51 protein-coding genes and 2 tRNA genes (2 of these 53 cut by a window edge) are annotated in these 57,671 nt (G+C 54.6%); 38 read left to right on the forward strand and 15 right to left on the reverse strand.

The genetic code is table 11. The features are described from left to right. On the reverse strand, positions 1-830 hold the beginning of the coding sequence (locus IEX96_RS11070) for a bifunctional salicylyl-CoA 5-hydroxylase/oxidoreductase (RefSeq protein ID WP_188873933.1). The gene continues 1,480 nt to the left of window position 1, outside the view; only the first 830 of its 2,310 coding nucleotides appear in the window; it begins with the start codon at positions 828-830; its stop codon lies off the left edge, out of view. A 389-nt stretch (positions 831-1,219) separates the two neighbouring features. On the opposite strand from IEX96_RS11070, the gene IEX96_RS11075 reads away from it, so the two are divergent. From IEX96_RS11075 to IEX96_RS11160, 18 genes are all read left to right on the forward strand, one after another. After that, complete coding sequence (locus tag IEX96_RS11075) at positions 1,220-3,682, forward strand: TonB-dependent receptor (RefSeq protein WP_229773692.1); 2,463 nt, start codon at positions 1,220-1,222, stop codon at positions 3,680-3,682. 18 nt (positions 3,683-3,700) lie between these two features. Further along, complete coding sequence (locus IEX96_RS11080; RefSeq protein WP_150005591.1) at positions 3,701-4,816, forward strand: LLM class flavin-dependent oxidoreductase; 1,116 nt, start codon at positions 3,701-3,703, stop codon at positions 4,814-4,816. Positions 4,817-4,950: 134 nt separating this feature from the next. Continuing rightward, entirely contained in the window at positions 4,951-5,736 is a 786-nt protein-coding gene (locus tag IEX96_RS11085; protein WP_229773693.1) for a cyclase family protein, read from the forward strand. 25 nt (positions 5,737-5,761) lie between these two features. Continuing rightward, on the forward strand, positions 5,762-7,912 hold the full coding sequence (locus IEX96_RS11090; protein WP_188873934.1) for a ferredoxin family protein: 2,151 nt from the start codon (positions 5,762-5,764) through the stop codon (positions 7,910-7,912). Next, entirely contained in the window at positions 7,902-9,494 is a 1,593-nt protein-coding gene (locus IEX96_RS11095) for an indolepyruvate oxidoreductase subunit beta family protein (protein WP_229773694.1), read from the forward strand. The genes IEX96_RS11090 and IEX96_RS11095 overlap by 11 nt, the downstream gene beginning before the upstream one ends. Next, positions 9,491-10,048, forward strand: coding sequence for a gluconate 2-dehydrogenase subunit 3 family protein (locus IEX96_RS11100; RefSeq protein ID WP_150005592.1), 558 nt, complete (start codon positions 9,491-9,493; stop codon positions 10,046-10,048). Before IEX96_RS11095 ends, IEX96_RS11100 begins: the two co-directional genes overlap by 4 nt. Further along, positions 10,045-11,622, forward strand: a complete 1,578-nt coding sequence (locus IEX96_RS11105) for a GMC oxidoreductase (RefSeq protein WP_150005593.1) — start codon at positions 10,045-10,047, stop codon at positions 11,620-11,622. Before IEX96_RS11100 ends, IEX96_RS11105 begins: the two co-directional genes overlap by 4 nt. Before the next feature lie 104 nt (positions 11,623-11,726). Further along, positions 11,727-12,764: a cytochrome-c peroxidase gene (locus tag IEX96_RS11110; protein WP_188873935.1), complete on the forward strand. Its 1,038-nt coding sequence runs from the start codon at positions 11,727-11,729 to the stop codon at positions 12,762-12,764. A 53-nt stretch (positions 12,765-12,817) separates the two neighbouring features. Then, positions 12,818-13,570 carry a cytochrome b/b6 domain-containing protein gene (locus IEX96_RS11115; protein WP_150005594.1) on the forward strand — a complete coding sequence of 251 codons (753 nt, stop codon included), beginning with the start codon at positions 12,818-12,820 and terminating at the stop codon, positions 13,568-13,570. Beyond that, positions 13,557-13,940: a DUF488 domain-containing protein gene (locus IEX96_RS11120; protein ID WP_150005595.1), complete on the forward strand. Its 384-nt coding sequence runs from the start codon at positions 13,557-13,559 to the stop codon at positions 13,938-13,940. The genes IEX96_RS11115 and IEX96_RS11120 overlap by 14 nt, the downstream gene beginning before the upstream one ends. Before the next feature lie 206 nt (positions 13,941-14,146). Continuing rightward, entirely contained in the window at positions 14,147-14,548 is a 402-nt protein-coding gene (locus IEX96_RS11125; protein WP_150005596.1) for a hypothetical protein, read from the forward strand. A gap of 88 nt (positions 14,549-14,636) precedes the next feature. Continuing rightward, complete coding sequence (locus IEX96_RS11130) at positions 14,637-16,376, forward strand: copper resistance system multicopper oxidase (protein WP_150005597.1); 1,740 nt, start codon at positions 14,637-14,639, stop codon at positions 16,374-16,376. Continuing rightward, the gene (locus IEX96_RS11135; protein WP_150005598.1) at positions 16,373-17,116 is read left to right on the forward strand and encodes a copper resistance protein B; all 744 of its coding nucleotides are present in this window, start codon (positions 16,373-16,375) and stop codon (positions 17,114-17,116) included. Before IEX96_RS11130 ends, IEX96_RS11135 begins: the two co-directional genes overlap by 4 nt. 331 nt (positions 17,117-17,447) lie before the next feature. Further along, entirely contained in the window at positions 17,448-17,654 is a 207-nt protein-coding gene (locus tag IEX96_RS11140; protein WP_042086396.1) for a cold-shock protein, read from the forward strand. Between the two features lie 111 nt (positions 17,655-17,765). Further along, positions 17,766-18,440, forward strand: a complete 675-nt coding sequence (locus IEX96_RS11145; RefSeq protein WP_150005599.1) for a CatB-related O-acetyltransferase — start codon at positions 17,766-17,768, stop codon at positions 18,438-18,440. Positions 18,441-18,526: 86 nt separating this feature from the next. Beyond that, positions 18,527-18,787: a hypothetical protein gene (locus tag IEX96_RS11150; RefSeq protein ID WP_150005600.1), complete on the forward strand. Its 261-nt coding sequence runs from the start codon at positions 18,527-18,529 to the stop codon at positions 18,785-18,787. 5 nt (positions 18,788-18,792) lie between these two features. Further along, on the forward strand, positions 18,793-20,565 hold the full coding sequence (locus IEX96_RS11155; protein ID WP_150005601.1) for a tetratricopeptide repeat-containing diguanylate cyclase: 1,773 nt from the start codon (positions 18,793-18,795) through the stop codon (positions 20,563-20,565). A gap of 11 nt (positions 20,566-20,576) precedes the next feature. Beyond that, positions 20,577-21,395 carry an SAM-dependent methyltransferase gene (locus IEX96_RS11160; RefSeq protein WP_150005602.1) on the forward strand — a complete coding sequence of 273 codons (819 nt, stop codon included), beginning with the start codon at positions 20,577-20,579 and terminating at the stop codon, positions 21,393-21,395. Between the two features lie 10 nt (positions 21,396-21,405). On the opposite strand, the gene IEX96_RS11165 is transcribed toward IEX96_RS11160, so the two are convergent. Further along, the gene (locus IEX96_RS11165) at positions 21,406-21,903 is read right to left on the reverse strand and encodes a DUF2721 domain-containing protein (protein ID WP_150005603.1); all 498 of its coding nucleotides are present in this window, start codon (positions 21,901-21,903) and stop codon (positions 21,406-21,408) included. A 54-nt stretch (positions 21,904-21,957) separates the two neighbouring features. Then, the gene (locus IEX96_RS11170) at positions 21,958-22,506 is read right to left on the reverse strand and encodes a PAS domain-containing protein (protein WP_150005604.1); all 549 of its coding nucleotides are present in this window, start codon (positions 22,504-22,506) and stop codon (positions 21,958-21,960) included. 200 nt (positions 22,507-22,706) lie between these two features. On the opposite strand from IEX96_RS11170, the gene IEX96_RS11175 reads away from it, so the two are divergent. The 3 genes from IEX96_RS11175 (at position 22,707) to IEX96_RS11185 (ending at position 25,240) form a co-directional block, all read left to right on the forward strand. Then, entirely contained in the window at positions 22,707-24,227 is a 1,521-nt protein-coding gene (locus IEX96_RS11175) for a S10 family peptidase (protein WP_150005605.1), read from the forward strand. Between the two features lie 95 nt (positions 24,228-24,322). Continuing rightward, the gene (locus tag IEX96_RS11180; protein WP_150005606.1) at positions 24,323-24,697 is read left to right on the forward strand and encodes a VanZ family protein; all 375 of its coding nucleotides are present in this window, start codon (positions 24,323-24,325) and stop codon (positions 24,695-24,697) included. Positions 24,698-24,793: 96 nt separating this feature from the next. Then, positions 24,794-25,240 carry an EF-hand domain-containing protein gene (locus IEX96_RS11185; protein ID WP_150005607.1) on the forward strand — a complete coding sequence of 149 codons (447 nt, stop codon included), beginning with the start codon at positions 24,794-24,796 and terminating at the stop codon, positions 25,238-25,240. Positions 25,241-25,347: 107 nt separating this feature from the next. Here IEX96_RS11185 and IEX96_RS11190 read toward each other — a convergent pair whose 3' ends face one another. After that, complete coding sequence (locus IEX96_RS11190) at positions 25,348-27,591, reverse strand: lytic transglycosylase domain-containing protein (protein WP_188873936.1); 2,244 nt, start codon at positions 27,589-27,591, stop codon at positions 25,348-25,350. 181 nt (positions 27,592-27,772) lie between these two features. Between IEX96_RS11190 and dapA the strand changes: the two genes are divergently transcribed. Together dapA and smpB are read left to right on the forward strand one after the other, a co-directional pair. Beyond that, on the forward strand, positions 27,773-28,699 hold the full coding sequence (gene dapA, locus IEX96_RS11195) for a 4-hydroxy-tetrahydrodipicolinate synthase (protein ID WP_229773695.1): 927 nt from the start codon (positions 27,773-27,775) through the stop codon (positions 28,697-28,699). Between the two features lie 9 nt (positions 28,700-28,708). Continuing rightward, the gene (gene smpB / locus IEX96_RS11200; protein ID WP_150005609.1) at positions 28,709-29,179 is read left to right on the forward strand and encodes an SsrA-binding protein SmpB; all 471 of its coding nucleotides are present in this window, start codon (positions 28,709-28,711) and stop codon (positions 29,177-29,179) included. Positions 29,180-29,212: 33 nt separating this feature from the next. On the opposite strand, the gene IEX96_RS11205 is transcribed toward smpB, so the two are convergent. Further along, positions 29,213-29,605 (reverse strand): flagellar basal body rod protein FlgC, encoded by a 393-nt coding sequence (locus IEX96_RS11205; RefSeq protein ID WP_188873937.1) that lies wholly within the window; start codon positions 29,603-29,605, stop codon positions 29,213-29,215. Between the two features lie 141 nt (positions 29,606-29,746). Between IEX96_RS11205 and IEX96_RS11210 the strand changes: the two genes are divergently transcribed. The 3 genes from IEX96_RS11210 (at position 29,747) to IEX96_RS11220 (ending at position 33,120) form a co-directional block, all read left to right on the forward strand. Further along, a complete protein-coding gene (locus IEX96_RS11210) occupies positions 29,747-31,603 on the forward strand; it encodes a putative bifunctional diguanylate cyclase/phosphodiesterase (RefSeq protein ID WP_188873938.1) in 1,857 nt (618 codons plus the stop codon). 15 nt (positions 31,604-31,618) lie between these two features. Then, a complete protein-coding gene (locus IEX96_RS11215) occupies positions 31,619-32,260 on the forward strand; it encodes a DsbA family oxidoreductase (RefSeq protein WP_150005613.1) in 642 nt (213 codons plus the stop codon). 176 nt (positions 32,261-32,436) lie between these two features. Further along, positions 32,437-33,120 carry a queuosine precursor transporter gene (locus IEX96_RS11220; RefSeq protein WP_150005614.1) on the forward strand — a complete coding sequence of 228 codons (684 nt, stop codon included), beginning with the start codon at positions 32,437-32,439 and terminating at the stop codon, positions 33,118-33,120. 76 nt (positions 33,121-33,196) lie between these two features. Here the strand turns inward: IEX96_RS11220 and xth are convergent, their stop codons facing one another. Both xth and IEX96_RS11230 read right to left on the reverse strand, forming a co-directional pair. After that, positions 33,197-33,967, reverse strand: a complete 771-nt coding sequence (gene xth / locus IEX96_RS11225; RefSeq protein WP_150005615.1) for an exodeoxyribonuclease III — start codon at positions 33,965-33,967, stop codon at positions 33,197-33,199. A gap of 12 nt (positions 33,968-33,979) precedes the next feature. Continuing rightward, positions 33,980-35,221 carry a dicarboxylate/amino acid:cation symporter gene (locus IEX96_RS11230; protein ID WP_188873939.1) on the reverse strand — a complete coding sequence of 414 codons (1,242 nt, stop codon included), beginning with the start codon at positions 35,219-35,221 and terminating at the stop codon, positions 33,980-33,982. A gap of 193 nt (positions 35,222-35,414) precedes the next feature. On the opposite strand from IEX96_RS11230, the gene IEX96_RS11235 reads away from it, so the two are divergent. From IEX96_RS11235 to IEX96_RS11260, 6 genes are all read left to right on the forward strand, one after another. Beyond that, positions 35,415-35,960: a tetratricopeptide repeat protein gene (locus tag IEX96_RS11235; RefSeq protein ID WP_188873940.1), complete on the forward strand. Its 546-nt coding sequence runs from the start codon at positions 35,415-35,417 to the stop codon at positions 35,958-35,960. 163 nt (positions 35,961-36,123) lie between these two features. Next, positions 36,124-36,507, forward strand: coding sequence for a helix-turn-helix domain-containing protein (locus IEX96_RS11240; RefSeq protein ID WP_268238507.1), 384 nt, complete (start codon positions 36,124-36,126; stop codon positions 36,505-36,507). Between the two features lie 173 nt (positions 36,508-36,680). Continuing rightward, the gene (locus tag IEX96_RS11245) at positions 36,681-36,884 is read left to right on the forward strand and encodes a hypothetical protein (RefSeq protein WP_150005617.1); all 204 of its coding nucleotides are present in this window, start codon (positions 36,681-36,683) and stop codon (positions 36,882-36,884) included. 415 nt (positions 36,885-37,299) lie between these two features. Beyond that, positions 37,300-38,457 carry a S8 family serine peptidase gene (locus IEX96_RS11250; RefSeq protein ID WP_150005618.1) on the forward strand — a complete coding sequence of 386 codons (1,158 nt, stop codon included), beginning with the start codon at positions 37,300-37,302 and terminating at the stop codon, positions 38,455-38,457. Between the two features lie 246 nt (positions 38,458-38,703). Continuing rightward, positions 38,704-39,555, forward strand: coding sequence for a formyltetrahydrofolate deformylase (purU, locus tag IEX96_RS11255; RefSeq protein WP_150005619.1), 852 nt, complete (start codon positions 38,704-38,706; stop codon positions 39,553-39,555). 122 nt (positions 39,556-39,677) lie between these two features. Then, positions 39,678-40,484: a hypothetical protein gene (locus IEX96_RS11260; RefSeq protein ID WP_188873941.1), complete on the forward strand. Its 807-nt coding sequence runs from the start codon at positions 39,678-39,680 to the stop codon at positions 40,482-40,484. Here the strand turns inward: IEX96_RS11260 and IEX96_RS11265 are convergent. The 4 genes from IEX96_RS11265 to IEX96_RS11280 all read right to left on the reverse strand — a co-directional run bounded on the left by IEX96_RS11265 (position 40,446) and on the right by IEX96_RS11280 (position 43,653). Then, positions 40,446-42,587, reverse strand: coding sequence for a tetratricopeptide repeat protein (locus tag IEX96_RS11265; RefSeq protein WP_150005621.1), 2,142 nt, complete (start codon positions 42,585-42,587; stop codon positions 40,446-40,448). The genes IEX96_RS11260 and IEX96_RS11265 overlap by 39 nt on opposite strands. Before the next feature lie 99 nt (positions 42,588-42,686). Next, the gene (locus IEX96_RS11270; RefSeq protein WP_188873942.1) at positions 42,687-42,842 is read right to left on the reverse strand and encodes a hypothetical protein; all 156 of its coding nucleotides are present in this window, start codon (positions 42,840-42,842) and stop codon (positions 42,687-42,689) included. A gap of 65 nt (positions 42,843-42,907) precedes the next feature. Next, entirely contained in the window at positions 42,908-43,249 is a 342-nt protein-coding gene (locus IEX96_RS11275; RefSeq protein WP_150005622.1) for a hypothetical protein, read from the reverse strand. A gap of 26 nt (positions 43,250-43,275) precedes the next feature. Continuing rightward, positions 43,276-43,653 (reverse strand): hypothetical protein, encoded by a 378-nt coding sequence (locus IEX96_RS11280; protein WP_150005623.1) that lies wholly within the window; start codon positions 43,651-43,653, stop codon positions 43,276-43,278. A gap of 229 nt (positions 43,654-43,882) precedes the next feature. On the opposite strand from IEX96_RS11280, the gene IEX96_RS11285 reads away from it, so the two are divergent. Beyond that, positions 43,883-46,612: a protein kinase domain-containing protein gene (locus tag IEX96_RS11285; RefSeq protein ID WP_188873943.1), complete on the forward strand. Its 2,730-nt coding sequence runs from the start codon at positions 43,883-43,885 to the stop codon at positions 46,610-46,612. Positions 46,613-46,756: 144 nt separating this feature from the next. On the opposite strand, the gene IEX96_RS11290 is transcribed toward IEX96_RS11285, so the two are convergent. After that, a tRNA-Asn gene (locus IEX96_RS11290) sits at positions 46,757-46,832 on the reverse strand. Positions 46,833-47,003: 171 nt separating this feature from the next. Further along, positions 47,004-47,077 (reverse strand) — tRNA-Cys (locus IEX96_RS11295). A gap of 202 nt (positions 47,078-47,279) precedes the next feature. Between IEX96_RS11295 and IEX96_RS11300 the strand changes: the two genes are divergently transcribed. The 5 genes from IEX96_RS11300 (at position 47,280) to IEX96_RS11320 (ending at position 53,934) form a co-directional block, all read left to right on the forward strand. Then, complete coding sequence (locus IEX96_RS11300) at positions 47,280-47,984, forward strand: protein-L-isoaspartate O-methyltransferase family protein (RefSeq protein WP_229773696.1); 705 nt, start codon at positions 47,280-47,282, stop codon at positions 47,982-47,984. 180 nt (positions 47,985-48,164) lie between these two features. After that, positions 48,165-49,598, forward strand: a complete 1,434-nt coding sequence (locus IEX96_RS11305) for a TolC family outer membrane protein (protein WP_188873944.1) — start codon at positions 48,165-48,167, stop codon at positions 49,596-49,598. A gap of 151 nt (positions 49,599-49,749) precedes the next feature. After that, positions 49,750-50,295, forward strand: coding sequence for a DUF2497 domain-containing protein (locus IEX96_RS11310; protein WP_229773697.1), 546 nt, complete (start codon positions 49,750-49,752; stop codon positions 50,293-50,295). A 126-nt stretch (positions 50,296-50,421) separates the two neighbouring features. Next, positions 50,422-53,049, forward strand: coding sequence for a valine--tRNA ligase (locus IEX96_RS11315; protein WP_188873945.1), 2,628 nt, complete (start codon positions 50,422-50,424; stop codon positions 53,047-53,049). Positions 53,050-53,076: 27 nt separating this feature from the next. Then, positions 53,077-53,934 (forward strand): peptidylprolyl isomerase, encoded by an 858-nt coding sequence (locus tag IEX96_RS11320; RefSeq protein WP_188873946.1) that lies wholly within the window; start codon positions 53,077-53,079, stop codon positions 53,932-53,934. A 15-nt stretch (positions 53,935-53,949) separates the two neighbouring features. On the opposite strand, the gene mfd is transcribed toward IEX96_RS11320, so the two are convergent. Further along, positions 53,950-57,462 carry a transcription-repair coupling factor gene (gene mfd, locus IEX96_RS11325; RefSeq protein WP_188873947.1) on the reverse strand — a complete coding sequence of 1,171 codons (3,513 nt, stop codon included), beginning with the start codon at positions 57,460-57,462 and terminating at the stop codon, positions 53,950-53,952. A gap of 3 nt (positions 57,463-57,465) precedes the next feature. Next, positions 57,466-57,671: the 3' portion of an FAD assembly factor SdhE gene (locus IEX96_RS11330; RefSeq protein ID WP_150005630.1), read on the reverse strand. The gene runs 88 nt beyond the window's last position; only the last 206 of its 294 coding nucleotides appear in the window; its start codon lies beyond the right edge, outside the window — the gene reads right to left on this strand; it ends in the stop codon at positions 57,466-57,468.

Raw genomic sequence — 57,671 nt, forward strand, 5'->3', positions numbered from 1 at the left:
GCCGTATGGGCGGCATCGCCCAGCAGAACCACTTTGTCATGGTACCATTTTTTGCACAGAATACGGGGGAAGTTGATCCATGCCGAGCCGCGAATATGTCGGGCATTGCTCATCAGTGCATGGCCATCCAGATGGTCGGCAAACAGCGCTTCCAGGGCCCGGCAGTTTTCATCCTGGCTCATCCGGTCAAAACCGAAGGCTTCATAGGTTTCATTGGAACATTCAACAATGAAGGTGGAGGTGTCTTTATCGAAGCGATAAGCATGGACCCAGATCCAGCCATGCTCGGTTTTCTTGAAGATAAAGGTAAAGGAATCAAACAGCTTATGGGTGCCCAGCCAAACAAATTTATTGGCCCGTATATCCACATCGGGTTTGAAATATTGCGCATAAGCGGTGCGGACTTTTGAATTCAATCCGTCAGAGGCAATGATAAGATCCGCGTCCTTGAACTGCTCCAGATCCGGCGACATATCCCGCTCGAACACCAGTTCCACACCTACTTCGCGGCAACGGTCTTGCAAAATATTGAGCAGACGCTTGCGGCCAATACCGCAAAAGCCATGCCCGCCCGATGTGATGCACTGGTCTTTGAAATGAACGTCGATATCGTCCCAATGGGCCAATTCATCAAGGATGGTCTGTGCGGACTGGGGATCATTGTCGCGCAGATTTTGCATGGTCTGGTCTGAAAACACCACGCCCCAGCCAAAGGTATCGCCGGGCTTGTTGCGCTCATAAACCGTGATCTGGTGATCCGGGTTGTGGATTTTCATGGACAAGGCAAAGTAAAGGCCAGCAGGGCCGCCCCCCAAGCAGATGATATTCATCCCATCCCTCCGATTTGCATTAGGTCCTGATGGTATGGGGGCGGGGGCATCGGGTCAAATAAAAAACTTTATGTTTAAAATAAAATCGACAAAGAGAGTGCTCCCGCAAAGAGCGCAAGATAATTGCGCAAAACGGGGTATTTGCTGCGCTGCACCTATATATTTTACATATAAACTTTGACAGATAAATAATTTTGAACTTAAAATAAATTTCGATGGCGCCCATAAGCACAGAAAATGTGCGGCACCAAAAGATGAGGCCGATGACGCGGCCCGGATCAACGACTCTTTGGGTGAGGAAGGGGAAAATGCAGATGATAAATAAAGAGCAGACGTGCCAGAATCCTAGGGGCAGGGGGAAGGGCCGCTTTTTATGCAAGGCTTCGGCTGTGGCCGTTTTGGCGGCGACGATCGCACCCTTGAATATGGGCTGGGCCCAAGCCATTTCATCCGATGACCAGCAATCCATAGCGCCTGAAGAACAACAAAAACGCGGCGGATTGTTGGAAGAAATTGTCATCACCGCCCAGAAACGCGAACAAAGCCTGCAATCGGTGGGCATTGCCGTTACAGCCATTTCGGGCGAGCAAATGCGCGAATATGGCGTTGAAAAAAGCTATGATATCGCCGCCATGACGCCGGGGGTTCATATTTCGGGGAATCTGGCGGGGCAGAATACCCAATTTACCATCCGCGGTGTGACCCAGAATGATTTCAACGATATCGTTGAAGCCCCCAATGCCGCCTATTTGGATGAGGGTTATATTGCTATTTCCCAAGCCCAGACCTTCGCGGTATTCGATATTGATCGGGTGGAAATCCTGAAAGGCCCGCAAGGCACATTGTTTGGCCGCAATGCCACCGGTGGTCTTGTGCACTATCTCAGCAACCAGCCGACCTTCGATTCCGTTGAAGGCTATGTGGATGCGGAATACGGCTTTTTCGATTCGCCCGCCCATGCCAATGGCGGACGCATCGAAGCCGCCCTTGGCGGTCCTTTGGGCGAGCATTTGGCCGCACGCGGTGCTGTGATGTTTTCAAAGCATGGGGGATATTTGAAAAACAATTATCCCGATGGAGCCGTTGGCGGCTCACCGGGGCCGGGGGCAGGCGTCAATCTGGGGGATGATGATACGCTGGCCGGGCGATTCACGGTCGTATATCAGCCCACAGACAGTTTTTATTGGCGGGTTTCAGCCAATGTGGAGCGCAGCCGACTGAGCACCGGGCCGTTCCAATCCAAGCCCACCATTGCGGTGTTTGAAGATGTGAATGGCACCAATGAATTGGTCAATGTGATTGATGTGCCCCCTGGGGAAAGCCGTGCCTCCATCGGGCCGGGTGGGGTGGATCTTGGCACCGATCTGGATAATAACGGGCTGTTCGGTGGCGATGATGCGCCGGGCGCGGAATTTTTCGGACGGTTTGCGCCCGGTGGCGATTTCTTTGGCTATCTTGATCCCGATGGCAAAGGCTTCAGCTTTTCGGGCGATTTCGCTTTCGATGATGCCAATTCCACGGATACATGGGGTGTGAATAACAATATCCAGTGGGATATCAGCGACAGCATCACCCTTACATCCATCAGCGATTATAAAGACTATGAAAAGCTGTTGTTCATTGATGTGGATTCAGCGCCAGTCAATCAATCTGCGAATTTCGCGGGTGTTGATGCCACCAGTTTCACGCAGGAACTGCGCCTGAACGGCACCACCGAAAAGGCCAATTGGGTGCTTGGGGCATTTTATCTCAATATCGACAATCGCTCCGATAACGGGTTGAAATTCCCCGTCAATAGTGTGGTTCCCGGTGCACCTTTCGATCTGAGCTCCCTTGCTGATCTGGACACCGACAGCTATTCCGCCTTTGCCCATCTGGACTATCAGATTTCCGAGAAATTTGCGTTTATTCTGGGCGGGAGGATCATTCAGGAAGAAAAGGATTACCGCTTTCAGCAGGCCATTTTCCCGACGCAGGATTCACGCAAGATCAATCAAGGCACCCCGATCCCCATTGGCCCGGTATTCGGGCCAAACGGGCCGGAAGCCTTCACGGATGATAGCAGCGATACCTTATGGGCGGGGACCGTTCGCGGCGAATATACCCCGAATGAGGATCTGTTGATTTATGCTGCGGTGAAACGCGGGGTGAAAGCAGGCAGCTTCAATGCCCAATTGGCCGGCGGTATTCCCGTTCCCACCAGCGCCATTCCCTATGATGAAGAGGTGTTGTGGAGCTATGAAGCCGGTTTCAAAGCCCAGCTTCTGGATAACAGCGCCCGGCTGAACGCCAATCTGTTCTATTATGATTATAACGACTATCAGGCGTTCTTGTTTACCGGCGTGTCCGGTGTGGTGATCAATGCCGATGCCGAATATTATGGGGCCGATGTGGAGTTCGTGGCCTCGCCCTTTGAAGGCTTTGATTTCCGTCTCGCAGGCTCGTGGCTCGATGCCACGGTGAAAGATGTGCCTTTGCGGGTGGATGGTCCGATCTCTATTAATGCCAAGCCCAATTATGCACCGGAATTCCAGTTTTCCAGTATGGCCCGTTATGAATGGGCGGCCTTTGGCGGCATGTTGTCGGTGATGGGCGATCTTAGCTGGTCGGACAGCTATTTCTATAATTTGCGCAATTTTGATGCCGATAAGTTCGACAGCTTTTTCTTCGCCAATGCCCGGCTTGCCTGGGCCAGTGATGATGGCCATTGGGAGGCGGCTTTGAAAGTGGAAAATCTCACCAATGCCAAGGCGGGAATTCAGGGCTTCGATCTGGCCACATTGTGCGGTTGTAATGAAATTTCCTTCCGGCCCCCGCGTTGGATCGGATTGAGCGTGCGCTATGCGCTGTGACCGGTAAGGGGGCATAACATGGCACGGGCAATCAACCGTTTGCTCTTGAACGACCATTTCAAGCTGGGCACGTTTTCGGCCAATTGTTCTTCGGGTATGGCGGTAACGAAAGTGCCCGAACGCTGGGATAATTCATGGGAGAATAACCGAAAACTGGTCGAGATGTGCGATGCGGCGGGTCTTGATTTCATGCTGCCCATCGCGCGCTGGATCGGTTATGGCGGCGAAACGAACTTTCATTTCAATGTGTTGGAAACCATGACATGGGCGGCAGGGCTTTTGGCCTTGTCCAAGCGAATTTCCGTGATTGCCACCTTGCACACGGCTTTCAATCATCCGGTGGTGGCGGCAAAGCAAATCGCCACCATCGACCATATCGGCAAGGGACGCGCGGGGTTGAATATCGTCGCCGGGTGGAACGAGCCGGAATATAAAGCCATGGGGTTAAGCCTGCCTGATGACCATGAAACCCGTTATGGCTATGGGCAGGAATGGTATGACATCGTGCATAAATTGTGGAGCGAAGCCGGGGCTTTTGACTGGGACGGGCGCTATTTCCACTTGAAGGGCGTTCATTCTGACCCCAAACCCTGGGCCGGTATTCCTCCCATTATCAATGCCGCAGGGTCCGAACAAGGCCGGGCTTTTGCCATCCGCAATGCCAATTTCCTTTTCACCCCGGCCATTGATCTTGATCGGTCGAAAAAGGAAATCGCCGAATTAAAGGACATGGCGCAGCAAAAAGGCAGGGATGTGGATGTGCTGACCTTTTCCTATGTGGTGTGCCGCCCAACGGAAAAGGACGCGCAGGATTATCATGAGTATTATGCCAAAACCCATGCAGACTGGGCGGCGGTAGACAATCTGATCCGCTTGCAATTCGCCCATGCGCAAAGCTTCCCCCATGATTTGTTGAAGCTGATCCGTGACCGGATGGCGGCAGGGCATGGGGGCTATCCACTTGTGGGGACGCCCGAACAGGTGGCGGACAAGATATGTATGCTTCATGAAACGGGCTTTGGCGGCACCACATTGGCCTTTGTGAATTATACGGAAGAGTTTCCGTATTTCCGCGATACTGTGTTGCCCATCCTGGAAGAGCGCGGTTTGCGCCTTCCAAATGTTTCGCCATAAGGCCATATCAGAAAAATAGTTTAACTTTAAAATTGCAGCATTGGCGGTGATGCCGTTAATCTGTTTATGTGGATGGGGTGGGTGATGTGCGCCAATCCTTTCGTCCATAAAGGACCATAAAAGGGAGATGCCTTGTGTCGCAACAAACGCTTATGGATCTGGCAAAAGGACTTTCAGAGTGCCGTATCACCGTGGTCGATTTGACGCAGCCTTTGGAGCCGCAAACGCCGACCCTGCAATTGCCCTCCCAATTTGCCGCATCGCCCGGCTTCAGCATTGATGTGATCAGCGAATATGATGATCGTGGACCGGCGTGGTATTGGAATAAATTCGCATGCGGTGAACATACCGGCACCCATTTCGACGCCCCGATCCATTGGGTGACAGGGAAGGATTATGAAAACAATGCCACCGATACCATTCCGGTGGAGCGGTTCATCGGTCCGGCCTTTGTGATTGATGTGGTGGCGGAGGTAGAGCGGGATGAGGATTTTCTGCTGACACCGGATTTTGTGAAAGAGTGGGAGAAAACCCATGGCCGGATCAGCAAGGATTCCTGGGTTCTGGTGCGATCCGGCTGGTCGAAAAGGCGCAATCCGAAAGCCTTTTTGAACACGCATGAAGACGGCCCCCATACGCCGGGTTTCCATCCCGAAACGCCGAAATTTCTGGCCCAGGAACGCGATATTCTAGGCGTGGGTGTGGAAACGGTGGGAACCGATGCGGGGCAAGCGGCCAATTTTGACCCCATGTTTCCGTGCCATAGCCTGATGCACGGGGCGAATAAATTTGGATTGGCCAGCCTTACCAATCTGGACAAACTTCCGCCCACGGGCGCTGTGGTGATTGCCCCGCCTTTGAAGATTGTGCGTGGCTCTGGCTCGCCGGTGCGGGTGCTGGCTTTGGTCCCCAAAAGCTGAAACCATAAGGCCGGAAAGGCAAATCATGGCGGAACGGTCATTTGCAAAAGAGGTCGAAACCCTCCGGATCGGGGACGGCGAGATCTTCCATGGTGAAGGTATTCTGGCTGTTACCAAGGCGCTGTTGCAATCCGGCGTATCTTATGTGGGAGGCTATCAGGGGGCTCCCATATCGCATCTGATGGATGTGCTGGCCGATGCCGAACCCTTGATGCGGGAATTGGGCATCCATTTTGAAGCCAGCGCTTCTGAAGCGTCCGCTGCGGCGATGCTTGCGGCATCGGTGAATTATCCCTTGCGCGGCGCGGTAACGTGGAAATCCACCGTTGGCACCAATGTGGCGTCCGATGCTTTGGCCAATGTGTCATCGGGTGGGGTCACCGGTGGCGCATTGGTGATTATCGGCGAGGATTATGGTGAAGGCTCGTCGATCATGCAGGAGCGCAGCCATGCCTTTGCCATGAAATCTCAGATGTGGCTATTGGACCCGCGCCCCAATCTTACCAGCATTGTGGATATGGTGGAATTGGGCTTCCAATTGTCCGAGGCCTCCAATACGCCGGTGATGCTGGAACTGCGTATCCGCACCTGCCATGTTTATGGATCATTCACCGCCAAAGATAATCGCGCCGCCACCTTTAGCTTGCGCGATGCCATGGAAAATCCGGTGCGCGATACGGGCCGTATCGTATTGCCACCCGCCAATTTTTCCCATGAACAGGAAAAAGTGACCAAGCGCTGGCCCGCGGCGATCGACTTTATCAAATCCCGACGGATGAACGAATTTTTGGGCGCCGCCACCGGTGATGTGGGCATCATCGTTCAGGGAGGGCTTTATAATAATCTGATCCGCGCTTTGGAGGTGGAAGGCCTGTCCGATATTTTTGGCAAGGCGCGGTTGCCAATTTATGTGCTCAATGTTACGTATCCCTTGATTACGGAAGAAATTGTCGGATTTTGCGCTGACAAGAAAGCGGTGCTTTTGATCGAGGAAGGCCAGCCGGATTATATCGAGCAGGCGGTCAATAGCATTTTACGCAAACAAGATCTGGAAACGCGGATCGTGGGCAAGGACGTGCTGCCCATGGCCGGGGAATATACCGGCGCGGTTCTGCGCGCAGGCATTGCGGCTTTCATAAAGGCGCATGGAGAAAGCCTCGGGGCTGCCGGTTCTCTGGGCCATAACCTTCCCAAACAGCCAGACAGTCCGGCGTTGGACGATTTGAATGCGCTTTTGCCGCCCCGTCCGGCGGGATTTTGCACCGGATGCCCGGAACGGCCGGTTTTTTCCGCCATGAAGCTTTTGGAGCGGGAGATGGGGCCGTTTCATGTGTCATGCGATATTGGCTGTCATTTGTTTTCAATCCTGCCGCCGTTCAATATCGGCAATACCACCATGGGCTATGGCCTTGGCTGGGCGGGGGCCTCCGCCTTCAACACCCAATCGGACAAGCGCACCATTTCAGTGATGGGGGACGGCGGATTCTGGCATAATGGCCTGTCTAGCGGCGTGGGCAATGCGGTGTTCAACAAGAACGACAATGTGTTGCTGATTGTTGACAATAACTATGCAGCCGCCACCGGCGGGCAGGATATTTTATCAAGCCGTGGCAAGCGTGAAAGCAAATCCACCGGCCACAGCATCCAAAGTGCCGTGCGCGGCGTGGGGGTGACATGGCTGAAAACCGTGGGCAGCTATGATGTGGCAAAAATGCGCGATACCTTGCGCGATGCCCTTACGACACCGGAAAAAGGCCCCAAGGTGATCGTGGCGGAAGGCGAATGTATGCTGAACCGCCAGCGCCGTGAAAATCCACTGCTGGCGAAAAAGCTGAAAAGCGGCGAGCGCCTTGTGCGCACCCGTTTTGGCATCGATCCCGATAGCTGCACCGGCGATCATAGCTGCATCCGTTTGTCCGGCTGCCCTTCTCTGACTATCCGCGAAAATCCCGATCCCTTGCGGGAAGATCCGGTCGCCGCCGTGGATAATAGCTGTGTGGGCTGCGGTTTGTGTGGCGAGGTGGCTCATGCCGCCGTGTTGTGCCCCAGCTTTTACCGCGCCGATGTGATCCAGAATCCCGGCCGTTGGGATCGTTTTATGGCGAAAATGCGGGCGCGGATCATCCAGTGGGTGGACCGCCGTTCTGAAAAGGGGCGAAGCCGTCATGCCTTTTGATCCTATGAAAAACGGGCCGCGTCCCATCACTTTGGCTATTTCAGCCCTTGGCGGGCAAGGCGGCGGTGTGCTGTCTGGCTGGATCGTTAAAATGGCCGAACGCTGCGGGTATCTGGCGCAATATACCTCTGTTCCCGGCGTCGCGCAGCGCACGGGCGCGACCATTTATTATCTTGAGCTGTTTTTGCACGAAGAAGCCAAAAAAGCAGGGCGCCCGCCGGTTCTGGCTTTGATGCCCATGCCCGGTGATGTGGATATTGTGATTGCATCGGAGCTGATGGAAGCAGGCCGGGCCGTAAGCCGGGGCTTTGTGACCGCGGATCGTACCACGCTCATTGCATCGACCCATCGGGACTATGCCATCAGCGAAAAAGCGGCCATGGGAGACGGGACCGCCGATGCGCAAACGGTGCTGGAAGCCACACGCGCCCATGCCAAACATCTGGTGGCCTTTGATATGAAGGCAAGCGCCGAAGCGGTGGGAAGCGTGATTAGTTCGTCGCTTTTTGGGGCCTTGGCAGGGTCCGGCGCATTGCCTTTCCCCCGCGAGGCGTATGAAGACACCCTCCGCGAAGGGGGGCGGATGCTGGAAGCCAATCTGGCTGCCTTTGGCGCAGCCTATGATCTGGCCCGAAAGAATGTGGCTGGCGACGCACATGGGGCAGAGCCTTCGCCATCATCGCCCTTGCCGCATCAATCACAGCTTCAATCGGCGTCTTTGGCCTTGGCGGAAGGAAAGCCGGCAGCCGTGCGCGATATGCTGAACCGTATTCCCGCTGAATTGCCGCCTGCGGTGCATGAGCTGGCGGTGGAAGGCACACGTCGCTGCGTTGATTATCAAGATCTTGCTTATGCGGGGCTTTATCTGGACCGATTGGCTTTAGTGGCGCGATTGGATGATGGGGCGCGCGGCTTTCAACTGAGTGGGGTGGTGGCCCGGCAATTGGCCTTGTGGATGAGCTATGAAGACACCATCCGTGTTGCCGATCTGAAAACCCGGGGCAGCCGCTTTGCCCGCGCCCGCAAGGAAGTTCGCGCCAAGCCGGACCAGATTGTTTATCTGACGGAATTTATGCACCCAAGGGTGCGCGAAATAGCCGATAGCTTGCCAGCCCCTTTGGGTCATATGGTTCTTGATACACCATGGATAAACAAGTTTGTGGGGTGGTTCTGCCGAAAGGGGCGGACTATCCACAGCACCAAGCTGGGCGGCTTTTTTCTTTTGAAAAGCCTGTCTGCCTTGCGCCGTATCCGCCGATCCACCCTGCGTTATCAAGAGGAACAGGCCCGCATCGAACGCTGGCTGGCGCGCATCGAAGATTTGGCCGGATCGCATTATGATCTGGCACTGGAAATTGGCCGCTGCCAAACTCTGGTAAAGGGCTATGGCGATACGCATGCGCGCGGATTGGGAAATTTCAATCGCCTGATGGGGGCTGTGGACATGCTCAAATCCCGCGCTGACGGGGCGGCTCTTTTGGCCGAATTGCGCGCCGCCGCTTTGGCCGACGATCAGGGGCAGGCTTTGGAGGAAAAAATGGCCGGTCTTTCCCGGTCGCCGGAAAAAGAGCGCAAGACATGACCTATCCCCGCCGCGCCTTACTGAAAGCAACGGCGAGCGGGGCCATGCTGTTTGCCGTCGCCGGGCGCACACACTTGCTGACACCAAGACAAGCGCGGGCCAAAGGGGCTGCGTTCCGGTTGCTCAAAGATGCGGAAATCCGGTGTCTGGATGCGATGGGAGAGGCTCTGGTGCCGGGGTCCGCCAGTGCGGGCCTTGCCCATTTTGTGGATGCACAGCTGAGCTGTTCTTTTGCGGAAAGTCTTTTGACTGTGCGCTATCTGGATATAGCGCCGCCTTGGGAGCTTTTCTATCGCTCCGCGCTGGCAGCCACCGACAAAGCCGCTCAGGCACGCTATGGCGGGGCCTTTCACACAGTATCGTCTGAACAGGCGACAAAACTAGTGGAGGCAATGGCGAATAATGCCATTCCCGATTGGGCCGGACCACCATCGGCGTTGGTGCTGTTTGTCCTGCGCGCCGATGCGGTGGATGTGCGCTATGGCACCATGGCAGGGTTTGACGGGCTGGATATCCCTTATCTTGCCCATCTCGAGCCGGAGGACCGCTGGTGAGTGCGGCACAAAAACATGAGGCGGTAGACGCGCTGATTGTTGGCGCGGGTGCGGCGGGATCGTTTTATGCGCGGCTGTTGGCACAGGCTGGAAAATCGGTGGTGGTTCTGGATGCCGGCCCCGGATGGGAAATGGCGGATCTGATCAGTAGCCAGATCTGGTCGCGGCGCTTGCGCTGGGGTGGCGAACCTGTTGCGTCTACCGGTACGCATCCCTTTGGTTATGGCTTTAATGCAGGCTGGGGTTTGGGAGGCGCAGCACTTCATCATTATGGCACCTGGCCGCGCTTTGACGAGAGCGATTTCAAGGTTAAAAGCCTTTATGGCCGGGCGGTGGACTGGCCGCTGGATTATGCGGAACTGCGCCCCTTTTATGATCGTATTCAAGAAGATGTGGGCCTTTCAGGTGATGCGGAAACGGAAATCTGGCGGCCTGAAGGTGATCCTTATCCCATGCCGCCCTTGGCCCGTTTTGGGCAGGCGGATGTGTTGGAACGTGGGTTCAAAGCCTTGGGGATGCACACCGCCCCCATGCCCATGGCGATCAATTCCACATGGTATAAGGGGCGCGCGCCCTGCATCTATGATGGCTGGTGTGATGCAGGCTGCCCCATTGGTGCGCTTTATAACCCGCTTGTGCGTGATATTCCCGAAGCGAAAAGGGCAGGCGCGGACTTTCGCAGCCAATCGGATGTGATCCGAGTGTTGGCCCATAAGGGCAGGGCGACCGGCGTGGTCTATGCCGATGATTCTCGAAATCTGCACGAGCAACGGGCCGATCTGGTGATATTGGCCGCTTCGGCGGTGCATAATCCGGCGATCTTGCTCAATTCCGCTTCTGCCGATTGGCCTTTGGGTCTTGGCAATTCCAATGGGCTGGTGGGGCAGGGATTCATGACCCATTCATTGGGGGGGATATATGGCCTGTTTGATGAGGAAACAGACCCGCATCTGGGGGTATCGGGCGCGCAGCTTTCTTGCCGCGATGGTTATGAAAAAGACAGTCGGGAAAAAGGTTTTGGCAGCTATCAATGGCTGATTGCCCCGGCCATGAAGCCCAATGATCTGGCGGGTATTGCCACCAGCCGCGCCGATCTTTTCGGCCAGGATCTGTCATATTTCATGGAACGGGCCAGCAAACATATGGCCAATATTCTGGCCATGGGCGAAGACCTGCCGCGCCCTGAAAACCGCATCACGCTTTTTGATGACCGTGATCGCCATAACCGGCGGCGGGTGCGCATTATCCACAGCTTTGACGAGGATGCTTTGGCGGTGCGCGACCATGCGCGGCGCGAAGGGCTGGCGGTTATGGAAGCTGCCGGTGCGCGCGATTATTGGGCGGGGCCTTTGGCAACAGCGCATATGATGGGCGGCACCCCCATGGGAGACGATCCGCAGCGCTCGGTGGTTGATCGCTATGGCCGCAGCCATGACGTGCCTAATCTGGTGCTGGCGGGAACCGGACTTTATCCCACGGCCGGGGCGGTGAATCCCACCTTCACGCTTTATGCGCTGTCTTTGCGCAACGGAGAGCATTTATTGGCCCATTGGTCGGATTATGTGGCGGGCTGACGGCAGGACGGCAAGGCGCATCGCTCTTATCCGATTTGATCTACATCAAGGTTTTGTTGTAGCTTTTCTATAGAATGAATTGGGAATTCAGAAAGGGTCGGACAATGCAGAAACGGGTTTTATCGGGCTTGTTGAGTGCTTTTTTAGTGACGGGTTCCGCACAGGCTGCCGACGATCTGATGGCCACGGCTCAGGATTTTTTCAAACCGATCCCGGCCAAGCCGCCCGCCTTGGAGGGCAATCCGGCAAGTGCTGCGAAGATTGAATTGGGCAAAATGCTCTATTTCGATACGCGTCTGTCCGAATCCCATAATATCAGTTGTAATTCCTGCCATGTGGTGGGCATGGGCGGTGTTGATTTGCAAGAAACCTCTTTGGGGCAGAGCTGGCAAACCGGGGCGCGCAATTCACCCACCGTGTTTAATGCCGTGTTCAATCTCGCGCAATTCTGGGATGGCCGGGCAGCGGATTTGGAAGAACAGGCTGCCGGACCGTTGGTCAATCCCGTTGAAATGGCCACCACAGAGGGGCATGTGGTCGAGCAATTGGACGGTATCCCCGGCTATCATGAAGCCTTCAGGGCCGCTTTCCCCGATGACACAGACCCCATCCGGATCGAGAATGTGCAAAAAGCCATCGCCGTGTTCGAGGCGACGCTGATTACCCCCAATGCACCATTTGATCAGTATCTGGAAGGGGATGAAACGGCGCTTAATGCCCAGCAAAAAGCCGGGCTTCAGGCGTTCATGGATAATGGCTGCGTGGCTTGCCATAGCGGCATCAATCTGGGGGGCGAGCAGTTCCAGCCCTTTGGTGTGGTTGAAAATCCGGGGGAAGATCTGTTGCCACCCGGTGATAAGGGCCGGTTCGATGTGTCCCAATTGCCGGAAGATGAATTCGTCTTCAAGGTGCCGGGATTGCGCAATATCGCGCTGACCCCGCCGTATTTTCATACGGGGAAAGTGTGGGATCTTAAGCAGGCCGTGCGGGTGATGGGCACAGCACAGATGGGTATCGATTTAAGTGCGGAAGATGTGGAGAATATTACCGCGTTTCTGCACAGCCTGACCGGTGATCAGCCCCGGATTGTCTATCCTGTTTTGCCGCCAAGCACAGCCGAAACGCCGCGTCCCAATCCATAGACGGCGGCTTTGAAACCGGAGATGGTGTTACTCAAGGTGAGGAAAGGCTTGCTATGCCCAAGGGTGATCTGAAGGAATATCGTGTTTGGGACAAGCCGACACGGTGGTTTCACTGGATTAATGCCATCTCTGTTTTGGGGCTTATCGGTCTTGGGTTGATTATCTTATATGCCAAGGAATTCCAGATTGGACCTGCGGGCAAGATCCTTTTGAAAGAGGTTCATATATGGTTTGGCTATGTGTTCGCTATCAATCTGTTCATTCGCCTGATTTGGGCATTTTTCGGCAATCGCTATAGCAGTTGGCGGGGAATTCTTCCGGGCGGAAAAGGCTATGTGCGGGCGGTGCAAGATTATATCGGTGGGGTTTCCCACGGGCAGCCCAAGCATTATCTGGGCCATAATCCTCTTGGCCGTTTAAGTGTCACTCTTTTATTCGTGTTGCTTTTTGCACAGGCCGTCACCGGTTTGGTGCTGGCCGGAACGGATATTTTCTTTGCGCCTTTTGGTCATTGGATTGCGCAATGGATTGCCGCTGATGGCGTTGATCCGTCCAGCCTGTTGCCCGGCGCAAAAGAGATGTACGACCCCGTTGCCTATGACGAAATGCGGGCCTTCAGAAAGCCTTTCATCACCACCCATTATTATGCGTTTTACGCCATTTCAGCGATGGTCGTTTTGCATATTCTGGCCGTGGTGGTTACCGAGATCCGAAGCGGTGGCGCGCTGGTGTCTGCCATGTTTACCGGTCGTAAGATCCTTTCGGGGCCGGTCGAAGATGGTGACATCTCTGATGGCAAAGAATAGGGGCGGCCTCGATATCCGCCTCAAGCGGGCTTATGACGATCCGGCAGATGGGGATGGCTGCCGTATTCTGGTGGATCGGATCTGGCCGCGCGGTGTGTCAAAGGATGATCTGGCGCTGGATCATTGGTTGAAGGATCTGGCTCCAAGTACTGATTTGCGTAAATGGTTCGGCCATGATCCGCAAAAATGGGATGGGTTCAAGGAGCGCTATTTCAAGGAACTGGATGGGTGTTCCGGTGCCATTGACCAGCTTCTGGAATGGGGCCGCCAAGGCCGCATCACCTTGATTTATGGCGCAAAAGACACCGGGCATAATAATGCGGTGGCGCTAAAAGCATATCTGGAGAAAAAAATCGCCGGGAAGCTTTAGCGGACCAATGAAGCGGTGTCCCTATCAGCGATAGCGTCCGAACAGGACGATCCGTTGTTAAATTTCCCCATCGGCCGGTTTTATCGCTGTTTTTACCCTTCAATATGCTTGAGGTGATTGAAAAGGATGCATTTTTATTTTGCTCCTTTCTCACGATAACTCATAGGGGTATGATGGTTTGAATATTGTACCGTGGATCGGGCGTTATGAGTAAGAAGAACCGCGTGTCTGTTTTTTTGGCTGTGGCTGTGGCTATGGCGCTGGTGCTGGTGCCTGTCTGGTGCCCCGGCCCGATGGTCATGTCTGGTGTTCCGGGCAATGGGGCTAACCCGATCGCCCATAGCGATATATCGGAGCAGGGTGGGGCCTGTCATGACGCCTCGCAAAAGCCGTGTTCTGCGCATCTTGACAAAGTAGACGTACTGGCTGCACCGCCGATAAAAGCGTCCGACACTCTGCTTTTGACTCTTGATACGGTATTTTTACGAACAGTCAGTCATGTGTTGGCTTTGGATCACCCGGTGCACCATCCTTTGGTCGCGCCTGTCCGACAAAGTCCTTATCTTCCCCAAACGCTGGTTTCTCTCTTTATTCTTCTTCTGAATTGAAGCCTTCAAGCCGCTGTCGCTGACCGACGAATGTGCCGGAACCATCGGTGCATGGCGGTCGTGTTTTTTATTGCTTGAAGGACGTTCCATGATCACGAGGCGCAATTTGATCCGATCCGCCACCATGTTGGGTGGTGGGTTTTTGATGCAGGGTTTCATTCCCGTATGGGCGAAAGGCGGTCCCGGCTATGTGCCTGGAGCCACCCCCCGCACAGATTCGCGGTCCGGCACCCACGACGTCGATCTGTTCATTGCCGAAACGCCGGTGCGGATCGATGGCCAGCACGGCACTGCGGTGACCTTGAATGGCGGCGTTCCCGGTCCCTTGCTGCGCTTTACGGAGGGCGAAACGGTGACCATCCGGGTGCATAATCGCTTGCGGGAAATGACCTCGATTCATTGGCACGGCATCTTGTTGCCATTTGAAATGGACGGTGTGCCCGGCGTTGCTTTTCCCGGGATCAAGGCGGGGGAGACCTTCGCCTACCGTTATTTGGTTCGGCAAAGCGGAACCTATTGGTATCACAGCCATTCCGGGCTTCAAGAGCAGCTTGGCCATTATGGTCCACTGGTGATCGATCCCAAAGAACCCGATATCGTGGGCCATGATCGCGAGCATATTCTGATATTGTCGGACTGGATGTTCGATAATCCCTACAAAGTGATGGCGAAGCTCAAAAAGCGCAGCGATTATCTCAATTTCCAGCAACGCACGGTGGGCGACTTTTTCAAGGACGCAAGTAAGACTGGGTTGGGCGCTGCGATCAGCGACCGTATGGCGTGGGGGCGGATGCGTATGTCGCCCGCCGATATCGCCGATGTGACCGGACATATTTATTCCTATCTGATCAATGGGGCAGGGCCGGATGATAATTGGACTGGCTTGTTCCAGCCCGGTGAACGGCTGCGCCTGCGCATCATCAATGCCGCCTCCATGAGCTATTTCAATCTGCGCATTCCCGGTTTGGTGATGACCGTGGTTGCCGCCGATGGCCAACCGGTCCAGCCGGTGGAGGCCGATGAATTCCAGATCGCGCCCGCAGAAACCTATGATGTGATCGTAACTCCAAAAGACGATCGCGCCTATACGGTGATAGCAGAGGCCATGGATCGTAGCGGTTATGCACGCGGCACTCTTGCTCCGAGATCTGGAATGTCCGCGGCCATACCGGCATTGCGCGATCAGCCTCTTCGCACCATGGCCGATATGGGCATGGATATGGACGCGATGCCGGCCGGTCATGGGCATGGGAAAAATCATGGCAGCATGGCTATGGGCGGTCCGATTGTCGCCCGACATGGACCGTCTGGACACGGACCGGGCAATGCGGATGTCGCCGCCGTGCAGCGCAGCCGCCTTGGCGATCCGGGCACAGGGCTGGAGACTATAGACCATCGGGTGCTTGTCTATACCGATCTGAAGGCGCGCACGGTTTATAATGACCGTCCGCCCGAGCGAGAACTGGAACTGCATCTCACCGGTAATATGGAGCGCTATATGTGGTCCTTTGACGGGGAGAAATTCAGCGAGGTGGATGGCCCGATCCCCTTTGCATTGGGCGAGCGTCTGCGGCTGATTTTGGTGAATGACACTATGATGGAACATCCAATCCATCTGCATGGCATGTGGATGGAACTGGAAAACGGCCATGGCGATCTTATCCCGCGCAAGCATACCATTAGCGTTAAGCCCGGTGAACGGCTGTCGGCTTTGATCCATGTGGATGCGCCTGGGCGCTGGGCGTTTCATTGCCATCTTCTTTATCATATGGAGGCGGGCATGTTCCGCGTTGTAGAGGTGACCCCCTATGATGGAGAAGAGGCATGAGAGCGCTTTATTCTGTCGTTCTCACATGCCTTTCAACCTTGCCCGCCAGCGCACAGGACGCGCGCCAGACCGGTGCCCCGGCCGATTGGCCGCTCCCCATTCACGATACGCCGGCGATGTTGTTTTTGCAGGCCGATCGGGTGGAATATCGGGTAATGGACGGCGACGACGCTTATCTTTGGGATATGCAGGGCTGGTTCGGTAGTGACCGCCATAAATTCTGGACCAAGATGGAAGGGGAAGGCACCATCGAAGATGGCGTGGATGACGCGGAGCTTCAAGCGTTATACAGCCGCATGATCACACCGTTTTTCGACCTTCAAATGGGTGTGCGTCAAGATGTGGGGCCGGGGCCTTCACGCAGCTATGCGGTGCTGGGGCTTCAGGGACTGATGCCTTATTGGTTCGAGTTGGATGGAGCCTTGTTTTTCAGCGATAAGGGCGACCTTACGGCACGGGTGGAGACGGAATACGAGCTGATGCTTACCCAAAGGCTTGTGGCGCAACCTCGGATCGAGCTTAATTTCGCGGTGCAGGATATCGGGGAATCGGGCATCGGTGCCGGTCTTTCCAGTGCTGAAGTGGGGCTGCGCCTGCGCTATGAGGTGCGACGCCAATTTGCCCCCTATATCGGGATCTCATGGGAACGCCTTGTGGGCGACAGTGCCGATTTCGCCCGCGCCCGGGGGAGCGACCCGGGAGAGACGTCGGTGGTGTTCGGGCTGCGATTCTGGTTTTGAAAAAAAACAGGGTGCAATGGGTTGTTTAGAAGGCTTTTCCGATGCCTTTGTTCATGAAAGTACCGCCCAATAGAAATATCATGTCGGACATGGAACAGGGCTTTGAATTTTTGGAAAATTAGATTATGTTGTGGCCAATGTCGCAATCAATGATTCGGCATTCTCTAACTGCGGAATGTCGTCCGGCGTGTTTCGATATTCCACATAGCAGGAAATAGGCGGTCGGGATGTCCCGAACGTACACGTCGAATAACCTGCGACTGATCTGATTTTGGTTTCGCGCGATTACGACGCTACCGACTTCTGAGACATCGCGTGAAAGGATACGAGCATGGCTAAAGGTACAGTTAAGTGGTTCAATTCCACCAAAGGTTTCGGCTTCATTCAGCCTGAGACAGGCGGCAAAGATGTGTTCGTTCACATTTCTGCTGTTGAACGCGCCGGTCTTTCCGGTCTGGATGATAATCAGCAGGTCACCTATGACCTCGAAGAAGACCGTCGCGGCCGCACATCTGCCGTGAATCTTCAACTCGCCTGATTGGGCCGATTGATTTTTGAACCACTTAAGGGGAGGCCGCGGCCTCCCTTTTGCGTTTTAAGAGCACTGCTTTTCAAAGCTTAGACATCCCCATCAATGATGGAGCGGATGATGCCTGATGATAAGGTGCGGTTTCCAGACCCCGCATCCCCTGATCCTTTGCCCCATGCCCCGCGGGTTCAATGGCTGAAGCCTTTGATCAGCCGTGCCAATATCCATGTGGGCGATTATAGCTATTATGATGATCCGATAGCGCCTGAGCGGTTTGAAACAGACAATGTTTTGTATCATTTCGACCATGTGGGCGATCTGTTGCGCATTGGTCGTTTTTGTGCCCTTGCCGCTGGCACCACCTTCATTATGAACGGGGCCAATCACAAAACAAATGGTATCTCGACCTTCCCGTTTCCTATCTTTGGCGCGGATTGGGAACAGCATATGGCTTTGTTGCATGATAATCCCTCACGCGGGGACACGGTTTTGGGCCATGATGTGTGGTGCGGTTATCAAAGCCTGATCATGCCCGGTGTGACCATCGGTCATGGGGCGGTGATTGCCAGCCGGTCTGTGGTAACGGCCGATGTGCCGCCTTTTGCCATTGTGGCGGGCAATCCGGCACGTATCGTGAAAATGCGTTTCTCGCCAGAAGAGTGCGCCCGTCTTTTGGCGCTGGCCTGGTGGGATTGGCCCATTGAGCAGATCAGCCGCTATATTCCCCTGATCATGGAGGGGAGCATCACGGCTTTGGAAGACGCAGCCGCAAAAATGGAGGCGCGCACGCCTTGATTGAAAAAATATAAAGAATAAGAGTATTAAGAGAAAGGTAGGTTTTTATACGCAGTGTTGATGTGCCGTGATCGGGGGGGGCGCTGGTGCCCGGATCGCAAGAGCAGATTATCGAGGGAAAAATGTCGAAATTATTAGATTTTATGGCGAAGCTTGGGGAAGATGCAGAATACCGGGCGCACTATATCGCCGATCCTGATGGGACTATGAAAGCCTTTGGGTTGACGGACGCAGAGTGCAAAATGATTTGCACCTGCGATATGGAGGGCATCAAGAAGGCATCGGGTGTAAAGGATGTTTATTTGAATGTTCATGTTCCATTCTACAATGACAATAATAGCAAATAACTAGCATGACCAAACAGGGCGAGTGCAGATTGGGGGTGTTGGCAGCGGGTTTTGCCATAACCATCTGGCTTGCCCTGATGCCTGTGGCGATGGCTGCGGACTCTGCTGAAATCGATGCAATGTTGGCCAGAGCCAACGATTTGGTGAGTAGCGACCCCAATCAGGGTGAGGTGCTGTTGGATCAGATTGCCGCGCTTTCCGACAGCCTTTCAAATCAGCAGCGCTATCGGCTTCAAATCGTTCAGGCTAAATTATTGGTGATACACGGGGAATATACCGATGCTTTGAAAATGCTTGAGAGTTTGTCGGGAGAGGATCTGTCGGTTAATTCGCTTGCTCTTTCCAATTCCATAGAATCGACCATCTATAATGCTTTGGGCGATTATGATCAGATGTTCGCCATAATTCAGAAAAATTTGGCGCTTGTGGATGAGATTACGGATATTAGCTTGAAAGCAGGTTTTATGCATCCGGCCATCGTGGCGTTCCGGGATGCCGGTGCGTATGAACAATCCGTGTCTCAGGGCCTGCAGATGCTGCAATTAGCGGCAGAAAACAATTACGCCCGATCGGAATGCTTTGCCCTTGTGGAACTTGGTATTACCGAGCGTATGGCAGGCAATAGGAATGCGGCCCTGGACTGGCTGAAAGATGCCGAGGCCTTTTGTTCGAACATTGGCAATAAGCTGATCGTTAATTCCGCCCGCGCCAATCTGGCGGCTTTGGCCCTTGATGACGGGGATGCAGAGCAAGCCATCGCCATTGCCTTACGCACTTTGCCCGATGCGGAAGAGGTGGGCTATGCCTATCATATTGCTGAATTGAAATCGGTCTTGGCCGCGGCTTATCTGGCAGTGGGCGATCTGGACGCGAGTTTTCATATGGGGGAAGAGGCTTTAAGCCTTGCTCGGCAGAGTGGGCTCAAATTGTTCGTGCGTCATGCCAGCAAAACATTGGCGGATATCCATGAACGCCGTGGCAACTTGTCCGCGGCGCTGGCTATGTTCAAGATCTATGTGGAAGCCAGCCAATTTTTGACTGATGATCGCAGCGCCATGGCTTTGGCCTATTATCAGAATCTTTATGAAACGCAGGATAAAGAGCGGCAAATACAAATTCTAAACCAGCAAAACGAATTGCTCACTTTGTCTCGGGCATTGAGCGAAAAGCAGCGGCAGAATTTGCAGCTTTCATTGGTTATTGGCTTCCTTTTGATCGTGGCGCTGATTGGCTGGTTGGTGTCCGTCAATATGCAACGCCATCGCTTTCGCAATCTGGCTCAGCGAGATGGCCTGACCGGTATTGCCAATCGCAGTCATTTCAATCAAGCAGTTGATAAAATGGTGAAAGATGCCTTTGTCAATGGCGATGATCTGGGCTTGATTTTGCTGGATCTGGATAATTTCAAAGCCATCAATGATAGCTATGGCCATGGGGCGGGCGATTGGGTTTTGAAAAATGTTGTGGAAACCTGCCGCCATAAAATTCGCAAGAACGATCTGTTTGGGCGGATCGGGGGGGAGGAATTTGCCATTTGCCTTCCCGGTGCCGGGCTTGAAGAAAGCCTGCGCGTGGCCGAAATTTGCCGGAAGGCCATCAAGGCGGTGGATAAAAGCGCCTTGGGTCAAAGCTTTGAAGTTTCGGGCAGTTTTGGCGTGGCCATACGCCATCCCCATGAAACGAAGCTGGAACCGATTTTCACCCGGGCCGATAATTGCCTTTATGATGCCAAGCACGCTGGTCGTGATCAGGTGCGTTATGAAGGCGATCACCTTTAAAAGGAGGCTTTATGCCTGACGAGTGTGGGCGGCTGGTGGTCGTTGGCACCGGCATGGTTCTGGGAGGCCAGATTACGGCGATCGCCAAAAGCGAGATTGTGAACGCGGATCATGTATTCTGCCTGGTGGATGGCTTATGTGAACAATGGTTGTCGGGGCTCAACCCATCTTTGACCAGTCTGCAAACGCATTATGCGCAAGGCAAATATCGTCCGCAAAGCTACCGCGATATGGTGGATGCTGTAATAAAGGCGGTACGCGCCGGACAATCGGTGTGTCTGGTGGCTTATGGCCATCCCGGTATTTTTGCCTGCGTTCCCCATTGGGCAATCAAGGCGGCGCGTGATGAAGGGTTTGAGGCGCGTATGGAGCCGGGCATTTCTACACAGGATTGTCTTTATGCCGATCTTGGGCTGGACCCCGGCACCCATGGCAGCCAAAGCATGGAAGCGACACAATATCTGATCTACTGCAACCGCATCGATCCGGCAAAACTCCTGATATTGTGGCAGGTGGGCCTGGCCGGTGAAATCAGCCTTACGCACTTTGAAACCGACAGGGCGCGTCTGTCTTTGTTGGTGGAAAAGTTGATGGCCGATGGCTATGGCATGGATCACGAGGTGATCATTTATGAAGCGGCCATGTTGGCCATGATGCCGGTACGGATGGAGCGGATTGCACTGTCCCGATTGCCCGATTCCCGGCTGAACGGCATTTCCACGCTGGTGATCCCGCCTGCTTTTGAATTGAAACCGGATCAGGCGATGCAGGCGCGGCTTCGTGCTTTGGGGCCTTTAAAGACAGACGATATGGATGCCGCTGGTTCTTGATCAGGAGCGATTATTGTCGGCGGGATGCTTGGCCCTTGGCTAGCGCCATTGGCTCATTTGCTTTCAAATATTCGCGGCGCACCTGAATGGCTTTTGTGGCCAGAAAAATTTCCACCAAAAACAGCACAAGTCCTCCGATCAAAAGACTCATGGCCAGAATGAACAGGGGCGCAACCGTATTTGCGAAATCAAGGGTCAGGAGATTGGAAATGAACAAAACCATCACCACCACACAGACAAAAAGCGCCGAGGTGGTGCACAGGCTGATGGCCCCCTGAACCACGCGCATACGCCGGTCCAATGTTCGCAATTCTCTGCGGCTGCGGGTTTTTTCCTCATCATCAAGGGTGGGAAAGGCAGCTTCCAAAACCCGGGCGCGATCAATCACGCGGGCAAGGCGCAAAGCCAGAACATTGAGTATGGCCCCGATCCCCGCGAGCAAAAACACAGGGGCCACCGCCAGTTGAATGATACTGGCAATTCCGAGAATATCTTGTGGGTGGTCCATTCTGGTCCCTAGTCGCAACGCCTGTTGATCCGGCACTCTTTAAGAGAATGAATGTTATTCATCCAAGGTCTTGGGAAGGTCGGGCACGCCGCTCCCCAAGTCAATCGGCGTGACGATCATCTGTTCCATTTCAATATTGGATTCATGGACAGTCGCGGAATAGCCTTCAAGTGCGGTTGCCCGATGATAGGCCAAAAGAAAACGAAGGGTGCCTTCTTTATCTGCAAGCGGCAGATATAGAGAGGACATGGTCCGCTTCAACCCCGTCGGGTACCGCGCGACATAGTGGCAATGGGCCGCGCAGGGAAGATGAAAAATGGCTTCAAGCCAGTCGCTGATAAATGTTGCGCTATTTGGATCAAGACGATCGAAAAGATTGATCCCGGATGAAAGTGTTGTGAACCTTTGCAAGATATCCGAGCCGATGAGCCGGTATATATAATTCTCTTTTCCGGTGCGTTCCAAAATGGAAACATCGGACAAAACGGTTTTGAACTTCACCGGATTAAGGTGGCTCTTTTGTGGGATTCCACCATCGGCCCCCCGCAAGGACATCCAGTAATTGAAAAGAACATCAAGGGGGGATTGTAGCCAAGGAGCCATGATCAGTACTTAAAAAAGAGAGGGCGCATTATTATCGGTTAAGTTTTTGTCCAGAAAGTGCAGTATTACGGTTCGCGGCTAATATTAGCATCGGTTGGGCACTATGTCAGAAGGCTATGTTGTTGTCTAGAGAGCGTTTCTTGCCAGTTTGGTCATGAAGCCTTTATGTTTGTTGACTGTCAATTTTATAGGGGGTTGGAATGATTAAAAAATGGGCTATGGCCGGGCTTTTGCTTTGTTTGGTGGCGCAGACAGGCTGGGCGCAAAAACGTGCATCGGATGAGTCTGACAAGGCCAATATGGCTGCGCCAAAGCAGTTTGTGACCGAACATAGCGGCCGGTTCAATGGCAAGAGCATCAGCTATCAGGTGGTGGCCGGGGAAACCTATATCCGCGATGATGAAGGCCAGCCGACGGCCTCTTTTTTCAATGTGGCCTATCTGGCAAAAGGGGGGGCTGCCTCTAAAAAACGGCCCGTAACCTTTTTGTTCAATGGCGGGCCCGGCTCTGCTTCTTTATGGCTGCATATGGGGGCTTTTGGTCCCAAGCGGGTGGTGGTGCCAAGTGATGCAAAAGATGATGGTGCGCCGCCTTATCCGGTTGTCGATAATCCCGATACCATTCTTGATGTATCGGATATGGTGTTTATCGATCCGGTGGGCACCGGCTATAGCCGCGCTTTGGGTGAGAAAAGCAACGCGGATTTTTACGGCGTTCGTCAGGATGCCGACTCCATCGCCGCCTTTATCCATCAATGGATTTCCGATAATGGCCGTTGGAATTCACCAATTTATATCGCGGGCGAAAGCTATGGCACCTTGCGCATGGGGCCGCTTCTGGATGCTTTGGGCGGGCGCCGGCACCAGATTGGCGTGAATGGCGTGATGCTGATTTCCGCTGTTCTGCATTATCAGAACAGCCGGTTCAATCAGGGAAATATCATGTCTTATGTGAGCTTCTTGCCCACCTATGCCGCCACCGCCTGGTATCATGATCAATTGCCGCAAAAGCCGGAAAACCTTGAAGAATTTCTGGATGAGGTGCGTGATTTCGCCCGCAATGATTATGCAACGGCATTGATCGCCGGCACGCGGCTGGACCCGCAAGAGCGCCAGCGGATTATTTCGAAGCTTCATGCTTATACCGGGCTGAAAACCGATTGGCTGGATAAGGCGAATATGCGGATTCAGGTGTTCCGGTTCTTCAAAGAACTGATGCGCGATGATCGTCAGGTGGTGGGGCGCCTTGATAGCCGCTATCTGGGGGAAGAGCCCGATGCTGTGGGGGAATTTTATGAAACGGACCCAGCATCGGCCAGCATTGGCAATGCTTATGTTGCGGCTATCAGCGATTATTTCCAGACGGATCTTGGGGTGCGCATGGACCGGCCCTATTTTGCCTCTAGCCCCGATGCCTTCCGCAAATGGGATTGGAAATTGGGGGATCGCGCTCCCAATGGCGGGCGGTTCATCAATGTGGTGCCGCAGATCGGCCAAGCCATGCGCTATAACAAGGATATGCGTGTGCTGGTAAGTGCGGGATATTTCGATTTCGCCACGCCGTTCTTCGGCGCGGAGAATGCCTTATCGGAAGTCGGGCTGGTGCCTGAACGCATTCACTATGACTATTATCGCGCGGGCCATATGATGTATCTTCACGATGAATCCCGCGATCAGTTTCTCAAGGATATCCGGGCCTTTATCGAAGAAGGCGCACATTAAAACCGGATCGTGAAAGAGACCGGTCATCCTCTGCCTGCCTTTTCCATCAGTGATGCGAAGGGGCGGGCGGGGGCGACATATGGAAAGAGACGTTTATGCGCCACACCCTTTTAAAGTTGTTTCGGCGCCTTGTGACTGTGGCCGTTGCCCTTAATATTATTTTCGGGTCGCTTTATCCGGTCACGTCTTCCCTTGAGCTTAATATTTCCGACAAGCTTCAGCATTTTGTTGCTTATTTCATTCTGGCTTTTGTTCTGGGGCTTTCTTCACGGCCACTTACATGGCGTCTTTTTTATCTGGCGTGCGCGGCGGGCCTTGGCGCTTTGATTGAAATTATCCAACCCTTTGTGGGCCGCCAGATGGCCCTTGACGATTTCCTGGTCGATCTTCTGGGCGTGGCTGTGGGCGGCGTTCTGGGTGTTTTGGTCCGGCCCGTTTTGGTGCGTTGGCTGGAACCGGATGCTGTATAAACGCAGGATTGGTTGTGTGTGGCACGTATCACAACAGATGGCGGCAAATGCACAGGGTATGGTCGCTTCATCCATTTGATTGCGAGGAGAGAATTTATGAAAAAGACCTATAAAGGGCTGATTTTGGGCGGCATCGGGCTGGTTTTTGCCAGCGGTGTTTCCTTGGCTGCCCACCATGGCGACAAGGGTCACGGCATGAAAAAAGACATGGCTGCGGCGATGTTGAAAAAACTGGATGCCGATAAAAATGGCAGCGTTGAATGGGCCGAAATGGAAGCCTTTCACAAGAAACGCTTTGAAGCGGGTGATAAAGACGGCAATGGCAGCCTGACTCTGGAAGAAATGAAGGCGGGCCATAAAGCGATGCGCGAACAACAGCGCAAGGATCGTCAAGACCGCATGTTTGATAAGCTGGATGCTGATGGCGACGGGGTGTTGAGCCGGGAAGAAATGCGCACATTCCAAAAACGCGGCGATATGGACCGCGATCATAAGAATATGCGCAAGCACCATAAGGATGATGACGGGCGTGGCAAGCGCTAAGCCTTGAATTTATTCACAAGGCAATGCGGCGTAAAATCCTGACCCATATTCGGGCGGTCGGGATGCTCTAGGGGCTGGCGTTCAAATATGAGCGCCAGACTGGAAGGTCAACCGCCGGGCATGGTGGGGGCGGTTTCATTGGACAGCGGCATGATGAAGGGCAATTCGGGCAAAGGCTTGGGCCGGGGCATATATCCATCCGGTCCGGCCTTTCGTCCACGCTGGAGAAAAGATGTCAGCGTGATTGCCTTGTCCCCACCATCGCTTTCGGCCACCTTATCGCTCAAGCGCAGGGCATAAACCGGTGCAGCTTCCAGAACCCGCTGAACATAATTGCGGGTTTCGCTATAGGGGATCATTTCGATCCAATCGATGGGATCAATCGTCTGAATACGGGGATCTCCATAATCGTTCAGCCAACGCGATACCGATCCCGCTCCGGCATTATAGGCAGCCAAAGCCAGCATGGGAGCGCCATCATAGCGCTTTAAAAGCTGTACAAAATAGGCGCTACCCAATTCCAGATTATAAGCGGGATCGCTGAGCAGCCTTTCCCGGGAATAAGGTTTTTGAAGCTGGCGGGACATACGGTTGGCGGTGGCCGGCATCAATTGCATCAACCCAAGCGCCCCCACATGGCTGATGGCTTTGGGGTTGAACTGGCTTTCCTGGCGGGCAATGGAAAGAATAAGGCTGTGGCTGTCTGGTCGGGCATCGGCAAGGGCAATCACCGGATATCCGTTTTCCACCATGATGGCACCGTCCTTCACGGAGGCTTTGGCGGCAATCACCCCCATTTGCGGCCGTTCCAGTTCTTGGCCAAGTTTGGCTGCCAAAATATTCTGTTCCGGGGTGTCGGCCTGCTGTGCCAAATGGCGCACAAACAAACCCAATAGATACTCTTGCTCCATTTTGGCCAAAATGCGGGCAGCTTTTACCAAAGGATTTTGCTCGAACAGGGTGCGGGCCTGTGGGCTTGGCTCAAGAGGGCGGGTCTTGAGTGCGTTCAAATCATCGCCCAAACGGTCTACCGCCAATTGGCCGTAAAACACGGTGGGATAAAGGGCCGCCGTTTCATACCAGCGTCGCGCCAAAGCTGGATCGTTCATCGCTTCGGCGGCGCGGGCCGACCAATAGGCACCACGTGCCAAACTGACAGGAAGGGTCACAACGGAATTCAGGGTCTGGAAATGTTCCAAAGCCTGTGCCGGACGGTCTTTGAAGCGCAGGGCAATCCATCCTGCCAGCCATTCTGCTTCGGCAATCTGGGCGCGGGTCCGGCGGGGCAGTTCATCGGATAGGTCGGTTTCCTGTTGCCCGTCTGCCTGTTTATCATAGCCATCCAATAGGCCATGCTCTGCAGCCAGACGATAAGCGGCATCATACCGCCCTTCCTTCATGGCACGGCGGGCCTGAAAATGTCGCTCCCGCCACCAGCGATCCGCGCGTCCGATATTTCGGCCATCCACTTCGGTTTCCAGCAAAAGCTGCTCGGCCCCTTCATTCTTGCCCTTGATGCGCCGCCAATATGCGCGATCATAAACCAGCCCCGCATTGGATTTCAGATGGTCGGGCACCGCCGCAACCGCACGATCAACATTATAGGCAAAGGCCATCAAGGCATTGCGGGCCTTTGCCAATGCCTGATAGTCGGGCGGCAACAGCTTCACCAGCCGCATGGCCTGTTGGCGGGCGCGTTGCCACAGCAGATGATCCACTCGGGCAATATGGTCTTCGGTGCTTAGAAGGGCTCCGTGGCGGGACAGAATCTGGCGCTCTTCCGGGCTGGAAAGATTGGCCGTGCGCCATCCGGTTTTCAGATGGTGTATGCCTTCCTTTTGCCGTCCGGCCCGCAAAAGGGCCTTGGCATAGTGGATATGGGCCTTTCCCGATTGGGGCGGATGGGCGTTGAACCATGTCAGAATGTCTTTGTCTGCTGTGGTGGAGCGGATGGTATCCTCAACAGCGCGGCTCAAGGTGTCTGGCAAAGGCCAATCGCTATGGGTTTGGTAAAACTGCCGCATCTGCGCAAAATCACCGCGGCCACCTTTGATGATGGCAGACCATAAAATCAAGTCGCGCTCAAGATCGTCGGCGCTTTTTGGCAAGGCAGCCAAGGCTTTATCAATCCGGCCTTTTGACGCCTGATCGAAGGCCGTGATATAGGCTTGGCCTGTGGCGCCGCGAAGGAAATGGGCGGGCGGTTCGGGCTTGTCTCTGGGAATGACGGTGGTGGTGGCAGCAGCGGACCGGTGCGCATGGGACAGGGGCAGGATAAAGGCTGAAACCAGCAGGATCACCCCGAAGCTGTGCAAGCTGGAGGAAAGGATGTGAAAAATCTGCCTTGTCATTGAGCCCATGCCTGTTGAATTTACTCGCTGTTCCTTAACAGAGCTTTTAAAGAGATGCAGAATGAAGCACTGCCCTTGAGAAAAACCCAAGCATGGATGATGTCATGCTGACTTTGGTCAATTGCAACAGCATGGTCCAATTTTAACCATAACAGGTCAAGAGGCGGCTGTGGATCACAAGATGAAGAAGCCCCTTCAGTTTCGGGAGACTGCACAGATGTTCACCGGTTCAATGACAGCGCTGATCACGCCTTTTTGCGAGGACCGTGTGGATTATAAAGCCTTTGAAGCCTTTTGTGACTGGCAGATCGCCCAAGGGACATCCGGGCTTGTTCCGTGCGGCACAACAGGCGAAGCGCCCACCTTATCGGCATCGGAACACTATGATGTCATTGCCGCTTGCGTGTCGGTGGCCAAAGGGCGGGCTCCGGTGATTGCAGGTGTGGGCACAAACGCCACGGCGCTAACCATTGAACGGGCCAAAGCCGCACAAAAAGCCGGAGCCGATGGGCTGCTTGTGGTGGTGCCTTATTATAACAAGCCCAGTCAGGAAGGGATGGTCTTGCACATCACGGCCATCCATGATGCCTGCGATCTTCCATTGATTATTTATAATATTCCGGGCCGGTCGGCGGCGGATATGCATGTGGAAACGCTGGCGGCCTTATCAAAGCTCGATCGGGTTGTGGGGCTAAAGGATGCCACGGGCGATCTGGCGCGGGTGGCCCGTCAAAGGCTTTTGTGCAAGAAGGGCTTTGCCCAGCTTTCCGGTGAAGACGCAACGGCGGTGGGCTTTAATGCCATGGGTGGTGTGGGCTGCATTTCGGTGACTTCGAATATCGCCCCCGCTTTATGCGCGCAACTGCAAGCAGCCTGTGCGGCCAATGATTATGAAACGGCGCTTTTGTTACAAGATCGGCTGAGCGACCTGCATCAAGCGATGTTTTGTGAAACCAGCCCGGCACCGGTGAAATATGCGGCGCATCGTTTAGGCCTTAGTAAGCCCGACCTGCGTTTACCCCTTGCTCCTTTGTCCGAGGCAGGAAAACACGTGGTGATACAGGCAATGGACAATCTGGGGCTTTCACTGGAAGGACATTCGTCCTAAATAGGTTTGATGGTAAAGCAAGATCTTAATGGGCGTCACGTGGCGGAAAACCGCAAGGCGCGCTATAATTATGCGGTGGAAGACACCTTTGAAGCGGGCATTGTCCTCACGGGGACGGAAGTGAAGGCGCTGCGCAAAGGGACGGCCAATATTGCCGAATCTTATGCTGAAGAGAAAAATGGCGAGATATGGCTGATCAACGCCCATATCGACGAATTTTCCCACGGCAATATCCATAATCACGAGCCGCGCCGCCCCCGCAAACTGCTTTTGCACCGCAAAGAGATCAACAAAATTACCGGCGCATTGCAACGGGCAGGCATGACTCTTGTGCCGTTGAAAGTCTATTTCGATAATAATGGACGCGCCAAAATTCTTGTGGGGCTGGCCAAAGGGAAAAAGGCCCATGACAAGCGCGAAGATATCAAGCAGCGCGATTGGGATCGGCAAAAGCAGCGGTTGTTGAAGGACTTTGGATAAGATTTGCGGGCGGCATAGTGGCGGATATGCGCTTTAGCCACGTTCATCCCTGTCGCCGGTATCCAGCAACTGCTCCGATAAATCCTGTGCGGTTTCCAGCAAACGCAGGCTGGCTTTATAGCCGGCTTCCGCTGATTTCATCTCTACAATTTCACCGATCAACGACACATTGGGCGCTTTTACCAACCCGGCTTCATTGGCATCGGGGCTGTCGGGCTGAAATGCAGGGAATGAAGCCGGAGAGACAGGGCTTGTAAGGGCAACCACACCGGATCCATTGGGGGCTGGCGATAAAACCGTACGCCGGGGCTGGAACACCGTGTCCCGATTTCCGGTGCTGTTGGCATTGACGATATTTTGTGCCGATGTTTCAAGGCGTTGTTGGTTTGCCATCAGGCCGCTTAGGGCTGTTGTAACGATTTTCATCCCCGGATCCTTTCTGCCAGAATCCGGATTATAATGCCTTGAGATCAACAGCATCTAAAGAAAGATGGTTAAATATGTGGCGATGCTTGTGCCAATGCGCAGAGGGGGCTAGATTCGCCACATTACGTTTAGGATAATTGGATGCGCATGGCGGATACAGAACGGCCACTTTCGCAGATCGATTGTCTTCTGATCACAGGGCGAGATGTTGATCAGTGGATGGCATTGCTCGCCTCTTCGCAAGTTGATGTGCGGCATGTAAGCATGACGGCCGCGTCCCGGATGGTCGATCGACAAGCGCCGCAAGTGGTGTTCATCGACATCGAGACATTTACGGCTCACCGGTCGGTCTGCAGCCAATTATTGTCCAAATGGGGCCATCCGCGTCCGCTGGTGATTGCCTTGATCTCCAGTCAAGACAATCAGGTATCGCCTGAGCTTTTGAAGGTGGCCTGTGATCCTTTGGTGGATGATATTATTCTGAGCGAAAGCAATCCGAAATTATTATCGGCGCGGGTTTTCTATTTGCTGATGCGGCACCATGACCGCATGGTGGCTCCCCTTCATCTGGAATGGGCGGCTGCCGATGCGATGCCGGTGGAGCAGGCGGTTGAACAGAATAATGATTTGGAGAAAAGCCTTTTAGGCAGTTCTGTTCTGGGTCAACGGGCCTTCCGGAACAGAATCCGGGCTGCCGTTGAAATGGCAGAAGCCGATCATCCCTTATGTCTGGTTATTATCAATGTGGATCGTTTCAAGCGCGTGCTGAGCCAATATGGGCGTGATAATGGCGATTTGGTATTGCGTGCCAGCCTGAACCGTATCCGCGCCGCGGTGGCGGCGTTGACACATTATGTAAAGGCCCGTGCGGGGGAGCAAGAAGCTCGCCGTTTACATCATATGCCCCTTGTGGGGCAGCTTAGCGGTGAAGAATTTGCGATCCTGCTTCCGGGTTTGCGGGGGAAGGCCAATATCACCCAGGCTGTGCAAAGCCTTTTGCAGCGCGTGTCGGCCCCGCTTCGCGTTGATGAGCGGTCGGTCTATCTATCGGCCAGTGCCGGAATTGCTGTCGCTCCCACCGATGCACTTACCGCGGATGATTTGCTGAAAGCGGCACATTCCGCCGTCACCTCCGCCAAGCAAAGGCCGGGCAATTCCGTTGCGTTTTATTCGCAGCATCTGGCTGCCAGCGAAGCCCAGAAGATGGAGGTGGAGGGGCGCTTGCGCGATGCCATGGCCTTGGGGGAACTGGAAATGTATTTCCAACCGCAGGCCAGCGTGCGCAGTGGCGATGTGGTGGGGGTCGAGGCACTGGTGCGCTGGAACCATCCCGATCTGGGTCTTGTCAGCCCGGAAAGTTTCATCCCCATCGCCGAAGAGGCCGGGATCACCGTGGATCTGGGGTGCTGGGTGATTGAATCCGCTCTTGCGGGCCTTGGACGGCTGGAAGCGTCCGGCCTGCCGGCTTTGCAGCTTTCCATCAATGTGTCGGCGGATATGTTCACGGACTATGTGGGGTCCCGTTTGGTGCATGTGGTGCGCGACAGCTTGAAAAAATCGGGTATTCCGCCGCGCCGTTTGACGTTGGAAATCACCGAACGCACCATCATTGATGAAAGCGGCAATGCCCCCCAAGTGATCGACGATCTGAAAGCCTTGGGTGTGCGTTTGGCGCTGGATGATTTCGGCACGGGCTATTCCTCTTTGGGCTATTTAAAAGCCTTGCCCATTGATGAACTGAAGATCGACCGCACCTTTATCATGGGCCAGGACAAGGAAGACCGGGCCTTTTTGCGGGCCATTATTTCAATGGCGAAAACACTGAATATGTTCGTGGTGGCTGAAGGCGTTGAAACGCAAGAGCAGTTGGTGCGCCTTTATGAAGAAGGCTGCGATATATATCAGGGATATTTATGTTCGCCGCCAGTGCAGGAAAACGCACTGCCAGCCCTTGTAAAAACCACATTCCCTGCCACATTTCCTGCCACATCCGATTGAAAGGGGGCATTGGCTATGGCTGACAGCATCAAAATCGACATCATATCCGACACGGTTTGTCCCTGGTGCCTGATTGGAAAACGGCGGTTGGAACAGGCTTTGGCCCAGCGCCCGGGTCTGGTGGCGGATATTCACTGGCGGCCTTATCAATTGCATCCCGAATTGCCATTGGAAGGGGCGGATAAGGCGGCACTTTTGGCATCGAAATTCGGCTCGGCAGAGCGGGCGCGGGAAATCTTCGATCATATTGCTGCGGAAGGGGCCAAAGAAGGCATCGCTTTTGCTTTTGATCGCATCACGCGCGCCCCCAATACCCTTGATAGTCACCGTTTGATCCATTGGTCGGCTGCGGCGGGGGTGCAAAATGATGTGGTTGAAGCCCTGTTTCGCGCTTATTTCATGGACGGCGAGGATATTTCCAATCGGGATCTTTTGGCTTCCATTGCCGAAAAATGCGGAATGGAAGAGGGAGTGGTTCGTGACCTTTTGGACACGGATCGGGATCGTCAGGCTGTGATGAGCCAGATCGACAGCGTGCGGAAAATGGGCATCACTGGCGTTCCAACATTCGTCTTTGACGGGCGGTTGGCTGTGAATGGCGCCCATCCCGCCAGCGCTTTGCTTGAGGTGATCGACAAGGCAAAACAGGCTGCTTGACGCTTCGGCCCCATTCACCATAGCTGTGCATTATCTGTGGCCGGTTTTGTAAGTTTTCTTCTGGACCTGAGCGACAAGCAGATATAGCAAGCAAGGGAGAGGCTTTTGTCCAGTGGGATGGTTCTGCGGCAAACGCGCCTGTTCCTTGATGTCATCCTGCTTTGAAAGCCGCAGCCATGCCCGAAACACGTCAATATCGCTATTATGATTTCGCCATGGCGGCGTTTGTGGCGGTTCTTATCTGCTCCAATTTGATCGGTGCGGCGAAGGTGGCCGACCTTGGCGGCTTTGAATTTGGCGCCGGCGTTTTGTTTTTCCCCATTTCCTATGTTCTGGGCGATGTGCTGACCGAAGTATATGGCTATGCACGCACCCGACGGGTGGTCTGGGCCGGATTTGCGGCGATTTTGTTCATGGCCTTTATGAGCTTTGTGGTGGTGTCTTTGCCGCCAGCTTCCGGCTGGTTGGGGCAAGGCGCTTATGAACAGGTGTTCGGGCAAACACCGCGCATTGTTCTTGCGTCGATCACCGCGTTCTGGTTGGGGGAATTCGCCAATGCCTTTGTGATGGCGCGGATGAAGATCTGGACCAAAGGCAAATATCTATGGACCCGGACCATTGGATCAACGGTGGTGGGGCAGGGCATCGATAGCATGGTTTTCTATCCGGTGGCCTTTTTGGGTATTTGGCCCACCGATCTGGTGCTGATGATTATGGCTTCAAATTTCGCGCTGAAAGTGGGTTGGGAAGCGGTGTTGACGCCAATCACCTATAAGATTGTGGGATGGCTCAAACGGGTCGAACATGAAGATTATTTCGACAAAGACACCGATTTCACGCCCTTTTCTATCAAGCGCTAAGAGCTGCCCTGTTTTGAGGGGCGTATTTCATCAGACCACAGCATCCGCCTGTGGCGAATGATGTGGCCTGCGCATATCAATCAGACAATGTAACCCACACGGGCACATGATCGCTGGCTTTTTCCTTGCCACGCTGGGCGCGGTCGATACCGGCATCTTGCAGCCGGTCGGCGGCTTGGGGCGACAACAGAAAATGGTCGATACGGATGCCATGATCTTTTTCCCAGGAACCGCGCTGATAATCCCAAAAGGTGAAGCAATCGCCTTGCGGGTGAATCTGCCTTATGGCATCGGTCCAGCCTTGATATAACAGGGTTTGGAAAGCGGCGCGGGTTTGCGGCAAGAACAGCGCATCATTGAGCCAGGCTGCTGGATCATAACAGTCTTTTTCCATAGGGATCACATTGAAATCCCCGGTGATTACCGTTGGCTGTTCGCTATCAAGCAGCTCGGCGGCCCGTTTTCTCAGACGCTCCATCCAGGCCAGTTTATAGTCGTATTTCGGCCCCGGTGCCGGATTGCCATTGGGCAGATAAAGACATGCAATACGCACGCCTTTATGGGTGCCTTCAATATAACGCGCCTGTTCATCACTGTCGTCGCCGGGCAGGCCGCGCCTTACATCCTGAAGCGGCTCGCGGCTAAACAGGGCCACGCCGTTAAAGCCCTTTTGCCCGTGGGTTTCCAAATGCCAGCCCCGACCTTCAAATTCCAGACGGGGGAAGCTGTCGTCCATGGATTTCAGCTCTTGCAGGCACACCACATCCGCTTCGCAGATGTCGAGCCATTCCAAAAGGCGGGGCAGGCGGGCTTTGACGCCATTGATATTGAAACTGGCGATTTTCATGGGGTGCCCCTTTTATTCAACAGGATCGGCATTGAAACGATCCATATCCAATTCCCCTTCGGATTTGGCAACCAGAACGGAAATCGTGGCGTCGCCTGTTACATTGGTAACGGTACGCATCATGTCCATCAGCCGGTCGATGGGGAAAAACAGAATGATCGCCCCAAGCGGCAGGCCAACGGAGGATAGAACCACAGGCATCAAGATCAAGCCGGCGCTGGGAATACTTGCGGCCCCGATAGACGCCAAAGTGCCTGTCAAAATAATCGTTATATATTGGGCCATGCTCAGATCAACACCAATGGCTTGCGCCGTAAACATGGCGGCAATGCCCATATAAATCGCCGTCCCATCCATATTCATGGTGGCCCCAAGGGGCAGCACAAAGCTGGATATTCTTTTGGGAACGCCCAGATTATCTTCCACATTGGACATGGTGACAGGAAGAGTTCCGGCGCTGGTGGCGGTGGAAAATGCCACGGCTTGGGCATCGATTATGCCGCGGAAAAACTTCACGGGATGCAAGCGCCCGCCAAGTGTTAAAAGCCCTGTATAAACAAGGCCGATCTGCACAAAACAGGCAAGATAAAGCGCCACGACAATCCATAGAAGGCTGACCAGTTCATCGACCGCCAATGCGCCAATCACCCAGATGATCAGGGCGAAAATGCCAAAGGGAGCCAGTTCCATAATCATATGAACCAGCTTGAAAATCACTTCCGTTGCGGAGTCGAAAAAGGCTTTGACAGGCGCGCCTTTTTTTCCGGCCAGATTGATGGACAGGCCGATGAAAATGGCAAAAACGATGATTTGCAGCACATTGCCATCAGCCATGGCGGCAACGGGATTGGCGGGGATCAGCCCTATCAGAAGATCGCGCACACTGATGGCCGCATTCGGATCTGGTGCATTTTGCCCACTGCTTGCCGCATCGGGCAAGGTGATCCCGGCTCCCGGTTCAATGATGCCGCCAACAATAAGGCCGATCAGCACGGCAAATGCGGTTGTCAGGAAATAAAACCCCAGTGTTTTGCCGCCCATGCGGCCCAGCTTGCGGCCGTCTTGTAAGGAGGTAATGCCCGAAACGATGGTCGTGAACACGATGGGCACCATGAGCATTTTGATGGCATTGATAAAGACAAGGCCGACCGGTTGAATTGCAATGGCAATATCGGACAGACCGGCAGCCTTCAGGCCCGCGCCGAAAATGATGGCTAGAGAGAAAGCGATAAGAATCCGCTTCCATAATTTCATACTTTTCCAGCCGTTCCACATGGTGCATCCATCCCTTTTGTGCTTTTTTATGTTGTAGAAGTATCTTTTAGGCCATATGCCTATATGCTTGTTTCGTTACCGGAACATTCTTTAAGGATCAATCTCTCCCCCTTTTAACGCACGGCGCTAGGCGGTAAAAAGGCATTTCTTTTCTATGACAAACGATTGAGCCATGAAACGCAAGCTGACCTTTTTGAGTGTGCTTTTGGTCTGGTCCTTTCAGACAGTGGGTGCCGTGGCGCAAAATCTGGGCGACGGGATCGCGGCCTTTAGCCTGCAAGACTATGAGGCGGCCCGTACGATCTTCGAGCCTTTGGCTGAAAATGGTGATGGAGATGCCGCCTTCCGGTTGGGCTGGATCTATGAAGGTGGCTTTGGCGTGGCACGTGATCCGGTGCAGGCGCAGACATGGTATCGCCGCGCCGCACAACACGGCCATAGTGAAGCAAAACTGCGCTTGCTGGAGCTTCAGATGGCCGACCCCAAGGCCATGTCCGTTGCCCGATTGGAAGAGGCTGCGGCGGAAGGGTCTGTTAAGGCAAAAATTGAGTTGGCGCGGCTTTATGCGGCGGGAGACGGTGTGGCCTTGGATAAGGACCGCGCCCGATCCTTGCTTTTATCCTTATGCCAAGAGCAAATTTCAGACAATATTCGGGCTTATGTTCAGGTTGCACTTGAAGCATTTGGTGACAAAACGCATGTTTGCGTAGAACAATGATGGCCTGTGGAAGAGAGAGGCGGCTTTAAACACTTCTCTTTTTGTGCATTCTCGATTAGTCTGAATTTGTCTCTGCTTGAGCCGCAATGGGGGGCGGTAAAGGCATATCCGATTAAAAAAAACAACGGAGACCAAAGTGGTTCGTGGACCTAACCCCATTGATGTGCATGTCGGATCTCGTGTCCGGTTGCGCAGAACTTTGCTTGGGATGAGTCAGGAGAAACTTGCGCAAGCACTGGATCTGACCTTTCAACAAGTGCAAAAATATGAGCGCGGGTTGAACAGGATCGGTTCCAGCAATCTTTACAAAATCAGCCAGGTTCTTGATGTTCCTATCGAGTTCTTTTTCGATGATATGAGCGAAGATCTGGCGACAAAGCTCATCCCGCCCAAGCCTGAAGATACCTTTGATATGCGGCAAGTTGGTAAGCGCGAGACCGTTCGGTTCGTGCGCGGATTTTATGCAATCAAAGATTCCCAGACGCGTCATCAGATTTTCGAATTGATGAAACGCTTGGGTGGCGAAGGCGAAAAAACCAGTAATTGATGAGAGTATGAAAATGGGGTTGTTGTCTTCCAACAGGAGGCATGGCCCCATTTTTACCATTCCTTGCCGGCTCATACCGTGAAAATGGCCGCATTTCCATTAGCCATTTGGGCAATCGTCGGATTGTCTGGTTTGTGGTTTAATATAGGCTGTTTTTATTGCATGAAGCCGATATGCCCACTGATCCTTTACATAATCGCCTGACGCGGGTGCGCGATGCACTTGAAACGCTGAGCCATGAAGAGCGCGAGCATATGGTCAGGCTGGCAGAGAGGGCGGGGATGCTTTCTGAAATGCGCGATAATGGAACCTTGGGGGAAGAGCGGATTGAAGATCTGCTGGCCCGTTTTCATCCTATGGCATCCGCTCGCTTATAAAGCCGATCTCCGGCTATGCCGATTTGCGACTATGGGGCCATTGGCGCCACGCAGCAGAGGGCAATTTCACTTACTATAAGAGGCACATCGTCTTTTCTTTGAAGGAAAGGCGGCTGGTTTTTATGCGCTGTGTTTATTTTTTGGTGTGTGATTTCTGTGGTTCAATAATTCACGATTGTCGCCTTTTAGTTGTAAAAATATATTATTTTGCTCGGATATTTTGTGCTGTTCGAAATGGCTTTTTTGAAAAAGTTTTTATAAATAGTTAGTTATGGAAATTTTGCATCTAAAGTTTATCTATTAAAACAAGAGTATTATATGATATTAATCAATTTTTACGGGAAAAATATATTGCAATAGCGCGCACCAAATTCAGCATGGGACCATCGACAACACGCACTTTAGGGAGTGTCTCATGAAAAAAGAAATTGGTCTCGCTTCACTGATTGCCATTGCGGCATCCGCCGGTATGGCTTTGGCGCAAGAGGGCGAACGCCCTGTGCAATATGGTATTTCTGCCGATCTTCAGCAAAAAGTGGACGGCAATTATATCTTTGTTTTGAATGATGAAATTCCGGCAAATCGCGTTCGCGGTGTGGTGCGGCGCATGGCGGCCCGTGCCGGTGTCAAGGTTGGTCATATTTACGAACATTCGATCAAGGGCTTTTCCGCCAAAATGCCCGCCGAAACGGCTGCGGCCATGGAAGAAGATCCGATGGTTTCTTATTACAGCCATGACGGGGTTGCCTTTATAAATGATGCAGAGGTGGGCACTGCAGCGACCGGCGATGTGTCGGCACAGGCCCAAAGCACACCTTGGGGAATTACCCGTGTCGGTGGTCCGGCTGATGGCAGCAATCTTGGAAAATATGCCTTTGTTATTGATACCGGCATCGACCTCGATCACCCGGATCTCAATGTGGCCGTGTCCCTAAGCCGTAATTTTGTCAGCGGGCTGAGCTCTCCTGATGATCAGAATGGCCATGGTACCCATGTGGCCGGCACGATTGCCGCCTTGGATAACGGCATTGGCGTTGTCGGTGTTGCCGCCGGTGCAAAAGTTGTTGCCGTTCGGGTGCTGGACGCCCAGGGCAATGGCTCTTTTGCCGATATTATCGCTGGTGTGGATTATGTGGCGCAGGTGGGCCTTGCTGGCGAAGTGGCGAATATGAGCCTTGGCGGTCCGGCAAATTCCGCGTTGGATAATGCGGTTCGCAATGCGGCAGCCAAGGGCATCTTTTTCTCGCTTGCTGCGGGCAATGAAGCACAGAATGCCAATAATGTGTCACCGGCACGCACCAATGCCGCCAATGTTTACACGATTTCGGCCCATGATAGTCAGGATCGCTTTGCCAGCTTTTCCAATTTTGGCAATCCGCCGATCGATTGCGCCGATCCGGGGGTGAATATCCAATCCACATGGCTGAATGGTGGCTATAACACCATTTCCGGCACGTCTATGGCGGCTCCCCATGCGGCAGGAATTTTCCTGATCAATAACGGAACGGCCTTCAATGGTGGGCTTGTGTCTGGCGATCCTGATGGCAATCCCGATCCCATCTGCCATCTCTAAGACTTTGCTTGAAACCATAAGGGGCGGTCCATCCTGATCGCCTTTGATGCCGTACTCCGTGCTTCATGCCGGGGTGCGGTTTGCTTAAGTTTGATTTGCGGTCCCTTGCGATTTTTGATGGAAAAGGTGCGTTTATTTATATATTTTTATAATATTATGCCTTTGATCTGCAGATAAATTGCCTTAAAGATCCCAGCCTCATCCTTTGGACGATATGATTTTCTCAAGCTGGAGCGGGTTTCTTTTATGGATAATGAATTCGTCTTGCTTATGCGTTGTGCGGATCAACCGGGAATTCTGGCGCGGGTGACGGGCTTTTTATATGACCGGGAAGGGGATGTGCGCGATGCGGCGCAATTTGGCGATCCGTCTACAGGACTGTTTTTTGTGCGCATTCACTTTCGGTTGCCCGATGGCGCGGAAAGTTCCGCGGTGCGGCGGGATTTTGAAGCCTTTGCAAAGCCGTTGGGTATTCAATGGGTGATCCGCCGCTGGGAGCGGCGATTGCCGGTGATGATCGCGGTTTCAAAGGCTGGGCATTGCCTGAACGATCTGCTGCACCGGTGGCGCATTGGTGCCTTGCCTATCAAGGTGATGGGGGTGATCTCGAACCATGAAACCATGCGGCCTTTGGTGGAATGGCACGATGTTCCATTCCATTATGTGCCGGTGCAGGCGGACACCAAGCGGGAACAAGAAGCCGCCATGCTGGATTTGTTTGAAAGCAGCGGGGCAGAGCTTATGGTTCTGGCGCGTTATATGCAGATTTTATCCCCCGAGATGTGCACGGCATTGTCGGGGCGGTGCATCAATATTCATCATTCCTTTTTGCCCAGTTTCAAAGGCGCGCACCCCTATCACCGCGCCCATGAATTGGGGGTGAAATTGATCGGTGCAACGGCGCATTATGTGACCCCAGATCTGGATGAAGGCCCGATCATTGAACAAGATGTGCGCCGGGTTTCCCACGCCCATTCACCCCAAGATCTTGTGGCCATTGGGCGGGATACCGAAGCCAGTGTGCTGGCACGGGCTGTGAAATGGCATGCGGAACGCCGGATCATGCTGAATGGCCGCAAAACGGTGGTGTTTACCTAAAAGCAAGTGAAGAACGGCCATGTGACCCGCTGATGACGACCTAAGGCTTCACGATAATCATATTTAACAATTTATTAATGTGTTATATTGCGCGTGGGGCCAGAACAGCTAAGGGTAGTCATATGTCGTTACAGGTCAAATATGTCGGTGTTGCTGGCATCGGGGCGCTCTGTTTTGCGATTTTGGCACCAGATGCCGAGGCGCGTTTGATCCGCTCGGGGGGGCTTTCCACCGGTAGCGCCATTTGCGATTATACTGGCCCCACTTTGGGCCCCTTTGTCGGGCTTTGGGCCTTGGATGAAAATGGCGCACCCACTGGTCGGGCGGTCAGCTTTTTCAATAATGGCGTGGCCGATGTGCTCAACACCATTCCCACTTTCGAGGACTGCGAAGGGCAATCTTACGAGTTTTTTACCAGCGAAACTTTGGAGTTTTTCACCATTGTCGATCCGGGCGTGTTCCTTTTTGCGCAAAATCCCGATGTGGACTTTGTCTTTACCTGGACGCTGGGCGGTTTCACCTTTGAAAGCAAAGACCCAACGCCGACTTTCGCTATGCCAGAGGCGTTGAAAGCGCTGAGCGAAGGCTTTGGCGGTGGCGGAGCTGCGCGCGCCGCCGGTCCTGCGGCTTTTGGAAATCTTGCCGCTAGCGGGGCACGGGCGGCGGCAAATATCACACTGGACCTTACCGTTCGCCTGAGCATCAATGCCAATGAGAATTTCGGATTTTTTGATTGCGCCGGCCCATTATTGGACCCTTGCGGCACCGTTGGCGGGAATTTGGGGGCGGGATTGAATTTCGATGGCTTGGCAACTACCAAGGTGCTGATCCGTGATGTGCCTTTGGCCCCCACCATATCGTTCTTTTTGCTGGGGATCGGGGCGCTTGGCTTAGGGCTCGGCAGACCAATTTGCGGCAATAGGCGTTAGGCTCTGACGCTGGCTGTCCAGATCCGCGGTGATTTTCCCCATGATGTCTTGATAACCGGATAGATCGCGCAGGCCGAACAATAAGGGATCGCGGGGCGTCCAATCCTCGCGCCAGCCATGGTCATAGGCGGTGTTCAAGGCGGCGATGGCCTCGTCATTGCGGCCTTCGAGGGCATTGATCCGGGCCGAAAGATAATCAAGCTCTGCCGAAACCAGACCGTATTTCCGTTCTTCATAAAGCAACTCTGTGCAGTGTTGAAGGCGGCTTTGGGCTTCATCTTGCGCCCCCCGCACTTGATAAATATAGGCAGCTTCAATGGCCGGCGAGCAATAGGGCATGTAAAAGCGCTCTTCTTCAGGCAATGCGCTGTCGGCTGCCAGCAAGAAGTCTGCGGCTTGTTCTTGTGCGCCATAAAGCAACGTATACCAGCCTGCTTCCAGCGCTACATAGCTATCATCGGGATTGGCCTCGACAGCAAAATCGAGCGCGGCCAAGGCTTCTTTGAACTGATCACGGGCGAGCATCAAATTGATGCTGAAATCCTGCGATGCGTAAAGCCCGGCCATATCGGGCATCCCCAATGCCAGCAATGTTGCCGTGAGGCTTTCGCGATATTGAGTGCTTTCGGGGGAGGCAGCCAAAGCCTGTTTCCAGAATTGTGCACTTTCGGCCAGATTGCCTTCACGCCGCGCAATATCGGCCAAACCGCGAAGGCCAAGGGGCGAGCCGGGAGACAGTTCCAAAAGGGCGTTGAAATGCTTGCGGGCTTCTTGCGGATGGCCGCGCAGGCCTTTTTGGAAGCCGATATTATACAGAACCACCGGCGACAGGGGATCAAGGCTGAAGGCGGTTTCCAGACTGTCCATCGCCTCTTTGTGGCGGGATTGACGGGCCAATAATAAGGACTGCCATAAATAGGCATCGGCATAGCTGGGGTTAAGGGCAATGGCTTTGGCATAAGCCTCCAGCGCCGCCGGGGCATTGCCTTCCATATCCTCGATCCGGCCCAAAACCGCATGGGCTTCTGCCATATTGGGATCGCGCATCAGGGTTTTTTCCACATTATTGCGGGCAATGGTGGCGGCAATGGCAGGGTCCAGCGTGCCAAAATTCTCTGATCCTTCCCCAAGCAGTAAAATGGTTGCGGCAAGCCCGGTATAGGCAGCGGCATTTTCCCCGTCAGCCGAGATGGCCTGATCGAAAAAAGTACGGGCTTCACGTAGGCTATCCACCGTGCGCTTGCGCATGGCGGCGCGCCCCCGCAAATAAAGATCATAGGAATCGCCAGCCACCGGCTTTCCCAGCAAATCATTGTCGTCGTCCAAAAAGCGATCGAGCATGATGCCAAGAATGGTGCGGGCAATTTGTTCTTCTACCGTCATCACATCGGTCAGGGTGCGGCTGAAGGCATCGGTCCAGATGGTCAGGCCATCGGCGGCATTGACCAAGGCGGCCGTTACCCGCAAACGATCGCCAGAGGAGCGCACGCTGCCTTGCAAAATGGCTGCCACGCCCAATTGTTTGCCAATGGCGCGGTTATCTGCGCCAGATATGGCAGCACGGAAGGCCGATTGGGGGGCAGCGATACGAATACCGCCAAGCTTTCCCAAAGCAACGGTGACCTCTTCGGCAATGCCTTGTGCCAGATAGCCAAGATCCTGCGCCGGACTCAGATCATCAAAGGGCAACACGGCGATAGATTTATCTTCGGGAAGGGCCGCCATACGCGCTGTGTCATTGCGATTTTGGCCATCGATCATCAGGCCGACCGCGATATAGCTGGCGGCAAGAGCCAGCGTTACGGTTGCGCCAAATCCCAACCAGCGGGCCATGCCCAGCTTATGCACGGGGTGGCTTTCATCAACCTTGGGTGTCCGGATCAATCCTTGCGGCGTGATGTCGAAAAACCATGCCACATAAAGCACTATCGGAAAACCGGCGATGGACAAGATCACCACAAGGGACGAAACCCAATGGGGCATGGCCAAAGCCGGGCCGATGGTCGCTGTGATCTGAATCACCAGCCATGCAATGACTGCATAAGGTGCCATCAGGCGCAGAACACGGCGTCGCCTGATTTCGGATAACAAGCGAGCGGCCATTCTTATTTCCCCTAAATTTGATGTGAAATAATAGAGGGATCAAAGCCATAAAGCAATGGGAGCCTATGGCTATTCTGCGCCTCTTGTTCGGGCTGTGTTTCAACGCACCAGCAGCCGCGCCCGGCTTTTTATGATGAAGGCTTGTTCCATATGGGGGGCGCAAGCCTTTCCCGCCGCGGCCCTTTCCAGCGCTTGCGGGGCATAAAGTGCTACGCTCATGAATTTCATCAAAGCGGTCGGAGAGGGGGAAGGCATGTGTTCGCGCCCTTTCCCCTCCTTTTTGTGGCCTTCAAAGGTCGGGTTTATGACCAGTTTGATCTTTACTCCTTGGAGCGCGCAGCTTGCATGCATTTGCTGGCGATTTTTTCCGTTTTTTCAAGTGCATCCAACAGCTTGGGATTGCCAAAGGCCCCCATGGCCATCACGCTGCGGGCTGCTTCGTCCTTTTCTTTCACTATGGATTCATGGAATTTCACCAGTTCGGAAAATGAGTCCTCGTCGAGTTCGGCGTGCAGTGTATCGCTTGCGCAGGTGCAATTGGCTTTACTATAGCCACCGGCAACACAGGCGGCGATGTACCTGTCCTGATTCGAGTTCCCTTCGCCGCAGGCAGCCAGAGCCATCAGAGCGGAGATGGCCGCCAGTTTCATAATCTGTTTCATAACATCGCTCCTTTCCATCATATCGGTCAGGCGTGTGCGGCATTTCTTTTTGAATGTGCAATGAAGGCGACAACCCCAGCCGCAATGAGCAGCGCGGTGAAAATAAAGGTCTGTGGCGCGAAAAGCGGGGGAAGAATACCTGCGCCCAGCATCAAGCCGCCAGCGAGGGCATAGCGTTCCTTGAGCGACATGAAGACGCCCGCAAGGCCCACGAAAAATCCGGCGATCATAATGAAAGAGGCCGTGATCATTTTGTCGAGCGAGCCGCCTTGAGCCGCGAGCTGGGCCTGCGCGGCAAGACGCTCCATTTCGTTGAGCGAGCCGAAATCGGACATCCATTTCATGCCCAGAAAGCCGACGGCCAATGCGCCGAGAACACCGAGAATGATGCTTGCCATTTTCATCGTTCCATCTCCTGTCTATTTGCATCCTCCCGAGGGATTCAGGGGGATTGCCAACCGACAAGGAGCATTGCATCCGCGCAGGCGGAACTCTTCACGCAGATCTAACGAATTCCTAACGCTATGGATTCGCATGGTTAATCAGATGGTTGATATAAACATTCAATCATTGTAAAATTTGTTTCGGTCTTGTTCGGCCCGGGCTTGTGGTCGGGAATACAAGGGGGTGCAGATGAGCGACTCGGCTTTGTCGCAATCTGGTAACTTATATCTCTATCGTTTCGGTTCGGCGGAGTTCGACGAGGCGCGTTTCGAGCTGCGCATGGGTGGGCAGCCGGTGGAGATGGAGCGCCGCCCGCTGGAGGTGTTGCGCGCGCTCTTGCACCATGCGGGCGAAGTCGTCACCAAGGAAGAACTGTTCGAGACGGTCTGGGCCGGGCGCATCACCGTTGAAAATGTGCTGGCCAATGCCGTGGCCAAGCTGCGCAAGGCGCTGGGCGAGGGGAATGCCGCCTTCATCGTCACACAAGCGCGGGTGGGCTATCGCTTTGATGGCGAGCTGGAGCGCATCGCCGCAGGGCGACGACTGATCAGCCGCCTTGAACTCAAGCCCGGCGAGGCCGTGCCCGGCCGTTCGCATTTCCGGCTTCTGGAGCAGCTTTCCATTACCGGCGGCAGCGAGGTCTGGCTGGCGCAACATGAAAAGACCGGTGAGCGCCGTGTCTATAAATTCAGCCCCGATGGCGAGCGTCTGGCGGCGCTGAAGCGCGAGGCCACGCTCTCGCGTTTGATGCGGGAATCGCTGGGGGAGCGCCCGGACATCAGCCGCATCATCGACTGGAATTTCGAAGCCGAGCCCTTCTTCCTTGAATGTGCCTATGGCGGGCAGAGCCTGCCGGACTGGGCGGAGGAGAAGGAACGGCTGGCCGCCATGTCAGCAAGCGAGCGGTTGGAACTGGCTTTGCAGGTGATCGACGCCATCGCCGCTGCCCATAGCGTGGGGGTGCTGCACAAGGATTTGAAGCCTGCCAATGTTCTGGTGGATGCAGATGGCCAAGGTGGCTGGCAGGTGCGGGTCACCGATTTTGGCAGTGGCCGCCTGATGGAGCCTGCCGTGCTGGCGGAACTGGGCATCACCCCGCTTGGCCAGACCATCGCGGATGATTCATCAAGCAATTCGAGTTATGGCACGCCCCTTTATATCGCGCCTGAGGTGATAGCCGGTGCGGTCCCCACAGCACGCAGCGATATTTATGCATTGGGCGTTCTTAGCTATCAGATCTTGGCGGGTGATCTGAAAAAGCCGCTGACAACCGGCTGGGAGGATGATCTGGAAGGCGCCCTGTTGCGCGAGGATATTGCGCAGGCAACGGCGGGTGATCCCACGCGGCGCATGGCTTCGGCGGCTGAACTGGCCCAACGCCTGCGTTCTTTGGAAGAGCGGCATCTTGAACGGCGACGGCTGGCGGCGGTGAAACAGCGCGCATTAAAAGCACAGGCAGCTCTTCAACGCAGCCGGGCGCGGCGGCCTTGGCTTATCGGGGTGATTTCCCTTTTGGCGTTGGGCGTGGCAGCCAGCACCGGGCTGTTCTTGCGTGCCAGCGAGGCGTGGCACAGTGCACAGCAGCAAGCAACGCGCGCCGAAGCCACCGCCGCCTTCTTGCGTGATATCATGATCAATGCCGACCCGCGCGAATCCGGTGCGGGCCATGATGCCAGCCTGCGCGATGCACTGACACAGGCCACAAAGCGCATCGAAGCGCGTTTTGCTGCCGATCCTGCCATGGAGGCCTCGGTCCGCTTGACGGCGGGGGAAATCTATACCGGCCTTCAGGATTTCCCAACCGCCGTTCTGCATCATCGCCGCGCTGCTTTGCTTCTGGCCCATATGCTGGGCGAAAGCCATCCGCGCACGCTGGAGGCTCGCTATCGCTTGGGCGAAGCGCTTAGCAATGCCTCGCTTTATGACGAAGCGGGCGAGGTGCTTGAGGCCGCCGACGGAGATGCGGGCGCGCGACTCGACGAGGATGACGCACTAGGGCTGGCCGCTGCCCGGGCGCATGGGCGCTTTGAGCTTCTTCAGGCCAAAAGCGAAACGGCAACAGACCATTATGAAGAGGCATTGCGGCGTCTTGCCCGTGTTGCGCCGGATGATGCGCGCAACTTCCATGCACTCAGCCTTGATCTGGCGCAGGGCTATGTCCGTATCGGTCGGCAGGAAGAGGCGGTGGTCCTTCTGGAAAAATTGCAAGAAGAGGCGCGCTTTGCCGATGCAGGCGTCAGCGATGCACGCCGCGCCACCGCAAAATTGCATTATGGTGCCGCCCTTCTTCATTCGGGGCGGCTGGAAAAGGCGGAAAGCGTGCTGGCCGAGGCCTTGCCGGCATTGGCCGCCGCCTTCGGGCCGGAATCGACCCAATTGGCCGAAGGGCGCGGGGTATTGGGCAATCTTTATGCCGCCAGCGGACGCTGGGCCGAAGCTGCGCCCTTGATTGCCCACGTGCGCGAGACGACCTGCGCCTCCCTTGGCCTTGAGCATCTCAATTGCCTGATGGCGGGCGGCAATGAAGGCGTCATTCTGGTGCAATTGGGAAAGGCCATGGAGGCGATTCCCCGGCTGACAGCGGCGCGCGATGCTTTCGACCGCCTGATGGGGCCAGCCTCACCCGGTGTGCATGTGTTGAATTATTATCTGGCGCAGGCCCTGCTGGATATGGGCGATGGCGGTGCCGCTGCGCCGATCGTGGAGGGGCTTGATCCCGCCTTGCTTGCCGCCGGTAGCCCGGGAGATGAATGGTCGGTACGACTGGACGCGCTGCGCGGCTGGGCAATGATTTTGAACGGCGAACCTGAAAAGGGGCGTCGCCTGATCGAGGCTGCCTTGGCGCAAATGAAAGGTGCGGCGATGCAGAGCTGGATCATTGATCCCTTCCGCCGGGTGCTTTCCTCTGAAAATCTTTGAATGAAGCGTCAATGAGGCTGCGGCGTGCCGCTGGTCTGGGAAGGCGTTTTGTCGCCAAAATCTGTGCGGCGCGGGCTGGTTTCGGGGCGATATGGGGACGGGGCAAAAGAAAACCCGACAGATGCTGTGCATCTGTCGGGTGATTGGCTCCCCGGGCCGGACTCGAACCAGCGACAAAGCGGTTAACAGCCGCTCGCTCTACCAACTGAGCTACCGGGGATCAGGGCCTGCTGTGTGCATATTCGTGTCTGAACACAGCCGGTCCGGAAACCGTATATCGTGCGACCGTGGCCGCGGGCGGATCGTATAGGACGAAAAATTCATCCTGCCAAGTCCTTCTTGCGAATATTTTCGCAAAATGATGACAATCCGCCGAAAGTCACCGAAAATCTGGAGGCCCGGGCCGGAATCGAACCGGCGTGCAAGGATTTGCAGTCCTCTGCGTAACCACTCCGCCACCGGGCCGCAGGTCGGTGTGGGCGGCGTAATAGCAAAGCCTTGGCTGATGTGCAACGCAATAGTTGCGATTTGTCATTTGCTTCGATTTTGTTCAAAGACGTGGCTCAAATGATATTTGAAGGCTTTGGGTGCGTCTGGCCGTTGTCAGCAGGGATTGCCATGGTTATAAGTCCAGCCTGAAATAGCTTTATCAAGGGACTGAACTGTGATGAGAAACGCAGCCATGAGCAAGGCCGGGACCGAGGATTCTTCAAAGGCTGTGCGCCTTGCCATGATTGAAGGGCAGATTCGCCCCAATCGGGTTTCCGACGAACGCGTGCTTGATGCGATCAGGACTGTCCCGCGTGAACAGTTCGTGCCCAAGTTTTTGCGTGGCGTCGCTTATCTGGATGAAGATCTGGAAATTGCCGAAGGCCGCTATCTGATGGAGCCGATGGTTTTCGCACGCCTTGTGATGGCTGCGGACATCAAAGCGGATGATGTGGTGCTCGATATTGGCGCTGCCACTGGCTATTCCACCGCTGTTTTGTCGCGTTTGGCGGAAACGGTTGTCGCTGTTGAGGAAGATGCGGATCTGGCAAGCAAAGCCTCGGCCAAGCTATCAGAGCAGGGCTGCGACAATGCCGTGGTGATCGAAGGCAAGTTGGTGGTTGGTGCTCCCGATCATGGTCCGTTTGATGTGATTGTCATCAATGGCGCGGTGGAGATGATCCCCAATGGCCTGATGACACAACTTGCCGATCATGGCCGTTTGGTCTGTGTGCGCCAGCAAGACGGGGTAAGCCGGGGCGTGGTTTTCACCAAAACAAGTGCAGGCGACGGAGCGGAAAAGGCTGTGGGCGCGCGGGAATTGTTTGATGCGTTTACACCGGTCCTGCCCGGATTTTCTAAAAAAGAGACATTCCGTTTCTGATTTTTGTGGCAAAAATGCAGAACTTTGAGGTGAATTTCTGAAAGTATGCTTGTTTATCTATATCTCTTACCGATATGGTTGAGCCACAAAAGGGCGCCCTTGATTATGGGGCGTTTCGACAACAAACATGACAGCGAGACGGCCCGTAAAAACAAGGGCCATACGAAGGATAGACAGGATATGAAACGCGCACGATTTTTATTGGCCACAACGGCCCTTGGCTTGAACGTGAGCTTTGCAGGGGCCGTTCACGCAGAAACCCTGCGGGAGGCTTTGGCCGCAGCATATTACAGCAATCCCGATCTGGCCGCAGCCCGGGCGGAACAACGCTCGGTGGATGAAGCAGTCCCGGCGGCGGTTTCCAACTGGCGTCCAAACATTTCCGGTCAGGTTCAATTGTTTGAATCGGATATTTCTTCCACCACCGTTCGCGGAACCGACGGCACGATCGTTAATGACAATGATTTCAGCGGCAGCAATGAAGTGTATTCTGCTCGCGTGGATCAGCAGATCTTTCGCGGTATGCGGAATTTCAACCAATATAAGGGTGCCAAATCCGAAGTGATGGCCGGACGGGCCAATTTGCTGTCAACGGAACAGCAGGTGCTTTTGGATGCGGTGACCGCATATATGGATGTGCTGCGGGATATGGCCGTTGTGCGGCTCAATGATAACAATGTGCAGGTTCTCACCCGTCAATTGGAAGCGACTCAAGATCGCTTCCGGGTGGGCGAGGTGACGCGCACCGATGTGGCGCAGGCGGAAGCGGCCTTGGCGGGTTCCCGCTCCACACGTATTCAGGCGCAGGCAACCCTTGAAACCAGCCGCGCTGTTTATCGCCGGATCATCGGCATGTATCCGGGCACTTTGGAAGATGCGCCCGAATTGCCGCCGCTGCCGCAAAGCGAAGATATGGCTGTCGAGGTGGCTTTGGATGAAAATCCGTTGGTGGTCTCTGCCCGCCATGTGGAACAAGCGGCAAAATATGATGTAAAGGAAGCCAAGGGGGGCATTCTCCCCACGGTTAGCGCCTTTGCAGATTGGTCGCGGCGTGAAAGCCCGACACTGACTTTTGACCCGGTTCCCAATAGCTTCGTGAATGCCAGCAATGTGGGCGAATCGACCCGTTATGGTATCACCATCGATATTCCGCTTTACCAATCCGGTGCGGAATATTCCACCGTGCGGCGTGCCAAGCAGATCAACAGCCAGCGGCGCTTGCAGATCGTATCGGCGGAACGCCAGGTGATGCAGAATGTACGGGTGGCGTGGGAAAATTATCGGGCGGCTCAGGCCAGCATCGAGGCCACATCAGCCCAGGTGCGTGCCAACGAGATCGCCCTTGAAGGGGTGCGCCAAGAAGCCTCTGTCGGATCGCGCACCACTTTGGACGTTTTGGATGCGGAACAGATCCTGCTGGATAGCCGGGTGAATCTGGTAACAGCACGCCGTAATGAATATGTGGCGGGTTTTTCGGTTTTGGAAGCGGTTGGCCGGTTGAATGCCGCATCGCTTAATCTGCCGGTTGAATTGTATCAGCCGGAAGAATACTACAAGTCTGTGAAATGGAAGCTCGTGGGATGGGGAACGGGTGATAAAGACGATTCTGAATAACAAAAGGGCTTTGTCCTTGGTGTTGACAGAAATTTTTGTCACAATTAACCATCTCTAAGGATATTTCGCGGCTATTCTATAGCGTAACAACAAACAGCCGCAGGGCCGGTGATTGTCGCCTATGACTGAGACGGTCGAAAAAGAACCAACGATGGAGGAGATTCTTGCCTCCATCCGCCGCATCATTTCAGAAGATTCGGCGGATGAGGGTGAGTCATCTTCCGATGAGTCGCGTCCGGTTGAAGAAACGCAACCAAAGGCAGACAGTGCGCTGGATCAGGCCGATATGGAGCCGGAGCCAGCGCCCGAACCTGAGCCCGAACCCGAACCGGCCTTTGAGCCGGAGCCAGAGCCGGAAGACGATGTTCTGGAGCTGACCGACTTTGTGGAAGCAGAGTCAGAGCCAGAGCCGGACTTTGACGAGCCGGATAGTCTTGTTGATGATCTGGCTGATAAAATCACCGAAGAAGCTTTGGTTTCCAGCAGCACCGAAGAACGGTCTAGCGCCTCTTTCGCGGAATTGTCAGCCATGTTGGTTGGTGGGTATGAAGGGGCTGGCAATACCTTGGAAGGCTTGGTGCGGGAAATGCTCAAGCCGATGTTGCGGGCCTGGCTGGATGAAAATCTGCCCCGTATCGTCGAGGATATGGTGGAGCGGGAAGTGGCGCGCATCGCGGCGCGTGGCGGGCGTAAATAAGCGACAGCCCGGTATTCTTACACTCTGTTTTTAAAGCTTGTCTTTTTGCATGGATTAGAGCCAGTGCAGCCGTTAGAGTGCGCCAAACCCCTTTGACGCCCTTGGCAAACCTATTGAGCTGGATACATGGACAAGCATTACGACCCGTCGGATATCGAGAAAAAATGGTTCCCGCATTGGGAAAATAGCGGTGCCTTCAAAGGCGGCCGCCGCCCCGATGCCCAGCCTTATTGCATCGTGATTCCGCCGCCCAATGTCACTGGCTCATTGCATGTGGGACATGCGCTCAACAACACCTTGCAAGACGTGCTGTGCCGTTTCGAGCGGCTTCGCGGCAAGGATGTGTTGTGGCAACCCGGTGTGGATCATGCGGGGATCGCCACCCAAATGGTGGTGGAACGCCAATTGGCCGCCGAGGGGCTGGACCGCCGCGATATGGGGCGTGAAGCCTTTTTGGAGCGGGTCTGGAAGTGGAAAGAAGAGTCTGGCGGGACCATTGAAAATCAATTGAAGCGCCTTGGTTCATCGGCGGATTGGTCGCGCTCGCGATTCACCATGGATGAGGGTTTGTCCAAAGCGGTTGTAAAGGTGTTCGTGCAATATCACCGCGAGGGACTGATCTACCGCGACAAACGGCTGGTAAACTGGGACCCGAAATTCCGCACCGCCATTTCCGATCTGGAAGTGGAACAGCGCGAGGTAGACGGCAATTTCTGGCATTTGGCCTATCCGGTGGATGGCAGCGATGAACGCATCATTGTCGCCACCACGCGCCCTGAAACCATGCTGGGCGATACGGCTGTTGCCGTGCATCCGGAAGATGATCGCTACCGCCATCTGGTGGGTAAAATGGTGCGCCTGCCGTTGACGGATCGCCTGATCCCCATCATCGCCGATGAGCATGCGGATCCCGAACAAGGCTCGGGCGCGGTGAAGATCACGCCCGCCCATGATTTTAACGATTTCGAGGTGGGCAAGCGCAATGATCTGGAGATGATCAATATCTTCGATCAGCATGCTGCCATCAACGAAAACGCCCCGGAAAAATATCGTGGCATGAGCCGGGAAGAGGCGCGCAAAGCGGTGGTGGCCGATCTGGATGCCTTGGGCGTTTTGGTGAAAATCGAGCCCAAGCGCATCATGATGCCTTATGGTGACCGGTCTGGCGTGGTGATCGAGCCATGGTTGACCGACCAATGGTATGTGGATGCGAAAACGCTGGCTGGGCCTGCCATTGAAGCGGTGCGTTCTGGAAAAACAAAGTTCGTGCCGGGTAATTGGGAAAAAACCTATTATCAATGGATGGAGAATATCCAGCCCTGGTGCATTTCGCGGCAACTTTGGTGGGGCCATCAGATCCCGGCATGGTATGGCCCGGATGGGACCGTTTATGTGGCGGAATCCGAAGAAGAAGCACAGGCACAAGCGGGAGAGGGCGTTGCGCTTACCCGCGATGAAGATGTGCTTGATACATGGTTCTCTTCGGCTTTGTGGCCGTTTTCCACGCTGGGCTGGCCTGAAGATACGCCGGATGTGAAGCGTTTTTACCCCACGGCAACACTGGTCACGGCTTTTGACATTATCTTCTTTTGGGTTGCCCGGATGATGATGTCTGGCCTGCATTTCATGAATGAAGTGCCGTTCAAAGATGTCTATATCACTTCTTTGGTCCGCGACGAAAAAGGGGACAAGATGTCGAAATCCAAGGGGAATGTGATTGATCCCCTTGATTTCATTAATAAATACGGGGCCGATGCCCTGCGCTTCACCATGGCGTCTTTGGAAACACAGGGCCGCGATATCAAGCTGTCGGAAAGCCGTGTGGAAGGCTACCGGAATTTCGGCACCAAGCTTTGGAATGCGGCGCGTTTTTGTGAAATGAACGGTATTGGCGGCAGCCGGGATCTGACCCCGCCGCCGGCCACTTTGTCGGTCAATCGCTGGATTATCGGCGAGATTGGCAAGGCGGCAGAACTGGTGACAAAATCGCTGGAAGCGTTCCGGTTCGATGCGGCGGCAAATGCCATTTATCATTTCACATGGGGTACCTTCTGCGATTGGTATCTGGAACTGATCAAGCCCACTTTGATGGGGAAAGACGGCGCGGAAAAGGACGAAACCCGGGCGGTTGCCGGTTGGGTTCTGGATCAGATCCTGGTGCTGTTGCATCCTTTCATGCCCTTCATCACCGAAGAATTGTGGCATGCGCTTTATGAAGGCGACCGCGATGATCTGATCGAAGCCCGCTGGCCGGTGGTGCGCGCCGATGCGGTGGATGCCGAGGCCGATGCGGAACTGACATGGATCGTTGATCTGATCAGCGCCACGCGCTCGGCCCGGTCGGAAGCCAATATCCCCGCAGGAGCCAAGGTTTCTGTTTTGGTGCAGGAAACCCGCGAAGAACGGCTTTTGTGGCTCGCCCGTAATGGTGATCTGATCTTGCGGCTTGGGCGTTTGGCCAGCATCACCCCTACCGAGTATCTGCCGAATAAAGGCGCGGTGCAATTCGTGATGGACGGGGCTTCTTTCGCCATTCCGCTTGAGGGTGTGATCGATCTTGGGGAAGAACGGGCACGCTTGGACAAGGCCATTGCCAAGACCGAGAAGGAAATCAATGCCCTGTCAGGGCGGCTTTCCAACGAGAAATTTGTTGCCAATGCCCCTGATGAGGTGGTGGCGGAAGCCCGTAACCGCTTGGAGCAAGAGCGCGATCAACTTGAAAAACTGAAGGCGGCCAAGGCACGCCTTGGCTAAGTAAAACCGTAAAAAGGGGGCAAGTATATGAGACGGATGAGACGCATAGGGATTTTGGGTGCGGTCCTTTCGGTGACGATATTTGCCACTACTTGCGCGCGCGGTCAGGATGATGTGTGGCGCAGGCTGGACCCTGAAAATACACTTTATATCGAGATGGATCGGGGGCGGGTGATTGTGGAACTTGCCCCCGATCTTGCGCCGAAAAATGTCGCGCAGTTAAAGCGTTTGGTGCGCGAAGGGCGCTATACGAACACCAGCTTTTATCGGGTGATCGAGAATTTTGTCGCTCAAGGCGGGCTTGAGGTTGATGTGGAGGATATTCCCGCACTTCAAGCAGAATTTGAATGGGAGATGGGTCGGCTGGACGGAGTGACGCCGGTAGAGAGCAATGACCCCTTTGCCGCCCAAACCGGCCTTTATAACGGCTTTGCGCTGGGATATGACAACAAGGAAGGTCGGGAATGGGCGATCCATTGTCCCGGTGTTATGGCGTTGGCGCGGGAAAATGAAGCGGACTCCGCCACGTCGGATTTTTATTTCCCCATTGGTCAGGCGCCGCGACATCTGGACCGTAATCTCACCATCGTTGGTCGGGTGCTTCAAGGATTTCGCTTTATCCAGGGGGCATATCGCGGTGACCGGGATAGTGCAGGCGGGGTGATCGGTAGCAAAACCTTGCGCACAGCGATCAAATCCATGGCCATTGCCGCTGATCTTGATCCTGCCGATCGAACAAGGCTGGAAGTGATCAATACCAGCCATCCAAGATTCCTAGAACAGCTGGATGCGCAAAGAAATCGCAAGGGGGCTTTTTGGCATCACGGCCCCACGTCTTTTGTTGACGTTTGCACCGTGCCGGTTCCTGTCCGCCCCGGAAATTGATGGCCGATTCCGTGGTTATGCGGCCTGTTTGGCTTTTTGTGCCACTTTTGAAATGCCAAGAGCCAGTTGCTTGACCACCTTCAGGCGCCGTTCCACGCTGTCGATCCGCGCCAGATAGACCAATTTGTGATCGGGCCGCAATTTGGCGGTGACTTTTTGCTTGGAAATAAATTCCACCAGTCCGCCGGGATTGGCGAAGCGATCGCGGTGGAAACTTACCGTGATGCCCTTTGGTCCGGCATCGATCTTGGAAATTCCAGCGGCCATACAGGCGATCTTGATCTCGATCACCGATAGCAGTTGGTCCACTTCGGTGGGGATGGGGCCAAAGCGGTCAATCAATTCGGCTGCGAATCCTTCGATTTCCGATTTTGAGTCAAGATCCGCGATGCGCCGATAAAGGGCCATGCGCAGATTGAGATCTTCCACATATGTTTCGGGGATCAAGACGGTGGCCCCCACATTGATTTGCGGAGACAAGGCGCCTTCATCCTGCGCATCTTCGGCCCCGCCATCGCGGGCGGCGGCCACGGCTTCTTCCAGCATTTGCTGGTAAAGCTCTACCCCCACTTCCTTGATATGCCCCGATTGTTCGTCGCCCAAAAGATTGCCGGCCCCGCGGATGTCCATATCGTGGCTGGCAAGAGTGAAACCAGCCCCCAATGTGTCCAGTGATTGCAGCACTTCCAGCCGCTTTTGCGCACCAATGGTCATGATGCGGTTGGCGGGGTGGGTCATATAGGCATAGGCCCGCACCTTTGAGCGCCCGACGCGGCCCCGCAACTGATAAAGCTGGGCCAGCCCAAACATATCGGCGCGGTGAATGATCAGCGTATTGGCCCGTGGAATATCCAGCCCCGATTCCACAATGGTGGTGGATAAAAGCACATCATAACGCCCTTCGTAAAACGAGGTCATGGTGTCTTCGATCTGGGCGGGCGACATCTGCCCATGGGCGGTGATGACTTTCACTTCCGGAACGCTATCGCGCAGAAAGGCCTGAGCCTCTTCCAGATCAGCGATGCGCGGCACCACATAAAAGCTTTGCCCGCCCCGGAAATGTTCCCGCAACAAAGCTTCGCGGATCACCACATCGTCGAATGGCATAACAAAGGTCCGCACCGCCAAGCGATCCACCGGTGGCGTGGCGATTAAAGACAGGTCGCGGATGCCCGACATGGCCAATTGCAAGGTGCGCGGAATGGGGGTGGCGGTTAAGGTGAGCACATGCACATCGGCCTTCAATTGCTTGAGCTTTTCTTTATGGCCAACACCGAAATGCTGTTCTTCATCGATGATCAAAAGACCCAACCGTTTGAATTCGATTGATTTTCCCAATAATGCGTGGGTGCCCACCACAATATCCACGGTGCCATCGCGCAGGCCATCCTTGGTAACACGGGCTTCTTTGGGGCTGATCAGCCGCGAAAGCTGTTCGATACGCACCGGCAGGCCGCGGAACCGTTCGGTGAAATTTTGAGCATGCTGGCGGGCCAGAAGGGTTGTGGGGGCGACGACGGCCACCTGCTGCCCTGCCATCACCGCAATAAAGGCGGCACGCAGCGCCACTTCGGTTTTGCCAAAGCCCACATCGCCGCAGACCAGACGGTCCATGGGTTTCCCCGAAATCAGATCGTTTGACACATCTTCAATGGCACGCAATTGATCATCTGTTTCCGTATAGGGAAAGCGCGAGGCAAATTCATCATAAAGCCCGGCGGGGGCAGAAAATGTCTCGGCATGCTTTAAAGCGCGGGTGGCGGCGATTTTGATCAGCCCTTCCGCCATATCGCGGATGCGCTTTTTCATGCGGGCTTTTTTGGCCTGCCAGGCATGGCCGCCCAATTTGTCCAGATCGTTATCGGTGCCTTCCGAGCCATAGCGCGACAGAACGTCGATATTTTCGACCGGTACAAACAGCTTGTCGCCATCGCGGTAGGTGAGCGCCACACAATCATGGGGGGCACCGGATACCTCGATGGTTTCAAGGCCTTCAAAGCGGCCAACCCCGTGATCCACATGCACCACCAGATTGCCGGGTGACAAGGCAGAGGCATCGCGCAAGAAATCATCACCGCGCCGAGCTTTGCGGCCTTTGCGGATCAATCGGTCGCCCAAGATATCCTGTTCGGTGACCACCGCCAGATCAGGGGTGTCAAAGCCATGCTCCAAAGCCATGACAGCAAGGGCAACGGTTTGTTTGGGCAAAGCGCGGGCCTCGTCCCAGTTTTGCGCCGGGGCGGTCTTGTGCAATTTGTGGTCGGCCAACACCGTTTGCATGCGTTGGCGCGCCCCATCGGAATAGGTGGCTAAAACAACGCGCTTTTTGTCTTTTAAAAGGCCGGACACATATGTGCGCAGGGCATCATAGATATTGATGTCGCGGTTTTGCCGTTCCGGTGCGAAATTGCGGCCCACTTTTCCACCGAAATTCACCACGATGTCGGACGAAGGGGCGGCAAAGGGCGAGAAAGTACGGGCCGCTCTTTCTCCCAAAAGATCATCCCATTCATCATGGTCAAGATAAAGAGTGCCGGGCATCAAGGGTTTATAGGGGGAAGACAGCGCCGTTCTGGCCTTGGCCTTTGTGGCTTCCTTGCGCGTTTCATAATAATCGCAGATGGATTCAATGCGCTGGGTGGCGGCTTCCGATGCCTGATGGTCAAGGCTGACAAGGGCATTGGGCAGATAATCAAACAGGGTTTCCATGCGGTCATGGAATAAGGGCAGCCAATGCTCGGCCCCTTGATAGCGCCGCCCTTCGCTGATGGCTTCATAAAGCGGATCAGAGTCGGTCACCGCCCCGAATGTTTCCACATAAGCCTTACGGAAGCGGCGGATTGCGGTTTCATCCAGAGCGAACTCGCCAACCGGACGAAGGTCGATCCGGTCCAGTTTGCCCGTGGTGCGTTGGCTTAAAGGATCAAAACACCGCAGTTGATCCAGCTCATCGCCAAACAGGTCCAGCCGGATAGGGCTGCGCGCATCGGGTGGAAAAATGTCGATCAAACCGCCGCGCTGGGCAAATTCGCCGGGTTCGGTCACCTGGCTGGAACGGCTATAGCCGCCTTTGGTCAAGAAGGCGGTAAGGGCCGATATGTCGATGCTGTCACCGGGCTTTGCGCAAAAACTTTGCGAGGTGACAAAATCGCGCGCAGGAACCCGCTGCAGGGCGGCTGAAACGGTGGTCAGAACAATGCGCGGGCCAGATGGCTTCATGGTGGCAAGGCGGGTGAGCGCCGCCATGCGCCGGGCCATGATTTCGCCATTGGGAGAAACCCGGTCATAAGGCAGGCAATCCCATGCAGGAAGGGCGATCACCTCTATTTCCGGCGCGAAAAAGGCGATTTGCTCTGTCAGTTCACTGATGCGGCGATCTTCGCGGGCGATATGCAGCAAAGACACGGCGCCAAGGCGCGATTGGGCGGCCTGTGCAAGATCGCCAAGCACCAGCGCATCAAAGCCTTCCGGCACGCCCGCAAGGGTTTGAGGACGGTCGGCTTTCAATAATGCAGCCAAATCCGCCATGGCCTAATCCCCGATGCTCACATAATCCAGCTTTTGCATATCGTGAAGACAGGGGGTGTCAAAGATATCAGGCACCGGTTCGGATTTCATGATCCAGGCCAGAATATCACGGTCGCTTTCTTCCAAAAGCCGCTCAAACCATGCAATCTGTTCGTGATCCCAGCTTTCCACATGGGTGCGCACAAAGGTGCCGATGATGATATCGGCTT

It is taken from the genome of Iodidimonas muriae (assembly GCF_014647255.1).
GTDB classification, from domain to species: domain Bacteria; phylum Pseudomonadota; class Alphaproteobacteria; order Sphingomonadales; family Rhodothalassiaceae; genus Iodidimonas; species Iodidimonas muriae.

What these genes read in the sequence shown, in the direction of transcription:
- IEX96_RS11080 (WP_150005591.1), top strand. Translation starts at nt 3,701, where the DNA reads ATGGCACGGGCAATCAACCGTTTGCTCTTGAACGACCATTTCAAGCTG.
- IEX96_RS11090 (WP_188873934.1), top strand. Translation starts at nt 5,762, where the DNA reads ATGGCGGAACGGTCATTTGCAAAAGAGGTCGAAACCCTCCGGATCGGG.
- IEX96_RS11095 (WP_229773694.1), top strand. Translation starts at nt 7,902, where the DNA reads ATGCCTTTTGATCCTATGAAAAACGGGCCGCGTCCCATCACTTTGGCT.
- IEX96_RS11100 (WP_150005592.1), top strand. Translation starts at nt 9,491, where the DNA reads ATGACCTATCCCCGCCGCGCCTTACTGAAAGCAACGGCGAGCGGGGCC.
- IEX96_RS11110 (WP_188873935.1), top strand. Translation starts at nt 11,727, where the DNA reads ATGCAGAAACGGGTTTTATCGGGCTTGTTGAGTGCTTTTTTAGTGACG.
- IEX96_RS11115 (WP_150005594.1), top strand. Translation starts at nt 12,818, where the DNA reads ATGCCCAAGGGTGATCTGAAGGAATATCGTGTTTGGGACAAGCCGACA.
- IEX96_RS11120 (WP_150005595.1), top strand. Translation starts at nt 13,557, where the DNA reads ATGGCAAAGAATAGGGGCGGCCTCGATATCCGCCTCAAGCGGGCTTAT.
- IEX96_RS11125 (WP_150005596.1), top strand. Translation starts at nt 14,147, where the DNA reads ATGAGTAAGAAGAACCGCGTGTCTGTTTTTTTGGCTGTGGCTGTGGCT.
- IEX96_RS11130 (WP_150005597.1), top strand. Translation starts at nt 14,637, where the DNA reads ATGATCACGAGGCGCAATTTGATCCGATCCGCCACCATGTTGGGTGGT.
- IEX96_RS11135 (WP_150005598.1), top strand. Translation starts at nt 16,373, where the DNA reads ATGAGAGCGCTTTATTCTGTCGTTCTCACATGCCTTTCAACCTTGCCC.
- IEX96_RS11140 (WP_042086396.1), top strand. Translation starts at nt 17,448, where the DNA reads ATGGCTAAAGGTACAGTTAAGTGGTTCAATTCCACCAAAGGTTTCGGC.
- IEX96_RS11145 (WP_150005599.1), top strand. Translation starts at nt 17,766, where the DNA reads ATGCCTGATGATAAGGTGCGGTTTCCAGACCCCGCATCCCCTGATCCT.
- IEX96_RS11155 (WP_150005601.1), top strand. Translation starts at nt 18,793, where the DNA reads ATGACCAAACAGGGCGAGTGCAGATTGGGGGTGTTGGCAGCGGGTTTT.
- IEX96_RS11160 (WP_150005602.1), top strand. Translation starts at nt 20,577, where the DNA reads ATGCCTGACGAGTGTGGGCGGCTGGTGGTCGTTGGCACCGGCATGGTT.
- IEX96_RS11165 (WP_150005603.1), bottom strand. Translation starts at nt 21,903, where the DNA reads ATGGACCACCCACAAGATATTCTCGGAATTGCCAGTATCATTCAACTG.
- IEX96_RS11170 (WP_150005604.1), bottom strand. Translation starts at nt 22,506, where the DNA reads ATGGCTCCTTGGCTACAATCCCCCCTTGATGTTCTTTTCAATTACTGG.
- IEX96_RS11175 (WP_150005605.1), top strand. Translation starts at nt 22,707, where the DNA reads ATGATTAAAAAATGGGCTATGGCCGGGCTTTTGCTTTGTTTGGTGGCG.
- IEX96_RS11180 (WP_150005606.1), top strand. Translation starts at nt 24,323, where the DNA reads ATGCGCCACACCCTTTTAAAGTTGTTTCGGCGCCTTGTGACTGTGGCC.
- IEX96_RS11185 (WP_150005607.1), top strand. Translation starts at nt 24,794, where the DNA reads ATGAAAAAGACCTATAAAGGGCTGATTTTGGGCGGCATCGGGCTGGTT.
- IEX96_RS11190 (WP_188873936.1), bottom strand. Translation starts at nt 27,591, where the DNA reads ATGACAAGGCAGATTTTTCACATCCTTTCCTCCAGCTTGCACAGCTTC.
- dapA (WP_229773695.1), top strand. Translation starts at nt 27,773, where the DNA reads ATGAAGAAGCCCCTTCAGTTTCGGGAGACTGCACAGATGTTCACCGGT.
- smpB (WP_150005609.1), top strand. Translation starts at nt 28,709, where the DNA reads ATGGTAAAGCAAGATCTTAATGGGCGTCACGTGGCGGAAAACCGCAAG.
- IEX96_RS11205 (WP_188873937.1), bottom strand. Translation starts at nt 29,605, where the DNA reads ATGAAAATCGTTACAACAGCCCTAAGCGGCCTGATGGCAAACCAACAA.
- IEX96_RS11210 (WP_188873938.1), top strand. Translation starts at nt 29,747, where the DNA reads ATGCGCATGGCGGATACAGAACGGCCACTTTCGCAGATCGATTGTCTT.
- IEX96_RS11215 (WP_150005613.1), top strand. Translation starts at nt 31,619, where the DNA reads ATGGCTGACAGCATCAAAATCGACATCATATCCGACACGGTTTGTCCC.
- IEX96_RS11220 (WP_150005614.1), top strand. Translation starts at nt 32,437, where the DNA reads ATGCCCGAAACACGTCAATATCGCTATTATGATTTCGCCATGGCGGCG.
- xth (WP_150005615.1), bottom strand. Translation starts at nt 33,967, where the DNA reads ATGAAAATCGCCAGTTTCAATATCAATGGCGTCAAAGCCCGCCTGCCC.
- IEX96_RS11230 (WP_188873939.1), bottom strand. Translation starts at nt 35,221, where the DNA reads ATGAAATTATGGAAGCGGATTCTTATCGCTTTCTCTCTAGCCATCATT.
- IEX96_RS11235 (WP_188873940.1), top strand. Translation starts at nt 35,415, where the DNA reads ATGAAACGCAAGCTGACCTTTTTGAGTGTGCTTTTGGTCTGGTCCTTT.
- IEX96_RS11245 (WP_150005617.1), top strand. Translation starts at nt 36,681, where the DNA reads ATGCCCACTGATCCTTTACATAATCGCCTGACGCGGGTGCGCGATGCA.
- IEX96_RS11250 (WP_150005618.1), top strand. Translation starts at nt 37,300, where the DNA reads ATGAAAAAAGAAATTGGTCTCGCTTCACTGATTGCCATTGCGGCATCC.
- purU (WP_150005619.1), top strand. Translation starts at nt 38,704, where the DNA reads ATGGATAATGAATTCGTCTTGCTTATGCGTTGTGCGGATCAACCGGGA.
- IEX96_RS11260 (WP_188873941.1), top strand. Translation starts at nt 39,678, where the DNA reads ATGTCGTTACAGGTCAAATATGTCGGTGTTGCTGGCATCGGGGCGCTC.
- IEX96_RS11265 (WP_150005621.1), bottom strand. Translation starts at nt 42,587, where the DNA reads ATGGCCGCTCGCTTGTTATCCGAAATCAGGCGACGCCGTGTTCTGCGC.
- IEX96_RS11270 (WP_188873942.1), bottom strand. Translation starts at nt 42,842, where the DNA reads ATGCCTTCCCCCTCTCCGACCGCTTTGATGAAATTCATGAGCGTAGCA.
- IEX96_RS11275 (WP_150005622.1), bottom strand. Translation starts at nt 43,249, where the DNA reads ATGAAACAGATTATGAAACTGGCGGCCATCTCCGCTCTGATGGCTCTG.
- IEX96_RS11280 (WP_150005623.1), bottom strand. Translation starts at nt 43,653, where the DNA reads ATGAAAATGGCAAGCATCATTCTCGGTGTTCTCGGCGCATTGGCCGTC.
- IEX96_RS11285 (WP_188873943.1), top strand. Translation starts at nt 43,883, where the DNA reads ATGAGCGACTCGGCTTTGTCGCAATCTGGTAACTTATATCTCTATCGT.
- IEX96_RS11300 (WP_229773696.1), top strand. Translation starts at nt 47,280, where the DNA reads ATGAGAAACGCAGCCATGAGCAAGGCCGGGACCGAGGATTCTTCAAAG.
- IEX96_RS11305 (WP_188873944.1), top strand. Translation starts at nt 48,165, where the DNA reads ATGAAACGCGCACGATTTTTATTGGCCACAACGGCCCTTGGCTTGAAC.
- IEX96_RS11310 (WP_229773697.1), top strand. Translation starts at nt 49,750, where the DNA reads ATGGAGGAGATTCTTGCCTCCATCCGCCGCATCATTTCAGAAGATTCG.
- IEX96_RS11315 (WP_188873945.1), top strand. Translation starts at nt 50,422, where the DNA reads ATGGACAAGCATTACGACCCGTCGGATATCGAGAAAAAATGGTTCCCG.
- IEX96_RS11320 (WP_188873946.1), top strand. Translation starts at nt 53,077, where the DNA reads ATGAGACGGATGAGACGCATAGGGATTTTGGGTGCGGTCCTTTCGGTG.
- mfd (WP_188873947.1), bottom strand. Translation starts at nt 57,462, where the DNA reads ATGGCGGATTTGGCTGCATTATTGAAAGCCGACCGTCCTCAAACCCTT.